At 59.9% G+C, this 57,311-nt stretch carries 55 protein-coding genes and 4 tRNA genes (1 of these 59 running past the window's edge); 35 read left to right on the plus strand and 24 right to left on the minus strand.

Going from position 1 to position 57,311, the window contains the following annotated elements; translation table 11 throughout:
- The coding region (locus tag Q8M73_00045; protein MDP2286948.1) for a CoA transferase at positions 1–324 on the minus strand (324 nt) is incomplete at its 3' end.
- 89 nt (positions 325–413) lie between these two features.
- Here Q8M73_00045 and Q8M73_00050 point away from each other — a divergent pair.
- The gene (locus tag Q8M73_00050) at positions 414–572 is read left to right on the plus strand and encodes a hypothetical protein (protein ID MDP2286949.1); all 159 of its coding nucleotides are present in this window, start codon (positions 414–416) and stop codon (positions 570–572) included.
- 22 nt (positions 573–594) lie between these two features.
- Positions 595–2,847 (plus strand): CoA transferase, encoded by a 2,253-nt coding sequence (locus Q8M73_00055; GenBank protein MDP2286950.1) that lies wholly within the window; start codon positions 595–597, stop codon positions 2,845–2,847.
- Positions 2,848–2,964: 117 nt separating this feature from the next.
- Here the strand turns inward: Q8M73_00055 and Q8M73_00060 are convergent.
- The 4 genes from Q8M73_00060 to Q8M73_00075 all read right to left on the minus strand — a co-directional run bounded on the left by Q8M73_00060 (position 2,965) and on the right by Q8M73_00075 (position 4,300).
- Positions 2,965–3,041: transfer RNA gene (locus Q8M73_00060), tRNA-Phe, on the minus strand.
- 44 nt (positions 3,042–3,085) lie between these two features.
- Positions 3,086–3,162: transfer RNA gene (locus Q8M73_00065), tRNA-Asp, on the minus strand.
- A 13-nt stretch (positions 3,163–3,175) separates the two neighbouring features.
- A tRNA-Glu gene (locus Q8M73_00070) sits at positions 3,176–3,248 on the minus strand.
- 74 nt (positions 3,249–3,322) lie between these two features.
- A complete protein-coding gene (locus tag Q8M73_00075) occupies positions 3,323–4,300 on the minus strand; it encodes an L-threonylcarbamoyladenylate synthase (protein ID MDP2286951.1) in 978 nt (325 codons plus the stop codon).
- Positions 4,301–4,426: 126 nt separating this feature from the next.
- On the opposite strand from Q8M73_00075, the gene Q8M73_00080 reads away from it, so the two are divergent.
- Genes Q8M73_00080 through Q8M73_00105 form a run of 6 tightly spaced genes read left to right on the plus strand, consistent with a single transcriptional unit; the run spans position 4,427 to position 10,551 of the window.
- Positions 4,427–5,575 carry a trypsin-like peptidase domain-containing protein gene (locus Q8M73_00080; GenBank protein ID MDP2286952.1) on the plus strand — a complete coding sequence of 383 codons (1,149 nt, stop codon included), beginning with the start codon at positions 4,427–4,429 and terminating at the stop codon, positions 5,573–5,575.
- 29 nt (positions 5,576–5,604) lie between these two features.
- Positions 5,605–6,519, plus strand: coding sequence for an oxygenase MpaB family protein (locus tag Q8M73_00085; GenBank protein MDP2286953.1), 915 nt, complete (start codon positions 5,605–5,607; stop codon positions 6,517–6,519).
- 33 nt (positions 6,520–6,552) lie between these two features.
- Entirely contained in the window at positions 6,553–8,523 is a 1,971-nt protein-coding gene (locus tag Q8M73_00090; GenBank protein ID MDP2286954.1) for a heparinase II/III family protein, read from the plus strand.
- Between the two features lie 50 nt (positions 8,524–8,573).
- Positions 8,574–9,023 carry a ribose 5-phosphate isomerase B gene (rpiB, locus tag Q8M73_00095; GenBank protein ID MDP2286955.1) on the plus strand — a complete coding sequence of 150 codons (450 nt, stop codon included), beginning with the start codon at positions 8,574–8,576 and terminating at the stop codon, positions 9,021–9,023.
- A 59-nt stretch (positions 9,024–9,082) separates the two neighbouring features.
- The gene (locus Q8M73_00100) at positions 9,083–9,637 is read left to right on the plus strand and encodes a LemA family protein (GenBank protein MDP2286956.1); all 555 of its coding nucleotides are present in this window, start codon (positions 9,083–9,085) and stop codon (positions 9,635–9,637) included.
- 5 nt (positions 9,638–9,642) lie between these two features.
- On the plus strand, positions 9,643–10,551 hold the full coding sequence (locus tag Q8M73_00105; GenBank protein ID MDP2286957.1) for a M48 family metallopeptidase: 909 nt from the start codon (positions 9,643–9,645) through the stop codon (positions 10,549–10,551).
- Here Q8M73_00105 and ppk2 read toward each other — a convergent pair whose 3' ends face one another.
- The gene (gene ppk2 / locus Q8M73_00110; GenBank protein ID MDP2286958.1) at positions 10,552–11,421 is read right to left on the minus strand and encodes a polyphosphate kinase 2; all 870 of its coding nucleotides are present in this window, start codon (positions 11,419–11,421) and stop codon (positions 10,552–10,554) included.
- Positions 11,422–11,787: 366 nt separating this feature from the next.
- Between ppk2 and Q8M73_00115 the strand changes: the two genes are divergently transcribed.
- The 3 genes from Q8M73_00115 (at position 11,788) to Q8M73_00125 (ending at position 13,389) form a co-directional block, all read left to right on the plus strand.
- Positions 11,788–11,863 (plus strand) — tRNA-Lys (locus tag Q8M73_00115).
- Between the two features lie 290 nt (positions 11,864–12,153).
- Positions 12,154–12,336: a hypothetical protein gene (locus Q8M73_00120; GenBank protein MDP2286959.1), complete on the plus strand. Its 183-nt coding sequence runs from the start codon at positions 12,154–12,156 to the stop codon at positions 12,334–12,336.
- A gap of 585 nt (positions 12,337–12,921) precedes the next feature.
- A complete protein-coding gene (locus Q8M73_00125; protein ID MDP2286960.1) occupies positions 12,922–13,389 on the plus strand; it encodes a hypothetical protein in 468 nt (155 codons plus the stop codon).
- Between the two features lie 44 nt (positions 13,390–13,433).
- Here Q8M73_00125 and Q8M73_00130 read toward each other — a convergent pair whose 3' ends face one another.
- Both Q8M73_00130 and Q8M73_00135 read right to left on the minus strand, forming a co-directional pair.
- Positions 13,434–13,655, minus strand: coding sequence for a helix-turn-helix domain-containing protein (locus Q8M73_00130; GenBank protein ID MDP2286961.1), 222 nt, complete (start codon positions 13,653–13,655; stop codon positions 13,434–13,436).
- Positions 13,652–13,972 (minus strand): hypothetical protein, encoded by a 321-nt coding sequence (locus Q8M73_00135; protein ID MDP2286962.1) that lies wholly within the window; start codon positions 13,970–13,972, stop codon positions 13,652–13,654. Before Q8M73_00135 ends, Q8M73_00130 begins: the two co-directional genes overlap by 4 nt.
- Before the next feature lie 452 nt (positions 13,973–14,424).
- Between Q8M73_00135 and Q8M73_00140 the strand changes: the two genes are divergently transcribed.
- Both Q8M73_00140 and Q8M73_00145 read left to right on the plus strand, forming a co-directional pair.
- Positions 14,425–14,706 (plus strand): DUF1778 domain-containing protein, encoded by a 282-nt coding sequence (locus Q8M73_00140; GenBank protein MDP2286963.1) that lies wholly within the window; start codon positions 14,425–14,427, stop codon positions 14,704–14,706.
- Positions 14,703–15,230 (plus strand): hypothetical protein, encoded by a 528-nt coding sequence (locus Q8M73_00145; GenBank protein ID MDP2286964.1) that lies wholly within the window; start codon positions 14,703–14,705, stop codon positions 15,228–15,230. Before Q8M73_00140 ends, Q8M73_00145 begins: the two co-directional genes overlap by 4 nt.
- A 42-nt stretch (positions 15,231–15,272) precedes the next feature.
- Here Q8M73_00145 and Q8M73_00150 read toward each other — a convergent pair whose 3' ends face one another.
- The 3 genes from Q8M73_00150 to Q8M73_00160 form a co-directional block, all read right to left on the minus strand.
- Positions 15,273–16,076, minus strand: a complete 804-nt coding sequence (locus Q8M73_00150) for a type IV toxin-antitoxin system AbiEi family antitoxin (GenBank protein ID MDP2286965.1) — start codon at positions 16,074–16,076, stop codon at positions 15,273–15,275.
- A gap of 88 nt (positions 16,077–16,164) precedes the next feature.
- Positions 16,165–16,404 (minus strand): helix-turn-helix domain-containing protein, encoded by a 240-nt coding sequence (locus Q8M73_00155; GenBank protein MDP2286966.1) that lies wholly within the window; start codon positions 16,402–16,404, stop codon positions 16,165–16,167.
- Positions 16,405–16,583: 179 nt separating this feature from the next.
- Positions 16,584–17,138: a GrpB family protein gene (locus Q8M73_00160; protein MDP2286967.1), complete on the minus strand. Its 555-nt coding sequence runs from the start codon at positions 17,136–17,138 to the stop codon at positions 16,584–16,586.
- Between the two features lie 39 nt (positions 17,139–17,177).
- On the opposite strand from Q8M73_00160, the gene Q8M73_00165 reads away from it, so the two are divergent.
- Both Q8M73_00165 and Q8M73_00170 read left to right on the plus strand, forming a co-directional pair.
- Entirely contained in the window at positions 17,178–17,636 is a 459-nt protein-coding gene (locus tag Q8M73_00165) for a hypothetical protein (GenBank protein ID MDP2286968.1), read from the plus strand.
- Between the two features lie 97 nt (positions 17,637–17,733).
- Positions 17,734–18,330, plus strand: coding sequence for a DJ-1/PfpI family protein (locus Q8M73_00170; protein MDP2286969.1), 597 nt, complete (start codon positions 17,734–17,736; stop codon positions 18,328–18,330).
- A 109-nt stretch (positions 18,331–18,439) separates the two neighbouring features.
- Here the strand turns inward: Q8M73_00170 and Q8M73_00175 are convergent, their stop codons facing one another.
- Positions 18,440–19,651 (minus strand): citrate synthase, encoded by a 1,212-nt coding sequence (locus Q8M73_00175; protein MDP2286970.1) that lies wholly within the window; start codon positions 19,649–19,651, stop codon positions 18,440–18,442.
- Positions 19,652–19,707: 56 nt separating this feature from the next.
- Between Q8M73_00175 and Q8M73_00180 the strand changes: the two genes are divergently transcribed.
- The 5 genes from Q8M73_00180 to Q8M73_00200 all read left to right on the plus strand — a co-directional run bounded on the left by Q8M73_00180 (position 19,708) and on the right by Q8M73_00200 (position 24,398).
- Positions 19,708–20,286, plus strand: coding sequence for a maleylpyruvate isomerase family mycothiol-dependent enzyme (locus tag Q8M73_00180; protein MDP2286971.1), 579 nt, complete (start codon positions 19,708–19,710; stop codon positions 20,284–20,286).
- Positions 20,287–20,294: 8 nt separating this feature from the next.
- Positions 20,295–21,338, plus strand: a complete 1,044-nt coding sequence (locus Q8M73_00185; protein ID MDP2286972.1) for a DUF2332 domain-containing protein — start codon at positions 20,295–20,297, stop codon at positions 21,336–21,338.
- Positions 21,339–21,552: 214 nt separating this feature from the next.
- Positions 21,553–22,371, plus strand: coding sequence for an inositol monophosphatase family protein (locus tag Q8M73_00190; GenBank protein ID MDP2286973.1), 819 nt, complete (start codon positions 21,553–21,555; stop codon positions 22,369–22,371).
- Positions 22,372–22,642: 271 nt separating this feature from the next.
- Positions 22,643–23,683, plus strand: a complete 1,041-nt coding sequence (gene trpS / locus Q8M73_00195) for a tryptophan--tRNA ligase (protein MDP2286974.1) — start codon at positions 22,643–22,645, stop codon at positions 23,681–23,683.
- A gap of 16 nt (positions 23,684–23,699) precedes the next feature.
- The gene (locus Q8M73_00200) at positions 23,700–24,398 is read left to right on the plus strand and encodes a hypothetical protein (protein ID MDP2286975.1); all 699 of its coding nucleotides are present in this window, start codon (positions 23,700–23,702) and stop codon (positions 24,396–24,398) included.
- Positions 24,399–24,665: 267 nt separating this feature from the next.
- On the opposite strand, the gene Q8M73_00205 is transcribed toward Q8M73_00200, so the two are convergent.
- Entirely contained in the window at positions 24,666–25,163 is a 498-nt protein-coding gene (locus Q8M73_00205; protein MDP2286976.1) for a GNAT family N-acetyltransferase, read from the minus strand.
- A 135-nt stretch (positions 25,164–25,298) separates the two neighbouring features.
- On the opposite strand from Q8M73_00205, the gene Q8M73_00210 reads away from it, so the two are divergent.
- The 3 genes from Q8M73_00210 (at position 25,299) to Q8M73_00220 (ending at position 27,356) form a co-directional block, all read left to right on the plus strand.
- On the plus strand, positions 25,299–25,739 hold the full coding sequence (locus tag Q8M73_00210) for a carboxymuconolactone decarboxylase family protein (protein ID MDP2286977.1): 441 nt from the start codon (positions 25,299–25,301) through the stop codon (positions 25,737–25,739).
- An 85-nt stretch (positions 25,740–25,824) separates the two neighbouring features.
- Positions 25,825–26,469, plus strand: a complete 645-nt coding sequence (locus tag Q8M73_00215) for an isochorismatase family cysteine hydrolase (GenBank protein MDP2286978.1) — start codon at positions 25,825–25,827, stop codon at positions 26,467–26,469.
- Positions 26,470–26,483: 14 nt separating this feature from the next.
- The gene (locus Q8M73_00220; GenBank protein ID MDP2286979.1) at positions 26,484–27,356 is read left to right on the plus strand and encodes an alpha/beta hydrolase; all 873 of its coding nucleotides are present in this window, start codon (positions 26,484–26,486) and stop codon (positions 27,354–27,356) included.
- 57 nt (positions 27,357–27,413) lie between these two features.
- Here the strand turns inward: Q8M73_00220 and Q8M73_00225 are convergent, their stop codons facing one another.
- Complete coding sequence (locus tag Q8M73_00225; protein ID MDP2286980.1) at positions 27,414–30,497, minus strand: AAA family ATPase; 3,084 nt, start codon at positions 30,495–30,497, stop codon at positions 27,414–27,416.
- Between the two features lie 751 nt (positions 30,498–31,248).
- Entirely contained in the window at positions 31,249–31,791 is a 543-nt protein-coding gene (locus Q8M73_00230; protein ID MDP2286981.1) for a hypothetical protein, read from the minus strand.
- A gap of 184 nt (positions 31,792–31,975) precedes the next feature.
- On the opposite strand from Q8M73_00230, the gene Q8M73_00235 reads away from it, so the two are divergent.
- Genes Q8M73_00235 through Q8M73_00245 form a run of 3 tightly spaced genes read left to right on the plus strand, consistent with a single transcriptional unit; the run spans position 31,976 to position 37,477 of the window.
- Complete coding sequence (locus Q8M73_00235) at positions 31,976–34,741, plus strand: type I restriction-modification enzyme R subunit C-terminal domain-containing protein (GenBank protein MDP2286982.1); 2,766 nt, start codon at positions 31,976–31,978, stop codon at positions 34,739–34,741.
- On the plus strand, positions 34,738–36,009 hold the full coding sequence (locus tag Q8M73_00240) for a restriction endonuclease subunit S (protein MDP2286983.1): 1,272 nt from the start codon (positions 34,738–34,740) through the stop codon (positions 36,007–36,009). Before Q8M73_00235 ends, Q8M73_00240 begins: the two co-directional genes overlap by 4 nt.
- On the plus strand, positions 36,002–37,477 hold the full coding sequence (locus Q8M73_00245) for a class I SAM-dependent DNA methyltransferase (protein ID MDP2286984.1): 1,476 nt from the start codon (positions 36,002–36,004) through the stop codon (positions 37,475–37,477). The genes Q8M73_00240 and Q8M73_00245 overlap by 8 nt, the downstream gene beginning before the upstream one ends.
- Before the next feature lie 132 nt (positions 37,478–37,609).
- Here Q8M73_00245 and Q8M73_00250 read toward each other — a convergent pair whose 3' ends face one another.
- From Q8M73_00250 to Q8M73_00265, 4 genes are all read right to left on the minus strand, one after another.
- The gene (locus Q8M73_00250) at positions 37,610–38,407 is read right to left on the minus strand and encodes a hypothetical protein (GenBank protein MDP2286985.1); all 798 of its coding nucleotides are present in this window, start codon (positions 38,405–38,407) and stop codon (positions 37,610–37,612) included.
- 321 nt (positions 38,408–38,728) lie between these two features.
- Positions 38,729–40,729, minus strand: a complete 2,001-nt coding sequence (locus Q8M73_00255) for an SIR2 family protein (GenBank protein MDP2286986.1) — start codon at positions 40,727–40,729, stop codon at positions 38,729–38,731.
- Positions 40,726–41,802, minus strand: a complete 1,077-nt coding sequence (locus Q8M73_00260) for a hypothetical protein (protein ID MDP2286987.1) — start codon at positions 41,800–41,802, stop codon at positions 40,726–40,728. The genes Q8M73_00255 and Q8M73_00260 overlap by 4 nt, the downstream gene beginning before the upstream one ends.
- Positions 41,799–42,842, minus strand: coding sequence for a hypothetical protein (locus Q8M73_00265; GenBank protein ID MDP2286988.1), 1,044 nt, complete (start codon positions 42,840–42,842; stop codon positions 41,799–41,801). Before Q8M73_00265 ends, Q8M73_00260 begins: the two co-directional genes overlap by 4 nt.
- Before the next feature lie 175 nt (positions 42,843–43,017).
- Here Q8M73_00265 and Q8M73_00270 point away from each other — a divergent pair, with 175 nt between their 5' ends.
- Together Q8M73_00270 and Q8M73_00275 are read left to right on the plus strand one after the other, a co-directional pair.
- Entirely contained in the window at positions 43,018–43,692 is a 675-nt protein-coding gene (locus Q8M73_00270) for a hypothetical protein (protein ID MDP2286989.1), read from the plus strand.
- A gap of 421 nt (positions 43,693–44,113) precedes the next feature.
- Positions 44,114–44,965, plus strand: coding sequence for a hypothetical protein (locus tag Q8M73_00275; protein ID MDP2286990.1), 852 nt, complete (start codon positions 44,114–44,116; stop codon positions 44,963–44,965).
- A 40-nt stretch (positions 44,966–45,005) separates the two neighbouring features.
- Here Q8M73_00275 and Q8M73_00280 read toward each other — a convergent pair whose 3' ends face one another.
- From Q8M73_00280 to heR, 4 genes are all read right to left on the minus strand, one after another.
- Positions 45,006–45,944: a Gfo/Idh/MocA family oxidoreductase gene (locus tag Q8M73_00280; GenBank protein ID MDP2286991.1), complete on the minus strand. Its 939-nt coding sequence runs from the start codon at positions 45,942–45,944 to the stop codon at positions 45,006–45,008.
- 9 nt (positions 45,945–45,953) lie between these two features.
- Positions 45,954–46,964, minus strand: coding sequence for a Gfo/Idh/MocA family oxidoreductase (locus tag Q8M73_00285; protein MDP2286992.1), 1,011 nt, complete (start codon positions 46,962–46,964; stop codon positions 45,954–45,956).
- 256 nt (positions 46,965–47,220) lie between these two features.
- Positions 47,221–47,703, minus strand: a complete 483-nt coding sequence (locus Q8M73_00290) for a hypothetical protein (protein ID MDP2286993.1) — start codon at positions 47,701–47,703, stop codon at positions 47,221–47,223.
- 29 nt (positions 47,704–47,732) lie between these two features.
- The gene (gene heR / locus Q8M73_00295) at positions 47,733–48,530 is read right to left on the minus strand and encodes a heliorhodopsin HeR (GenBank protein ID MDP2286994.1); all 798 of its coding nucleotides are present in this window, start codon (positions 48,528–48,530) and stop codon (positions 47,733–47,735) included.
- Positions 48,531–48,689: 159 nt separating this feature from the next.
- Between heR and Q8M73_00300 the strand changes: the two genes are divergently transcribed.
- The 5 genes from Q8M73_00300 (at position 48,690) to Q8M73_00320 (ending at position 53,854) form a co-directional block, all read left to right on the plus strand.
- Positions 48,690–49,961, plus strand: coding sequence for an FAD/NAD(P)-binding oxidoreductase (locus Q8M73_00300; protein MDP2286995.1), 1,272 nt, complete (start codon positions 48,690–48,692; stop codon positions 49,959–49,961).
- Complete coding sequence (locus Q8M73_00305; GenBank protein ID MDP2286996.1) at positions 49,948–50,262, plus strand: TusE/DsrC/DsvC family sulfur relay protein; 315 nt, start codon at positions 49,948–49,950, stop codon at positions 50,260–50,262. Before Q8M73_00300 ends, Q8M73_00305 begins: the two co-directional genes overlap by 14 nt.
- A gap of 11 nt (positions 50,263–50,273) precedes the next feature.
- On the plus strand, positions 50,274–50,792 hold the full coding sequence (locus Q8M73_00310; protein MDP2286997.1) for a DsrE/DsrF/DrsH-like family protein: 519 nt from the start codon (positions 50,274–50,276) through the stop codon (positions 50,790–50,792).
- Positions 50,793–50,818: 26 nt separating this feature from the next.
- Positions 50,819–51,832, plus strand: a complete 1,014-nt coding sequence (locus tag Q8M73_00315) for an SDR family oxidoreductase (protein MDP2286998.1) — start codon at positions 50,819–50,821, stop codon at positions 51,830–51,832.
- A gap of 84 nt (positions 51,833–51,916) precedes the next feature.
- Positions 51,917–53,854 carry a M13 family metallopeptidase gene (locus Q8M73_00320; GenBank protein MDP2286999.1) on the plus strand — a complete coding sequence of 646 codons (1,938 nt, stop codon included), beginning with the start codon at positions 51,917–51,919 and terminating at the stop codon, positions 53,852–53,854.
- A gap of 11 nt (positions 53,855–53,865) precedes the next feature.
- Here the strand turns inward: Q8M73_00320 and Q8M73_00325 are convergent, their stop codons facing one another.
- Positions 53,866–54,390 (minus strand): hypothetical protein, encoded by a 525-nt coding sequence (locus Q8M73_00325; protein ID MDP2287000.1) that lies wholly within the window; start codon positions 54,388–54,390, stop codon positions 53,866–53,868.
- Between the two features lie 105 nt (positions 54,391–54,495).
- Between Q8M73_00325 and Q8M73_00330 the strand changes: the two genes are divergently transcribed.
- The gene (locus Q8M73_00330) at positions 54,496–56,211 is read left to right on the plus strand and encodes an alpha/beta-hydrolase family protein (GenBank protein MDP2287001.1); all 1,716 of its coding nucleotides are present in this window, start codon (positions 54,496–54,498) and stop codon (positions 56,209–56,211) included.
- A 6-nt stretch (positions 56,212–56,217) separates the two neighbouring features.
- Positions 56,218–57,311: the 5' portion of a hypothetical protein gene (locus Q8M73_00335; GenBank protein ID MDP2287002.1), read on the plus strand. The gene runs 688 nt beyond the window's last position; 1,094 of the gene's 1,782 nt are visible here — the first part of the coding sequence; it begins with the start codon at positions 56,218–56,220; its stop codon lies off the right edge, out of view.

The following is a 57,311-nucleotide window of genomic DNA, read 5'->3' on the forward strand; positions in this document are numbered from 1 at the left end:
TACGTCGGCGTGGCGGGCGAGCTTCAAGATGCGCGCGCGCCCTTCCGACGTCTCGAAATCGGCTGTCACACAACGCTTGCCGCGATTGCAGGAATGAAAATAAGCCGCGCCGAGATTGGTCCCGTCCTTGCCTTCAACAAAGGGCGGCCCCCAGTGGCGCGTATCGTCGCCACCGCCTGCGCGCTCCACCTTCACGACATCTGCGCCGAGATCGGCAAGCAACTGTCCGGCAATGCGAGCCGGACGTGAGTAGCTGACTTCGAGCACCCGCACGCCAGCCAGGGGCGGCTTGGCGTCGGCAGACGCAGGCGGGGCGCTAGCCACGGTCGCCCTCCACACCCTCAGGCCGGCCACTGGTGTTCATTCGGTGCAACTAACAGCACGGCACGGGAAAGTGCAAGGCCATCGCCGGGATGAGCAGGACCACCGGCAAGAAGGGCAACGCTGAGACAGGCGGTCTGATGGGGTGCCAAACTGCGTGGTCACTGCTGGTCCAGGACGCCGAGGCGTCCATCACCAGCATCCAGCAGCATCGCCGAGCAGCATCAGTATCCACCGGGAGCCCTCGGTGACCGTCAAGGCAGGGAGCGCACCATGCAGACCGGGATCTTGCACGACATTCGAATCGTCGACCTCTCGGACGGCATCGCCGGCCCGACGGCCACCATGGTGCTCGCCGAGGCAGGCGCCGACGTCGTGCTCGTGGAGCCGCCAGGCGGAGTGACCACCCGCTCCCTGCCGGGCTTCAAGACCTGGAACCGCAGCAAGCAGTCCGTCGTGCTGGACGTGCACGAGGCCGTTGGCCGCGAGCGCCTCGACTCGTTGCTGGCCGGCGCTGACGTGCTGGTCCACTCGCTCTCGCCGACCAAGGCACGCGAGCTCGGGCTCGACGATGCCTCGCTGGCTGCCACCCATCCGCACCTCATCGCCTGCTCGGTGCTCGCGTGGCCGGCGAACCATCCCGATGCCGAACTGCCGGTCGACGACCTGCTCGCGCTCGCGCGCATGGGCGTGCTCGACGAGCAGCAGGGCCTGCGCGAGGGCCCCATCTACGTGCGCTTCCCACTGGGCAGCTGGGGCGCGGTCTGGCTCGCCGCCATGGGGATCGTTGCCCGGCTCATCGTTCGTGGCCGCACTGGCTCCGCCGGCCCGGTGCATACGAGCCTGGTCCAGGGCGCCCTGATCCCGATGATGATGCACTGGTCGCGGGCGGAGACTCCGTCCGACGCCCTGAGGATCGGCATGCCCAAGGGGAACATGCAGGCTTCGCTCTTCGAGTGCTCCGACGGGCGCTGGGTCCACGCGATGCAGCCGGCCCCGTGGGGCACCCCGCTGATGGACGAGGTGCTAGCCGAGCTGGGACCGGAAGCCGTCGAGGAAGGCGCGGCCATCGGGGCGACCGGCCTCTGGGGTGACATGACCCTGGTACGCAAGGCGTTCCTGCGCCGTCCGGCACAGGCCTGGCTCGACAACGCCTGGGCCAATGACCGACCGGCGCAGGGCGCTTTCGAGGTGGGCGCGATCCTCGGCGACGAGCAGGCGCGCATCAACCGCTATGTCATCGAACTGGATGATCCGGAGGCCGGCCGCATCACGGTGCCCGGGCTGCCGCTGACCGTGGACCCGCCGACGCAGGTGCGCGGGCCGGCGCCCGCGCTCGGCCAGCACCAGGATGTGGCAGGCGCCGACTGGGGGCCGCGGGAGGCCCCTGAGGCCGCGGCCGCGAGCCAGCGCTACCCGCTGGCCGGCTTGAAGGTACTGGATTTCGGCAACTACCTGGCCGGCCCGCTCGGCCCGATGCTGCTTGCCGACCTCGGCGCCGATGTCATCAAGGTCGAGGCCACCACCGGCGACCCGATGCGCTGGGGCGATTGGCCCTTTGCCGGCTGCCAGCGCGGCAAGCGCACCATCGCGGTCGACCTCAAGTCACCCGACTCGCGCCCCGTGCTTGAGGCGCTCGTGCGCTGGGCCGACGTCGTCCACCACAACCTGCGCATGCCCGCCGCTCGCCGCCTGGGCCTGGACTCCGCGTCGCTGCGGCGGATCAACCCCGATCTCGTCTTCTGCCACACGAGCTCCTACGGCCCGCAGGGGCCGCGCGCCGATTGGCCTGGCTACGACCAGCTGTTCCAGTCGTCCTGCGGCTGGGAGGTTGCCGGCGCCGGCGAGGGCAACCGGCCGATGTGGCACCGCTTCGGCTTCATGGACCACCAGTGCGCGATGTCGTCGGTGGTCTCCACGCTGCTGGCGGTCTATGAGCGCGACCGCACCGGCCGCGCCATCGATGTGGCCGGCTCGCTGCTCGGGCCCGGCGTGCTCACCACGAGCGAGACCTACCTGCAGGCCGACGGCACGCTCGCACCGATGGTCCAGCTCGACCACGACCAGATGGTCACCACGCCCGGTGCCCGCCTGCTCATCTGCTCGGACGCGTGGATCGCGGTGGCCGCGCATCGCGACGATCAGGTCGCGCGTCTGTGCGAGGTGCTCGGCGTGGCTGACCCGGACGCGCTCCCAAAGGCCGCCGCCGACCGCGCATCCGGCGAACTGCTCGATGCGCTCGCGGCGGCAAACGTGCCGGCCGAGCTCGTGCGGCTCGACAACAAGAATGCCTTCTTCGACGACCCAGCCAACAAGGAGATCGGGCTGGTCGTCTCATACCAGCACGGCGCCTGGGGCCGTCTGGAGCAGCCGGGCGCGATGTGGGACTTCGGCGACCTCGACACCAGGTTCGACTACGCGCCGCCGCTGCTCGGCGAGCACACCGTCGAGGTGCTGCGCGAGATCGGCTTCGACCAGGCTGGCGTCGATGGGCTGCTCGCCGCGCAGGTGGTCAAGACCGCCTAGCGACAGGGCGACATCACGGTGACGTCGAGGCGTTAGGGGCGGTCCACGTCGGGTGGTGGCCAGGGACGGGGTCGAACCGTCGACCTTCCGAGTTTCACAGCGGCGCAGTTACGAAGATGGTGGCCAGGGACGGGGTCGAACCGTCGACCTTCCGAGTTTCAGTCGGACGCTCGTACCAACTGAGCTACCTGGCCGTGGCTGGTAATCCAGCCCGAATTCAGAGTTTCCCCTGAACAAATGGCGACCCCGACCGGGCTCGAACCGGCGACCTCCGCCGTGACAGGGCGGCGCGCTAACCAACTGCGCTACGGGGCCTCTAGCGAAGCCGTATCCCCAACGGGATTCGAACCCGTGCTGCCGCCGTGAAAGGGCGGTGTCCTAGGCCACTAGACGATGGGGACGTTGTCTCCGTCGACCTAATGCCGCTGGCGACGAGAGAACTATAGGGGATTGTGCTGGTGCTGCTCACCGGAGGTCATTTTGGGTGCGCGGCACGGGAAAGTCGGTCGTGGATGGCCACTCCAAGCCCCTCGTTCTTCGGCGGCACGGCGAGCACTGTTCTGAGCTCAAGGGCATCGGCTTCTCTCAAGGCCCAGTAGAGGATGCGGGCGTACTCGTCCACCGACTCTGGCTCGGCTAGTCGCACCAGGCCGATGGGGGTGGGGATGTCGGCACTTGCGAGCAGCCCCACTCTCGCGGCTGCGTTGGTGTAGTCGGCGTTCTCCAGTTCTTTCTTTGTCAGCAAAGTGACTTCGGCTCGCGGGCTGTAGTGGGAGGCGAGTGTTCCGCTGGCTCGAACAGCTGAATCGTGCGTACAGCGCATGCCGGTTGTCGCTTCGATCTGTTCGATGGTGATGGCACCGGGCCGCAGCATGCGGGGATGGTCTTCGGTGCAGTCGATGATCGTTGATTCCAGTCCGATGCCGCATGTTCCGCCATCGAGCAGTACGTCTTCTGTTGCGAGGAATGCACCAAGTTCTTCTTGGACGTGATCGGCACTGGTCGGACTCACCTGCCCGAAACGATTCGCACTGGGGGCAGCGATCGCGACTGACGCGTCTCCGGTGATTCTGGCGAGCTCGCTTTGAACAGCTTGCATCAATGGATGGGCAGAGATTCTGACTGCAACTGAGTCCTGAGCACCGGTCAGGAAGTCGCCCGCTCTTCTTGTTCGCTTCACCACGAGGGTCAGCGGACCAGGCCAGTAGGCCCGGGCGAGCTTTCTTGCAAACTCCGGTACGTCCTTGCCCCAGTCATCCAGGGACTCGATGCTTGGCAGGTGAGCGATCAGCGGGTGATGCGCCGGTCGTCCCTTTGCTACATAGATCTGGGCGATCGCGTGCGGATCGTCGGCTCTGGCTCCTAGGCCATAGACCGTCTCAGTGGGCAGCGCTGCGAGGTGACCATTGGCAAGCGCTTGGGCTGCATCAAGGGCGTCGATCGTGACTCGCATGTACCTATTCAATCTGGCCTGTGTAAGAACTAGATCAGGACTGGGCCTTTGGGGCATGCGTTGGGAACCGCATGAGGCTGGCGGGTGTCTGATTGCTACATGAGTTCGCCCCAAGAAGGAGATCCAGTGAGCACTCCCATCCCGCCGTACAGCCCGATGCAGTCGTACGACGATCAACCCCCATTCAATTGGAGTCAGCCCGCACCGAAGCCACGCAATCGCGGACTGATGATCGTCGCTGCCTTAGGCGTCACCGTGCTTGTTGCAGGCGCCGCCGGTGGTGCTGTCGGGTACGTCGCGGCACGTGCGACTCTGCCCACTGCGGTTGCCTCCTCCTTTGACTCGAGCTCTCCTTCCCTGCCCGCTGACGGCAGCATCGCTTCGGTCGCCGCCGCTGTTCAGCCCGCCGTCGTGCAACTGAACGTGACGGGGTCCGAAGGTGAAGGCACTGGTTCGGGCTTCATCATCAGTTCAGACGGCTACCTGATTACCAACAACCATGTGGCAGGTGGTGCAAGCGAAGACGGCATTGACGTGATGTTCGCTGACGGCACGCGCGCCAAGGGCCAGTTGGTTGGAGCTAATGCTGGCTACGACCTTGCAGTCGTGAAGGTCGACAAGAGTGACCTGCCAACTGTGCCACTGGGCAGTTCTGCTGGCCTTCAGGTCGGTGATTCGGTCATTGCGCTCGGCTCTCCGCTTGGTCTGCAAGGAACAGTCACGACCGGCATCGTCAGCGCACTGAACCGTCCAGTTACGGCAGGCGGTGAGAGCGGCGACTCCTCTTCGTTCATCAACGCGATTCAGACCGATGCTGCGATCAACCCGGGCAACTCTGGTGGCCCACTGGTCAATGGCAAGGGCGCAGTGATCGGAGTGAACTCCGCAATTGCCTCGATGGGTGCATCAGCAGGACAGCAGGCCGGATCGATTGGACTTGGCTTTGCCATCCCGATCGATACGGCAAAGCGCATTGTCGATGAGATCATCAAGACCGGGTCGGCTAAGACTCCTGTCATCGGGGTGCAACTCGATACGAGCTTCACTGGCCCCGGCGCCAAGGTCGCAACAGTCACCGCGGGCGGCGCTTCTGAGGCCGCTGGCCTTGAAGAGGGCGACATCATCACCAAGGTGAACAGCACCAGCATCGCTGACGGGACCCAGTTGATCGTCACGATTCGTTCATTCGCACCAGGAGACCGAGTGCAGGTCACCCTCACGCGCGATGGTGAAAGCCTCACGCTTCCAGTGAATCTGACAGCCGCGCAGTCATAGTCCGATCGGTGGTGAGGCAGGGTGGTGCCATGGACTTCATCGCCGATCTGACTCACCAAGTGCGCGAACGCACGGCCGCAGGGTTTCGCCGGATCATCTCTGGGGATCCCACTGGTGCGCCGGAGTGGGTGGCGCAGCTCGCTCACGGCGACGGAGTCGGCTACTTCGGTCCCGATTCGGCGGCGTGGGCAGTGCACGGAGGTCTGCCAACATTGGTTGGCGGCGTCCGTGCACTGCTCATGCAAGCCCTGCATCCCGCCGCGCTTGCTGGCGTCATGCAGCACTCGCGCTACGAAGAGGACGCCCTGGGTCGCTTGGCCGGTACTACGCAGTGGCTGACCGTGGTGACGTTTGGCGACACCACCCAAGCCGATCGTGAATGCGCACGGGTGCGTGGCATGCATCGCAAAGTGCACGGCACATACGAGGTCGACGGTGTTGAACTTCCGTACGACGCGACAGACCCAGATCTGCTGAGCTGGGTGCATCTGGCGTTCACGGATTCATTTCTGACGACGCATCAGGTGTGGGGCGGGCCAATACCCGGAGGCCCCGATGCGTATGTGCGCGAGTGGGCCAAGGCCGGTGAACTCGTGGGTGTGGTGAATCCACCGCGATCCGTTGCTGAATTGAAGGCGCAGTTGGCGGCGCGGCAATCGCAGCTGCGCGGTGGCGAGAAGGCCAGGGAGACCGCGGCGTTCATTCGTCGCCCACCGCTGCCATTTGCCGCTCAAGGTCCGTATGCAGTGCTGCTCCTAGGGGCGCTTTCGACCATGTCTTCGGAGCATTTGTCGATGCTCGGCTTGCCACGAGTGCCCCGCCGAATTGCCAAACCTGCAGTCTCAGCGCTGCTAGGGGGACTTGGTCTGGCGCTTGGCTCGACATCCCCATCGCAGCGAGCGGCGAGTTCACGAATTGCGGAGAATCCGGCAAGTCGGGATTGACCGAATCGCCCACCCATGGGTGATGATGGTCCGATGTTTCTGGCGAGATCAATGGTGCGCATGGGGATACCTGCGCTGGTTTCCGTCTGCTGTATAGCCACGGCTCTGGCCCCTGCGCAGGCGGCTGATGCGCCGACTCCGGCCGTCACGCCCTCCTCCACCCAGGCGCCCACAGCCACCCCAAACCCCACTCCGACGCCGTCAGCAAGTCCTTCGGTGGCGGTCACCCCTTCGGTCTCGCCGAGTGTTGCTCCGCCGCCGATCGTTCCCATTGCGATGCCCACTGCCCTGGGCAGCTGGTGTCGGGCACTGTTTCCGGCCGCGCCAGCTGCTGAGCGAATTGCGGCTCAGCAACTGCTCTCCAACGGCACGATCAACTTCGGCAAGGGCGGCACCTACCAACTGAGTGAGCGTCCCAATTGGAAGCCTCAGGCCACCTCGGACACCTCCGGTGATCGGCACGTGAATTCACTGAACTGGGCACTGCCGCTGTTGTTCCGCGGTGTGCAAGTCCAGAACCAAGCGATGGTGGATCGCTTTCGGCAGCTGATGCACTACTGGATCGCCGATCATCAGGGCAAGCGCGCCTACTGGGTCGATGGCTCGATCTACGGAGGTCTTCGCACTGAGACCCTCGTGTGTGCGGCGCAGACCTTGAACGACCCTGTGATCGCTGCTGCTGCTATCCGGGACGCGCGAACAATGGTGAAGTCCAATGCTGGCGCCGTGCCAGTCGCGGCCGGCGTCAACAACACGGACCTGATTCGACAGACCGGCGCCCTTGCTGTCTTCTGCTGGACCGCCGATTGGCCCTCACGCGATCGAGCCTGGAGCAATCTGGTCTCCATCGCCAACGGGATCATCCATCCCGATGGCAGTGATGTCGAAGGCTCGCCCAGCTACGCGGTCTATATCGAGAAACTCCTGCTCGACGTCGAAGCGGCGGCGACGACATGCGGAATGCCAGCGGATCCCATCCCGACTCTGCGCAACCGGTTGTATGACTTCGTTGGCCAGTCGATTCGACCGGACTTTCTGCAGGAGTCGATTGGTGACGGCATCAGCACCTCATTACGTGGAAGCTTTGGTGCCGCTGACGGACAGGCGGAGTGGGTGCGCACTGCTGGCAAGTCCGGTACCCCGCCGCCCACGATCTACTCCGCATACGACGGCGGCTACATCTTCGGCCGTTCCGGCTGGCAGCCGCAGGCAGGGATGCCCGACTCGTACTACTCCCTGCGCTTCAGCTCAACTCGGCCAGGCACGGCCCATACCCATGACGACGGCACAGGGTTGACCTTCTTCTCAAAGGGCACTCCATGGATTGGCGATCCTGGTCCCTATCGCTACGAGAACAGTGACCCCCTGCGCGCGTACCTCAAGACTCGCGCTGCACATTCAGGGCTCACCGTCGGCAAGGTTGCCCGCTCACGATGGTCAGGCGTCAAGAAGTTGACGGCGGCAAGTGATTGGGCAACTGGTGGCAATGACACCTCGTGCGTGCAGGACAACACTTGGAAGACCGTGACTCTGGTGCGATGCACACAGTTCGTGCGAAGTGTCGACGCGATGATCGTCACCGATTACGTCGATGCGGCGAAGGGCAAGCCCAAGGGCAGGTTCACCTGGCAGCGCTGGCAGGTCGCCCCAGGTGTGAATACCGGATACGAGGGATCAACCCTCGTCCTGACCAAGGGCGACAAGCACCTCGATGTTGTGAAGTCAGGTGTGGACCCGTGGGTGATCGACTACGCCAAGCCCGGAGGCAAGATCGGCTGGTTCACGGGAGCGTGGGGCCAGAAGTTGCCCACACAGGTGATCAATCGACAGGTGCCAATTCCAAAGGCAGGCATCAAGCAGGCCTTGGTGACCGTGCTGGTGCCTCGAAACGACGGTGAGCAAGTGCCGGTGACAATCGCTGCCAATGGCGTGACGATCACACGCGGGGGACTGACGATCACCACTGCAGCGCCTATGCCTCAACTTGGTGCACCATTACTCTGAGAACGCTCTTACTCTGAGAGTGCTGTGCGTTTCATCCACGAGGAGTTCGCATGATTGTCGCCGTCGGCTCAGATCACGCAGGGTTCGTTCTCAAGGAGCAGTTGCGCGCCTGGCTTGAGACCAACAATTACGACGTCATTGATCTGGGCACCTACTCAGAAGCAAGCGTTGACTACCCGCACTACGGCGCCGAAGTCGGCCGAGCCGTTGCTGACGGTGAAGCCGAGTTCGGAGTGGCGGTCTGTGGGAGCGGTCAGGGCATCTGCATGGCTGCCAACAAGATCCCCGGCGTGCGTGGAGGCGTGATTCGCGCCAACGATGACGCCGAGATGACTCGACGCCACAACAATGCCAATGTCGCCTGCTTCGGTGAGCGCTTTACCGAGCCGGAAGTGGCAATTGCCGCCCTGGACATCTTCCTGACGACGCCATTTGATGGCGGGCGCCATGAGCACCGCGTTGAAATGCTTGCCGAACTTGATGACGGCGAAGCCGTCTAGTCGCATTCCTGCTGGATCAAGGATTAATTGATCGGCCAAAGAAAGGTACGATGAGCGTCATGTGGATCCTGATCGGCTTAGTTGTTGTCATCGTTCTGCTCGTCCTGTGGGGCATTGTTCTCTACAACCGCCTGGTCCAGGCCAACGTGGCGGTCGACGAGGGTTTCGCGCAGATCGAGGTACAGCTCAAGCGTCGTAGCGACCTCATCCCCAATCTGGTGAACACCGTCAAGGGTTACGCAGCGCATGAGAGCAGCACCTTTGAGGCTGTCACCGAGGCGCGAGCAATTGGCGAGCACGCCACCACCGTTCCCGAGGTTGCAGCTGCTGACGGCATGCTCACTCAGGCCCTTCGTGGTCTGCTCGCCGTGGCTGAGGCCTACCCCGATCTGAAGGCCTCGCAGAACTTCCTGTCACTTCAGGAGGAGTTGAGCGCCACTGAGAACAAGATTGCCTTCTCACGTCAGTACTACAACGATGCAGTGCGTACGCTGAACACCTTGATCGTCAGCATCCCTACCAAGTTCTTCGTCGGGACTGCCGGAGTCAAGGCACGCGACTTCTACGAGGTGCCGGACGCAGTTGATCGCAACGCACCTACCGTCACCTTCTAATCGCAATGGCGGTTTCTTTTCGGGCCGAGCAAGCAGCAAATCAACGCAAGACCTGGCTGCTCCTAGGCTCAATGTTTGTGGCGGTCGTCGCCATTGTGTGGGCCATCTCCAGCCTCTTCGGCATGCAGATCTACTGGATCGTGCCGCTCGCCGTTGGCATTTCACTTATTGGAGTGTGGGCCTCCTATTGGAAGTCCGACAGCCTTGTGCTGGCCATGACCAAAGCCAGGGTCATTGATCACGAGAACGCGCCGCAGCTGTTCAACATCGTTGAGGAAGTGTGCGTAGCGTCCGGCTTGCCCATGCCCAAGGTTGCGATCGTTGATGACCCGGCGCCGAATGCTTTCGCAACCGGGCGCGACCCTGAGCACGCAGTCATTGCGTTTACCACAGGCATTCTGCAGGTGATGGATCGAGAGCAGTTGCAAGGCATTGCCGCGCACGAGATGGCGCACGTGGGCAACCGCGACACCCTCGTCATGGCGGTCGCTGCTACGACTGCAGGTCTCTTGGCAATCGTTGCCGACATGGGTGCACGCATGGCCTTCTTCGGCGGAGGTCGCAATAACAACAGCAATCCGATCGCGCAGATTGTCGCAATCGCGATCCTGTTGCTGGCCCCCATCGCTGCCTTGCTGCTGCGTGCATCAATCTCGCGCAAACGCGAAGCCCTGGCCGACGCCACCGCAGTTCAGTTCACGCGCAACCCCACTGGACTGCGCAGAGCCCTGGAAACGTTGGCAGCCGACGGCACCGTCGTGCAGCAGAGATCGACTTCAGTCGCGCACGTCTGGATCGAGTCACCACTGGATGGCAAGTCAAAGTCGATGTTCGACACCCACCCACCGATCAGTGAGCGCATCGCCTTGTTGCGTCAGATGGAAGGCGCTCCGCCAGCTGCTGAAGCTGAGTAGTTACTCGCCTACCTTTGCCGTTTCAGGGGCTGGCACCTCACCAGCCATCAAGGCGCCCGCATAGTCCGGCACATAGTTCGCAGGATTGCGCGGCGGTCTTTCGTATCTCTGCGCGGGTGGCCGGATGGGAAGAGTGATGGGTTCCTGGGTTGCGTGGTAGTACGGAATCGTGGAGAGCAAATGATGCAGGAAGTTAATGCGCGCTTGCCGCTTGTCGTCAGCTTCGACGATGTTCCACGGCGCTTCTGGAATATCGGTGTGCACCAGCATCTCGTCCTTGGCGCGCGAATAGTCCTCCCATCGCGTGATGGATTCAAGATCCATCGGTGAGAGCTTCCATTGCCGCATCGGGTCTTTCAGGCGTGACTTGAATCGGCGCTGCTGCTCCGCATCGCTGACGCTGAACCAGTACTTGCGAAGCAAGATGCCGTCCTCGACGAGCAGTCGCTCAAATATTGGTGCCTGATGCAGGAACCGGTCGTATTCCTCCTGCGTGCAAAAGCCCATGACGCGCTCGACGCCAGCGCGGTTGTACCAGGAGCGGTCGAACAAGGTGATGTTGCCAGCTGCTGGCAACTCTGCGACATAGCGCTGGAAGTACCACTCGGTCTTCTGACGTTCGGTGGGTGTGGGAAGCGCAGCGATAGTGACAACGCGTGGATTCAGATACTCGATCATTCTCTTGATAGCTGAGCCCTTGCCGGCGGCATCGCGTCCCTCGAAGACCACCACAATGCGCTGGCCTTCATGCCGCAGCCACTCCTGCATCTGTACAAGTTCGGCTTGGAGGCGCGTCAACTCAGCTTCGTAGAGCGGCAGCGGCATGCGCGGCGCGCGCTTGGGCTTCGTAGATTCTGACTTCTTGGTCATCGTTACTCCTCAATTCACCGTGCAGCATTTTGCGGGTAGCACCTGTTGGACACCTCAGCACACTTGCCCCGAGCCAATATCACTGCGTGCTTGTTGCTGAAGTGTTTCACTGGGGTTGAATGCATGAGTGGATCTTGAGTCAGTCGAGCTGCGTGGGGCCCCTCCGCCAGGGCGATTGCCTGGGCGCTGGAGGAGTGCGGCTCGTGCTGATGGCTCCTCTGCGCTGCGCGCAACCGACAACTGAGCCTGGACCTACTTCGTACGTTCGGACGAACTTGAGCCTTGCTAGGCGCGAAGGCAGAGCCCCTGTGAGAAGGTGTGCGCTCGGGAATCGACGATGACTCGTGAGTCAGAGTCACCCGACGCGGGTCGCTAGCTCAATGGTTAGAGCTGCGGACTTTTAATCCGTAGGTTCCGGGTTCGAGCCCCGGGCGACCCACCAGCCGATTGTCCTTGCAGTATAAGGGTTTTTGGCGATTCGAGCGAGGTGCTGAAAGGGCTGATTTTGGGCTGTGGCCCTTTCTTTGGCCCTTTCTTTTCCACAGGCAGGTGCCCGGGTGCGTCTTCCTGCGCCTGAATCGGCGTTTCTGGCTCTACGACCGGTTCGGGGCGGGCAGGGTCCAATGCCCCTGCTCCGGCGGGAAATGCGCCGGCCCAGGCCGCCCACAAGGCATCGATGCGCTGGGGCAAGGTGAGGTCGGTGTCGATGCGCAGCCGTGCCCGAGCGGGATCGTGACTGCGTTCATCTTGTGCTCGCGCGTAGTAGCGATTGGTGGTCATGACGTCGGCATGACGAAGCAGGGCAGCGGCTTCGTACTGGGTGCCGCCGCTATCGACGACGACACTGGCTGCATATGCGCGCAGGTCTTTGATGTGCAGGGCGCGACGACGCGGATCGAGTTGAGGAAGCGATAGGTCGCCGACAAGGCCCGCGGCCGCACGGGCTGGATGCCATACGCGCTTGCTCCAGTCAGTGTGATCTACGAGCATCGTTGGTATCCCGAGCCGACGGACCTTGAGTGGTCGGAAGAGCAGATCCCCGCCAAGACGGTCCTCGATCGAACGCGACTCCGCCAGGGCAATGAGTGCCTTCCACAGCGGCTCGGGAAGCGGCACGGTTGCGGCGATGCCGCCTTTCACATCTTCGAGTTCCCAAGTTTGGTCGTCAGGGTTCCAGGCAAGTACCCGCTGCACTGACAGTCGCGCGCGATCTCGCCAGACGTCTGTCACTGACAGGCTCACTGCTTCAGTCCATCGCAGCCCGGCCCAGGCAATGAGCAAGATCAGTAGTCGGTCTTCCCATAGCGGGGGATGCGCAGCGAGCTTTGCCAACTCGTCCCAGGACGGCAGCAGGACAGGGTCACTGGTTTGCCTGCGGCTTCGACCGCGCTTGGTACTCGTGCGCCGGACTTCGCGGGCTGGGTTTATTGCGAGCCGACCCTTGCGCACTTCCCATGCCAGAGCAGCACGAAGAACCGCATAGCCCTTGTGGATCCGTCCGTGACTCAGGCCAGCCTTGGCAAGATCTCGCAGCCAACGATCAAGCGCCGGGCTATCCAGCCTGCTGGTGGGCACTCGTCCGAGGTTCGCCTGTGGGTGGTTGATGACGTTCCGCAGTGCCTCGCGATAGTCCATAACTGTCTTGCTCGCGATGGGATCGAGCCCATCGGTCTTGCGGTCTTCGATGTAGTCCTCAACGACCATCGCCACGGTGCGCTTGGAAGCGCCAGGACGACCGATCGGTTTGAGCTGACGGCCACGGTCGATGTCTGCGATCGCTTCGTTCAGAGCTCGACGCGCAACAACCTCGGACGGAAAGGAACCGTCGATGGGGCGCCGATGCGGATCGATGCGTCCGGGAAGTCGGGCCTGCCACAGGCCGGAGCCGGCTGGGTGTTCGCGGACGGATCCCTCGGCGCCACCTCGCTGTCGTCCCATCTCACTCCTCGTCGCTGCGGCAATAGTTGATCAGTGTCGCTTGTCGGCATGACTTCCGACAAGCCAATGTGGCATCAGTATCCGCGCTCATCGCATCGACTTACGAATGCATCCACGTCCGCCTGGGCGTACCGAACTAGACGTCCAATGCGGCGGCACGGGATGTCGCCGGAGAGCGTCAATTGCCGAACGAGAGTCTCGGACACTGCCAAGGCCAGAGCCACTTCTTCAGCGGTGAAGAGCGAACGAGACAGTCCTTGGCCGGCGGCCTGCGGTGCCAGCGCTAGGGCGCTCATGCCATGCCTCCGCGCTGAGTCCGAAGTTCGTTCGATGCATCGGAGGATTTCGGGATGCGAGCCACCCAGCGGCTCACGGTCGACTGACTCACCTGAAGGATGACTGCAGCTGTCGCGACGGTCATGCCTGGAATCGACATGAGCTGCTGCCAGCCCTCGGCTTCAAGCTTCTCTGCTCGCGAAAGGTCGAGAGCGTGCCTATCCTGGGCAAGCCGAAGTCGGGCATCAGCGCGTTCCTTGATTCGAGCGTGAGCATGCTGGAGGTTCTGCAGTCGCACCACTGCCTTCTTGGTTGAGGTCATGAACTCGTTCTTCATGGTTCGCCTTCCGGTAGGGCGGCCTCGATGGCCGCCGGTACCTTCTACAACGGTGGACCCCCCTCGGTACCTCGCATTTTCGCATCGATCATGGTCTTCATTGGGTGTTGACGCTCATGCCAAGTAAGCGGCACGGTTGTCGGCTCACGCTCATCTGTCGACTCGCGTGGGGTCTAAGTTGCGAGTGCTGTCCATGTCGCACTCGGCGGGTTCTGGAAATTCAGCTCGTCTGTCAGGGAAGGGAGCCACCATATTTCCGGAAATTGACATGTTCCGCGCAGAGCGGAGATGGCCAATTTCCAGAGACCTGGATTATTCGACATAGCAATCCATCAGATCCCTTCTATGAGGAAGGCAACCACATCCTGAGTTGAGAAGTGGGAATTGCACCCAACTTCCGTTGCAAAAGCCGTACAGTTGCCGTACAGTTACCCGTCGGAGGTGCACACCACATGACTACGACAACCACGGCACGCGCCAAGGCACGACTTGAGGCGCGCATTGACGCCGAACTCGACGACTTGATCATCGAAGCCGCAGACCGTTTGCACGTCACTAAGACCACGTTTGTAGCGGACGCCATCCGAGAAGCCGCACTGAAGGTCATCGCGCGCGCTGACGTCACGATGATGGCTCCGGAGGTATTCGACTCGATGATGGCTTCTATCGATATCGCCGATGAGTCAACCGAACTGCACACGTTGGCCTCGCTGCCACGCCGCATCGCTAGGTGAGCGACCCGACCTACCGCGTTGTTCCCTTCGCTGCGGACTTTGACTTGGAATCATTCGACTGCGGCGAGGCGACGTACAACGATTGGCTGACTCTGCATGCAGGTGCGTCGGTGAAGGCTGGAGTCTGCGCGGTCTACCTCCTGGTCGAACGATCAGAAGACAGCGATCGAGTAGTCGGATATTTCGCGATCAACCCAACCCAGGTCGTACGCGAGCAGGCTCCTGCATCTCTCTCCCGTGGTTGGCCGCTTAGCGTGCCCGCATGGAAACTGGGCAAGCTTGCAGTTCACGTCGACCTTCGTGCCGACAAACTTGCCCAGTGGGGCAGCCAGTTGCTGCGCGAAGCCATTGAGACAGTCATCCGAGTTGCCGATGCTGGTGGTGGAAAGGTGATTGTCGTTGACGCTGACAACTCGGGACTTCTCGACTTCTATGCGCGCAACGGGTTCAAGGCCACCGGATTGGACGGCGACCTCTCGCTCTACATGAAAGTAAGTACAGCTCGGAAGGCATTCCACCCTTGACTCCTTGGTAGTGACGAGCCCGGTCACCTTCGGTGACGCGGCTCATGCGCCAGTTCCGATTGTCAGATAGCCATGTAGGCGCGTGTCGTTGACCATCGTTGTTCGATCAAAGCGACCACCTTTGACTCGTGGGCCAAACCAGACAGGCTGGGAAGGGGGATACACATCCAAGACCGTCCTAGCCAACTCGGCTCCCCCCACTATGGAGAGCAAGTAGCTCACTCGTTGACGAGTTGCCTCATTGAGCGGCTCCAGCAGGTGAACGATCTCGGCGACGTCGATGTGTCGTTCCGCGTCTGGCAGCCATTGCGCGAGACCAGCGGCATCGCGGTATCCAGAGGGTCGTGTGGCGATACCGACAAGGAGTGCGTCGACGGTCCAGGCGGGAAACCCATTCAGCATCGTGCTCGCTGAAGGCCCGAGGTCCAGGTGCACGCACCGCCAGTCTCTGGCGAACGCCTTTGGCAACTCCTCGCCATCGGGCAAAGCCATGACCTCTTGCTCGGGTACACGCTGCGCGAGCGAATGAAGGCTTGCAGCAGACTCCATGGCTAACACGCCACTCCACGACGGATCGACTGCTCGCTTGGCCCGGAACTCAATGAATCGGTCGGCCGAGCTGAACGCGCCTGCGCGTGACCCGGGGAGGAACTCCCAGGCATTCCGGGTGCGCAACCGACCGAGCCAGCCTTCGCGCTGCAGTTCGTAGGCAAGTTGGCGAACATCCGCAGTGCCCGATGCGTGTCCGGCGAGTACGGCGAGATCCTTGATTGTCACCACGGCAGGTGCATCCAGTTCGAGTTGCTCAATCACTGGTGCAAGCGACGGAGGAATCTTCCGAGCCACTGTCAATCAACCCCTTTCTTTGGTCAATACTACCTAAGTAAGGCTCATATTGACAGCGGCTCCACCAGCTTCGAAGGTGGCGTTGGGCTCATGCCTCATCGGCGTCTTCTGGAATCTCGGCCTGCAGAGTCATCCCGGTCAGGCGCATGAAGGCGAACAACCGGGTCATGACCAGCGATGGCTTCCCCGCTTCCAATTCCCACACATACCGCTGCGATATGCCGAGTTCCTCGGCGACCTGCTGCTGGGTGAGACCTCGTGCAAGGCGCGCTTGCTGCAGGATGCGGCCGAGAGTCTGCGAGTTGGGCACGGCTCCCCGATATGTCATGGGCGAAGCATATTACGAGGATATTGTCGTAAGCACCTTCTACTACGTTATCCTCATGCTCTTTGCTGACGAGGTTAACCTCGTCAATCTGCTGCTTGCGGGTCAATATCGATCGTTTCCGAAGATATTGAGCCCCACCTGCCGCCAAAGTGCCATTACTTCTCCGCCAGCCGTATTCGCTATTGAGGCAGCCGCCAAGCGGTCGCGCGAGCCCATGCTTCAGCGCGTTCGGTCATAACTGAGATGAGCGGCCCCTTCGCATCGGCGTATGCGTTCATGTCCATCCAGTCTTGACGAGCGAGGTCTCGCTTGAGATCTCCGTAGGCGGCGCGGTCTGCGCTGTTGTGACGAAGCCAGTCTCGGAATAGCAGATGGCGGCGTTCCCAGTCACTGCCTGTGTTGCAGATATGTATTTGGACGTCAAGTTCGGGAGTGCGCACCATCCGGTGCCTGGGTTGACGCACCCGCAGCAGATAGCCGACAGCAATTAGGTCAGGCAGGTAGGAGTCTTCGTCCTCGGTATCAGGAACGCTCAATTGGATGTCGATGATGGGTTTTGCCGGCAATCCAGGAACGGCCGTGGAGCCGATGTGGTCGACACGCGTTGCTATCGGTCCTAGCGCCTCGTCGATGAGTCCTCGTTCGACGAGAAACTGTTCTGGCCACTGCGGGTTGTAGTCGACGACGACAATGTCGCGATGCTCCACGCCGCCGATGAGGTGCGAATCGTCCACGATCAAGTGTGGCAGCAGCCAGTCGCTATGTTCCCTTCTGTGGCCAGCGATGAAGCATGGACAACCGACGAAGCTCTCGCGGAAGCCCGCACGGCCATAGCTGCGAAGATCCCGGGATACCGAACGCCCGCCGCGTACGCCTTGGCCCGTATGGATGGCTCAGAACTCGAATTCGGGCACATCAACAGAATTGGTGAAGTGCGTGGACTTCCCGCCGCTGCTCTAGCTCTGGAATGCGGGTACAGCGACGAGACGGGCGTTTACCGAATGACTTGCAACCAGGTGGCCGCGGTCCTTGAATGCCTTGCACCTGCGGAGGCGGCAACTCATGTGCCCCACCCAAATATTTGGACGTGGAGTGAGCTACTTCTCCAGGCACAGCCTGACAGTTCGTTTCTAGCGTTCTTTCTAGCTGATGCCGAGGACATCGCGGCCACACATGACGAGGCTCAATTCCAAGCTTTCGTCCGAGCAATAGACAGGGCCACCACCTATTGATCCAAATTCCTCACGACGCAAGACGTGGGGTTCAGACTCGCCCTTACCCGAGTGGGCATCCCAATCCCACCTTGTATCCATGTGAAACCATTTGTTCGTGAACATTGACATCGTGGTATTCGATGGGGTGGACGAGGTCGATGCCATTGGGCCGTTCGAGGTGTTCTCGAATGCATCGTTCGCAGTTAAGGATTTGCAAACACGTCTTGTGACTCTGGGCGAACCAAGCGAGATCGTCGGATCAAGCGGCCTACGTTTTCAACCTCATGGTGTTTGGAGGCCTGGGGAAGCTGAAATCTTGGTGGTACCTGGAGGGGGTTGGGGCACCAAGTCGAGTGTGGGCATCTACGGAGAAGTGCAGCGAGGGCAATGGAATGAACCGCTCCTGGCGGCGCGCAAGACCACGAGTCTCATCGCTGGCGTTTGCACGGGCACATTGCTGCTGGCAGCTGCGGGCCTACTCGCTGGCAGGAGAGCAATAACACACAAGTCCGCTATCGAAGACCTGCGCAACTTCGGAGTAGAAATCGTCGAAGAAAAGGTCGTAGACGATGGCGATCTAGTGACTTGCGGTGGAGTAACCAGCGGATTCGATTTGGCCTATTGGATTGTTGAACGTGAGTTCGGGGAACGCCTGGCAAACGGAATAGCGGGAGCGATGGAATACCAACGGACCAAACCAACGATCCAGTAAGACGAATCCATGCGGGCCTTAGCCGGCTTCAGTGTCGCGCGTTTGACTCCGATTCATCCGGGATCGCGAGCGAGATCACAGACACATACATACGTCAGGCCAGCAGGTATTACGGCTTCGATGCGTTTCCTGTGCTGTAGATGGCGCGTGCCCGATACCGCAGGGGTGGTTCCTGGATTTCTTCGAGGTAGTGCGCGCCCCATCCGGCTACGCGGCCGATGGTGAAGGCGCAGGACATGGATTCTGCGGGCATGTCGGCGGCGAATGCTAGGGCTGCCAGGGCAAAGTCGATGTTGGGCGGAGGCTGCAGGCGGTGTTCGGCGGCGTCGAGGAGGGCAGTGATCAGCGCTCTCTTGCGCGTGCTCGCTATTGGGTAGACGAATTCCAGGAGTGCGTCGGCGCGGGGGTCCCCGTCGACGTAGACGGAATGGCCAAATCCTGGGAGGACTCGAGTCGATGCCAGTACGTCTTGGACTACCTGGTCGACGCCTTCACTTTGTGCCCTGTGCATCATTCTGGTCACGATGGGGCTTGCTCCGCCATGCAGTGGCCCACCCATGGTGCCAAGACCTGAGAGCAATGCGTCGTAAATGTTGGCGCGAGTTGAGGCGGCGATACGTACCGCCAAATTTGATGTGGCCAGTTCGTGATCAGCGATCAACACCAGCGCCGCATCGACCGCGCGTACAAGCGCGGTGGTTCGACGCTTCGTGCGAAAACCGTCAGTGAGGTTCCTGGCAATGCGGGATTGATGGACACCCGAGGATTTCGTATCCATTGGCTCGCGATTGGGCCCAGAGAGAATTGACATTGTTGCTATGAGCGTCCTGAGCCGCCGGGTGAGAAGTTCAGGATGGAGTTCGTTGCGTTGAGGATCTTGCGCGGCGGCCATGACCGTTGTCCAGCGCAGGATATCGAGACTGCCCAACCCGTTGGGGGGCTGTAGAGGAAGTGGGTCCCAGTTTCCGGCCTGGCTTTCCCACAGCAACTCGGCAACCTGTTCGAATGAGGATGTATGCGCGAGGTCTACTGCTGCGGTGCCGCGGTAGAAGGGTCCTTGGGGCCGGAGTTGCGTGATTGCCGTGGTGATTGTCGCGAAGCGCGTTTCTACTTGCTTGCCACCTCGTGCGCGTTTGGCTAGGGCTTCTACTTCCTCTGCTACGAATAATCGTCGCCTGCTGCTGGGCGAGGGATGGGATTGCAGTAGGCCGCGGCTGACGTATGCGTAGAGAGTGGCGAGTTTGACGCCGAGGCGTCGTGCAGCTTCTTCACTCTCCAGCATCGTGCCTGTGACATTGACTTGATCAACATTTACAGCCATGAGCCGATGTTGCCACACTCACGGGGACGAGTGAAGAACTAGTGAAAGGGAAGCCCGTGAATGGCGAACTTGTGGAGACTTACCGACTCGCATCTGCGAACTTCTGTGCGCTCGTAGCTGACGTCCCAGACGATCTTTGGGAAGCCCCCGGCCTGGGCTCGTGGACTGTTCGCGAACTCGTCGGACATACGAATCGGGCGTACACCACGATCGAGGACTACCTGCTCCATCCGCAAGATCCAGAACCCCCAGGCAGTAGCTACTTCTCGGACGGGGCAATCGCGCAGCGGGGGAGGCAAGCGGTGTTGGCGTTGGGCGATGACCCTGCAGTCTCGGTCGCGGCAACAGCTGAACGGGTCCTGGGGCTGATTGAGGCAAGCTCGCCGGAATCCGCGCTGGGCAGCCCGATTGGAACGATGACTCTGGCGGACTACTTACCTTCACGAATCGCCGAGTTGGTCATCCATGGCATGGATCTTGCGCAAGCCATCAGCGTCGAACGTCCAATACCGGAGTCCTGCATGCGGCAAACATTGGCCTTCGTTGCTCAGCGGGCAGCCAAGAAGGACAGCCAGTTAGTACTGCGTGCGCTCATTGGGCGTGGGCAACTGCCCGCCGGCTACTCGGTGTATTAGGAGAGTTCATGGCGACTGTCGAAAACTTGCAAGCAGCGGCAACCCTGCAGTCCCGACTCTGCGCGGAGAACGGTTCTCCTACCTGGGCGGCGGTCATTGACGAACTCAATGCGCGGCTTGAGGATGCTGACCAACCTGCAGTGCGACTACTCCTACGGGATGATCAGGATCCAATCGGATCTGCAGTCCTTTTGCGACTTCTCGGGGCAGTTCACCGAATCTTGCTCAACGGTCAACGCCATGAACTCGCCGAATACCTCCCGACACTTGGCGGCAGCGTTGATCCGCCGCGGGCAGTTGAAGCGTTCCTGCTTTTTGTCGCAGAGCACCAGGAAACGCTGCAGGTACAAATGCAGTTCTCTGTCCAAACTAACGAGGTTGGTCGATCGGCAATTCTGTCGGCCGGACTGCGCTGGCTGGCGAGTCAGGTCGACCTGCCGATGACTTTGCTGGAAGTGGGCGCAAGCGCGGGACTCAACTTGCACTTGGACCAGTACCGCGTCCATATGGGCGATCAAGTCTGGGGATCCGAAGCGTCACTCGTGGACCTCAAGGACAACCTGCAATCAGGCAGACCAGAAGGCAAAGAGTTCAGAATCCTCGACCGCGCGGGCTGCGACCTGGCCCCCATCGACGCATCCAGTACAGAGGGTCAACTTCGGCTGCGCTCGTTCATTTGGCCCGAAGACACCACGCGCATGAACCGCCTAGATGCAGCACTTGCCATGTTCGAACCAGTGACCATCGAAGCCTGCCCCGCACCTGCCTGGGTGCGAACCCAACTAAGCACGAGCCACATAGGGCGGAACACAGTCGTTATGCATTCAATCGTCATGCCCTACCTCACCACTGCGGAGAAGCAGGACTTCGGCGATGCCATCGCCCAGGCCGGCGCATGCTCGACGGAGCATGCGCCTATCGCATGGTTGCGGATGGAGCCAACTGGCACCTATAGCCAGGTGTCCCTCGAGGTGGACATCTGGCCAGGAGGGAGACGAGAGGTACTAGCGACCTGCACACCGCACGGTGCGAACATCAACTGGCACCTTTAGCGAGCTGAGGAACTTGCTGATTGAATCATGAGGGTGGGAATGGCCTAGTCCCCTGCGCCGCGTGGTGGTTGCGCACTCTTTGCCGCATTTGTACGAGGAGACGTTGGCACTTATTTCTGATCAAGGTCTCTGTTTCGAGCCGAAGTGCCGCCGCGCACGCTGCACACGGTGTCGAACTGGCAGTCGGCAGCGCTCGATCCAGCAGACTGACGGGGTGCCGTCTCCTCTTGCCATCGACGTCGATGCTGTGACGTGCCTCTTGCAGGACGCAGCCTCCATGGCTATCACCCCGCGCTTTCGAATGCTGGAACAGGGCGACGTGCGGGACAAGGGCATCGACGATGTAGTAACCGTGGCCGATCTGGAAGCGGAAACCCTGATCACATCTGCGCTTGCCGCGATGACGCCTTCTGTACCGGTTGTCGGTGAAGAGGCCACAGCCCAGCGGCCCGAACTCGCGTTGTTGCCAAACGACGGGACCTACTGGCTGCTGGATCCGTTGGACGGCACTGCCAACTTCGTTGCGGGTAGCGCTGACTTCGGAGTGATGCTCGCGCTTGTGCACGCAGGGGATGTCGTCGCCAGTTGGATCTGGCAACCGATCCACGAAGTGCTTCTGGTAGCCGAACGAGGCGCTGGGGCATTCAAGAATGGCGAGCGCATCTCGATGGCGATCCATGACCGCGAGCGGTCTGCCAGCGAACTCGCGGGCTGGGTATGGACTCGATTCTTGCCAGCTGAAGTCTTGTCCACGGTTGAAGCCAGTGGCCCGAAGTTCGCCTCGCTCGGACCTGGCCCTGCTGCAGCGGCGGTCGCATATGAGCAACTGCTGCTCGGCGAGTCTGACTTCTGTCTGTATTGGAAGACCGAACCGTGGGATCACGCCCCCGGCGCCCTGCTCGTCCGCGAGTATGGAGGTGCAGCTCGTCGTCCTGATGGAACCGACTACCGACCAGGTATTCAGTCAAGTGGCCTACTGCTGACCAGATCATCAACTGACTGGCCGACAGTTCGAGCGCCACTGCTGCGATGAATGACGCTAAAGGAAGGCCCAAGCCAATGAATGAACCGCAACAGATCTTGAGCGGCATGCAAGAAGCCTTGGGTCTAGCAAAGCTCTCGACGGCTCCCATCTCATCCCCCTGTTTGTCTCCCGAGCGAGGTAGCATCTGCTCATGAACTTCAACCGTTCCGCTTGGTGGTGGCTGCGATAGCAGCCAGTTGAAGCATGTTCACGGGCTGCACGGCAGCTCGTGAATCGTCCCGAGAACTCCGTGTAGCTCCCAATTGATAGGGAGTCACGAATGGAATCCTTCACCACAACCGCGCAGCGCTCAGTTGCGGTCGCGGCTGCTGCGACACAACATCCGGAACGCTTTCGAGTACTCACGGGTGAGCGCCCAACTGGGCCGCTGCACCTGGGGCACTACTTCGGCAGCATCCGAGAACGGCTGCGACTACAGCAGCTCGGAGTCGAAACCTTCCTCGTGCTTGCTGACTACCAAGTCATCACGGACCGAGACACAACTGCTGACGTCCGGGAAAATGTTTACGGTGCGGTGCTCGACTATCTCGCAGCTGGCATGGAACTGGATCAGACGACGATCTTCACACACTCATCGGTGCCGGCGTTGAACCAATTGATGCTGCCGTTCCTCAGTCTGGTCACTGAAGCGGAGTTACATCGCAATCCCACGGTGAAAGTAGAACTTGCCGCGTCCGGGCGTGCGCTAAGTGGCCTGCTACTGACTTATCCAGTGCACCAGGCAGCCGACATCTTGTTCTGCAAGGGCAACCTGGTTCCAGTGGGCAAAGACAATCTTCCCCACGTGGAGATGACGCGGGTGATCGCCCGACGATTCAACGCACGATACGGCCAGGTCTTTCCGGTCCCGGATGCTCTGATCACCTCATCGCCGGAGGTGCCAGGGCTTGATGGACGCAAGATGTCAAAGAGCTACGGCAACACGATTGCCCTTTCCATGACGGCAGATGAAACGGTTGCGGTAATTCGTCAGACTCGAACGGATCAAGAACGGCGAATCACGTTCGATCCCGAACGAAGGCCCGGAGTTTCGGCGCTGTTGTCAACCGCGGGATTATGTCTGGGACTTGAGCCGACGCAGGTCGCTGACGACGTCGGAGATGGAGGAAGTAGCGAACTGAAGAATGTGGCCGCGATGGCCGTCAACGAATTTCTGGCTCCATTGCGTGCACGGCGACGGCAGTTGGCAGCGCACGAAGGACTCGTGCGTGAAGTCCTCCAGCGAGGGAACGAAGTCGCGAACCGCGTGGCAGAAAGCACCCTGACAGAAGTCCGTGAAGCTATGCGAACCGTCTACTAGGACGAAGGGACCCCAAATGAATACATCTCGCGATGATTCGAACAAGAGCGACGACATTCTGGTGAGTTCAAGATCGTTCGCAGAATACGTCGCATTCTTCGACCTAGACGCGCAGGCACTCCCTGACCGCATTCTGGACTGCTCTTCCGGTGCTTCGAGTTTCGTGGCCGAAGCGCATGCACGTGGTGTCGATGCCGTTGCCGTGGATCCGGTCTATGCCCTCTCGCCAGAATCACTTGACGCTCGTGCCAACGCAGGAGTACCCAGCGGTAACTCGATGATCGATGCCAACTCCGATCGGTTCGTTTTCGACTGGTATCAAACCCCGCAACGACGTGCCGAGATGCGCCGAGCGGCCCTAGTCACGTTTCGGGAGCACCACCACAACTATCCCGAACAGTACGTTGCCGCATCCCTTCCTGAACTGCCCTTCGCACATAGAGCGTTCGATCTTGCGTTGTGCTCGCACCTGTTGTTCACGTGGGCCACGCAGTTGGACGAGCAGTGGCACTTCGCCGCTCTCGTCGAACTGTGTCGGATAGCCGAAGAAGTCCGCGTCTTCCCGCTTGTGCTCCAAGGAATCGGAGAATCAGTGGAGTTCCTACCGAGCCTGCGAACCCGACTGCACAACGAGCGCGACATCACAAGCGATGTCGTTTCCGTCCCCTACGAATTCCAAGTGGGCGCCCGTTACATGCTGAAGTTGCGTGGGTAACGCCCCAGTTTCCCCGGAGCGTCGATTGCGGCCGCCCGATGGCGCTGCACCGAGCAGGTGACCGCTATATCGCACGCGCATCCGATCATCAGAAAGCATCCACGGTCGCTAGCACGACAAGGGTTTCCTGGCCAGGCTGACCAGCTCAAAAGGATAGGTTTAAGACCCGACAATTGCCCTCAGCCACTGCGGTAGGCCGCTGCCGAGGTTCACCACGATGACGTCTTTGGTGGATCACCAACGTAATGCTTCATTCGCTTTGGCATGTCAGTCTGCATTTGGAGTGAGGTCTTCCAAGGAGCGCCAATAGATCATTGCGTCCTCATCCTGCTTCGCATGTGGGATGCGCCCGATGACTTCAAAGCCGAGGCTCTCGTAGAGGGTTCGCGATGGGTTGTGCTCAAGTACCAAGTTGAACATCATGGCCGTGTATCCAAGTCGGGCGGCCTGCTGAAGTGAGTCTTGGACCATCAGCCGTGCGATTCCCTGCCTTCTGGCTGTGCTGCTGACGGTGTAACCGCCTTGGGCGATGTGGGCGGCGAATGCTGGGAAGTTCGAACGGACGAAGTAGGAACCCACGATCTTTTCGTCTTGCCATGCGACGAAAACAGCGCGGTTGCGGATCCATCCTTCCAAGAACACATCCATGGTTGCCCCGTTTGCGGGCATCGCACCGCCATCATCGACAACGGCGGCGTACATGTCGAATAAGGCGTCCAGGTCCTCGTTCTGAAGTGGACGCAATTCAACGGGCGATGTGGACATGGATCGGATCTTGCCGCACCCGCACGAATCTGGGAGATCGAATAGGCCACCAACGTCACACCCGAGCCCTTGGACTGTGCCTCAATATTGGCGTGTCGACCGTGGAAATCGGCCGGCTCCTGATTCGCTCTTCGAATGGCCGAATTCTCCCCAACGACTTCCGAACCGTACGAAGCGCTGCTCCACTTGGCAAAAGCCGCAGATATCAACGCCGCTTCAGCCCTTAGTCCTCTTACGGTTGAGTTGATCAAACTGCGGGTTTCACAGATAAACGGCTGTGCGTATTGCCTCCGCCTACATACACGAGATGCCCTCGCGCTCGGAGAGAGCGCTGACCGTATTGCCGTCCTCTCCGCGTGGCGAGAGACCTCCTATTTCACCGATTTCGAGCAGGCTGCCTTACGAGTCGCCGAGGGCGTGGCGAGAGTCGGCCACCCGAGCATGGCGCATAGTGCCGCAGAAGATACTTCGCCCCTTTCACGCGAGGAAGTCCGTGCGGCGAAGTGGGTTGCGATTGCCATCGACGCACTGAATCGACTCTCCGTCACGAGCGGTTCGGTGATCTCGCCCGACTAGCCTCCGTGAAGAATGCTTAGTCAAGGGCTCTGTCGGTTATCGACCAGAGAACCAGGCCACCTGCTCAAGTGGGAGATCATTGACCATGACCGAGGATTACCTCACACCGGAACTTCCAAGGTCTGTGTTGCTGACTATCGATTTGCAGCGTGACTTTCTGGATGGTGCGCCATTTGAAATCGCTGGAACTACGGCCGTACTTCCCAATGTCATTCGCGTGCTTGAGGCCTACCGCGGCGCAGGGCTACCAATCGTGCACGTCGTTCGCCTCTACGTACCTGGCGGCGAAGATGTTGATCTTCCGCGACGCAGCGCTGTTGAAGGCGGTTTGAACATCGTTGCGCCTCATACAACTGGCAGCCAGCTTGCCGACGGCCTATTGCGAGCTCACGTGGATCTTGATTCGCCTGCGTTACTGCGCGGAGCGTTGCAGTCAGTTGGACCTTCGGAGTGGATCTTGTACAAGCCTCGCTGGGGAGCTTTCTATCGAACTGCGCTTAATGAGTTTCTCAGCAAGCGCAATATCTCTACTGTCGTAGTTGCCGGATGCAACCTGCCGAATTGCCCGCGGGCGACACTGTTCGAAGCCAGCGAACGCGACTACCGGACCGTGGTCGTGGAAGACGCAGTATCCCAAGTGTCAGATGAGCGATTGGCTGACCTCATCTCAATTGGTGTCGCACAGTTGCGGACAGCCGATCTCGTTACCAGCGTGTTCAGATTGGCGTGACGCCGGTGAAAGAGGTGACCATCCGACGGTCTGACGTCAGCATTGCTGCCTTGGATTTCGGTGGAGTTGGACCAGCTGTCATCTTGCTGCATGGCCTTGCTGGCAGCTCCCAAGAAATGCAACCAACCGCCGCAGCCTTGTCCAATGAATTTCGCGTCATCTTGATCGACCAACGAGGCCATGGCCGCAGCACACGCCGACCTGCAGATCTCGCGCGCAAAGCCTTCGTCGGCGATGTCGCCAGCGTCATCACCCACTTACTTCCCGGCCAGCAAGTAGTACTCGTCGGGCAATCTATGGGTGCACACACCGCATTCCTCACGGCAGCCGCTCACCCCGATCTAGTCGATGCGCTCGTGATGCTCGAAGGTCATCCCGAGGGTAAGAGCCAGCCACGAACGGCTCAAGAAATCGGCGAGTACTTCGCGTCTTGGCCATCACCGTTTGCAGACACCGACGCTGCCCGCTCATTTCTCGGTGACACGCCATTGGCTGCCGCATTGATTGAAGATCTCGAGTCCACGCCGTTGGGACTTCGCCCCAGATTTGATCCCGACATCATGCAAACCACCATTGCCGCGGTGCACCCTCCGCGGTGGCAAGAATGGGAATCGCTGCCCACGCCTACCTTGGCCGTGTTCGCCGAGAATGGTCTGTTCTCTGACGAAGACAAGGCCGAACTCATCAGGCGACGCCCAGGAACCTTGCGGGCTGACATTCCTGGCGCAGGTCACGATGCTCACTTGGATGCATTCGACTTATGGATTGAAATTCTGCTCAAGTACCTTCGGGAAACGACGACAGGTGATTTCCGGCGGCAGATGGGTCCGGTTGCCCGTACGCAGTCCTTCAGCCCGGAGACGATCGCACCGACGAAACTGACGTAGGTTTGAGGAACTCAATTGAATATTTCAACCTCCTCCCGAAATCCGCCTTGCGGCCGGTCATAGAGACATCCCCATCCCCGTCCCGGATACCGACTGAAAAGGCCTCGTCCATGTCGGAGTTAGGGCTTGAGTAGGTGAGTCAATCGACTCGACTTTGCCAGTGAGGTGTGCCCGGACTCGGTCGAGGACTTCGTCATCGAGCTGGCCGGCACTCCAGTTGAGGGCCTTGGACATCTCAGATGTATCGAGCCAGTCGCGGGCATCGGCGACCAGGATCGTGCCGTCACGTCCGCGCGTAGCTGTGACGTAGAGGCTGGAACGGTCTTTGTTGCGGTCAAGTGATCCGATGTGGACGGCGCTGGTCTGCCCTTGGACCTTGTGGGTCGTTCCGGCGTAGCCGTAGTCGAAGTGGGCGAGCAGCATCCGCGGGGCCATGGACCGCTCGCGGCCATCATCGAAGCGCACACGCACCCGGTCCCGTCCGGCATCGATGACTCTGGCGCGTTCACCTCGAACAAGCCGCTCTCCGTCTTTACCGGGTGTCGGTTTGGTGACCCGCAGGACTGTGCCGACACCGAGTTGCGTATCGCCGGACGCAGCCCGGTAAGTACGCGCCTTGGCGGCATCGATTTGGCCGGAGGCGATGAGCCGGTCGTGGATGCGCACATTGAGGTCATCGACCTCGGCGTTCGTGACCGCGTCGCATGTGACCGAATCTGCACCATGTACGGCGACCTGCTCGACCACGAGGCCAGCGAGCAGGTCGAGTTTGTGCTCGCGGTGTCGGGCAACGACAACCGAGCCGTTGGCGCTGAGCCGTTCCCAGGCGGCCTCGATGTCGCCAGCGTGCAGAGCGGCGGCGATCGCCTGACCATCGGCCGTGCGTTGGCGCTGGTTCGTTGTCAACCTGACGACCTGGTCAGGAAAGTGCTTGCACAGCACGCTGAACGCGTCCCCTGCTGCGACGGCACCGAGTTGCCTGGGATCGCCCTGCAGCACGAGGCGCTTGTTGTGCTCCATGCACCAGCGCGCGATGCTGGCAACCGAAACGACGTCGGCCATGGACGCCTCGTCGATCACGATCAGGGATGCGCGTGGTGGCGAGCCTGCATCGATAGCGCGCCGCAGTGCGGCCAGATTCGCCCAACTACCCCCGGATTCGTGCCCGGCAGTCGACGCAGCCAGTGTCGCCGTCGATGCGACGAGCAGTCGTGAGCGCCTCGACTCGAGCGCGGCCCTCGCGGCACGGAGCACAGTGGTCTTGCCCGAGCCGGCGACGCCCGCGATGAGTGTGATGGGGGCAGTGCCATCAACGATTGCGGAAACTGCCTGAGCCTGTTCCTCACTGAGCAGCCACCCATTCGAGGACGACGCGGACCGCAATCCGATCTTCGTGGGCTGCGAGAACTCTTCGGGCGCCGGCAGCAGGCAGTGACCTGCGAAGGTGGCAAGCAGCCACTGCTCCTCGGCCAGGGCCCGGCTGGAGATCCACCGTTGCCCACCGGTTTTCATGCCCAGGTCTCGGGACTCGTGCCCACGGACGAATCCCCGCTCCAGAACCATGCGCGTGATCCGCAACCGCTCGTCAGATGGCAATCCGGCTCCTGCGAGATCGACCAACGCTCGGATCTTGGCCAAAGACGCAGTCGAATCGTGCTCGCATGCGACCTCGAGAACTTCGGTCACCCAGGTGGAGTCCTCCCACATCCCAGGCGGCGGGAACTCGCTGCCATTAGTGGCACGCTCAGAATCGAGGTCCAGGTTCAGGCCGGCCGCACGCTCCTCGACGATGGCGCGCAACTGCGTCCACGACAACTGCTCGTCGCTCTTCGCTGCGGTTGTTCGCGACTTGGCCGCGCGATCACGCCGCGACCTCGTGCGTGCGGTGATCGCCTGCTCATCCTCAGATTCACCTAGTTCGGCCAGCACGCCTTGGTGCCCGCGACTGAAGGCCGTGATCGTGTCTTCGCTGAATCCTCCGACCTGCCACTGCCACGAGATTGGGTCGAACCACGCCTCGTCGATAAGTCCGCGCTTGCGCGCCTCGTCGATGACAAACGCCTGGCCCCAGGACGCGAACCGAGGGGCATTGATGATGAGCTCTCTGCCGCCATCGGCCATGGTGCGCACGAGCCCGTCAGCGCCAACGAGTTGGTTGGGCAGCGTGCAGTGCACATGCAGGTGGGGGTCACCGGCCCGCGAGGAGATCTCAGTCGCGATGAATCCGGCCCAGCCATCCGCGGGCATGATCTGCACGTTCTCACCATCGCCGCGATGTCCCGACGAGCAGAAGCCAGCTTCCGCCATCAGCGCCTCCAACGCGCGAGTCGCTCCGGCTTCCATGACGTCGAACCAGGCAGCTGCATCGCCAGGGTCGCCAGTAAGGGCGAACAGCGATATCGACTTGGGAAGTGTCAGCGTGAGTTCATAGCCTGCGTTGCCGACGGCCTCGCGGCGAAAGGATTCGCTCGCCAGCCTCGCCCAGATCATCCGCCCGTGTTCAAGGTGCGTCGGACCAACTCTCGGACGTGGATCGGTGTAGATCCACTTGGGAGGGTTGCCGCGACGCCCTCGGGCGTCAACCGGGGAATGCTGTAATTTCCACAAGTGCCAGCTCAGCATTATGTGCAAGCTGTCGGGCTCCACACCGATGCCGTGTCGCTCCAGTGCACGCAGCACGCCGGCCGCAGTCAGGAATGACACCGATCGATCCCTTGCGTCGGCCCGCTCAAGCGCCCGCCACCAGTTGCTTGCGTCTCGTGAGACGAACACCTGCTCTGGCCTGACTCCGGCCTTGCCCATCGCAGAGTCTGCGAGCAACCGGATGGGAGATGCCGGCACGCGCGCCAAACGCGATCGCTGAGTCTTGACTCCGTAGGTCAGACGGCTTCCAGTGAACGACTCCTCGATGATCGCGAGGTCTGTCTCAGACTCAACGAATTCACCTGGCCGGAACCCGAGCAAATCTGCTGTTGCACCAGAACCCACAAACCGCACTCGCCGAATACCTACCTGGCCAGTGCCCGTTCGATAGGCGGCTTGCCTCCCCGAGACTCCTGTCGATCCAGTGACCCGGTACCAGACCTGGCCCATGCCGGCGGCGGTGTGGGCGATGGTCGTCACCTTCGCGTGCGCGGTCATCGTGTCCACCGAGAATCCGGATTCCAAGCCGGATAGATGATTTCAGTTGTTGAGTGGTTCGTGCCTTGTCTGTTGGGCGTGGATTGGAATGGGATGACTTGAGTTGCATTCTTGGATTTTTGACTTGTGAAATGTGATGGTTGCCTTGGATTGAATTCTGGTTCTTGGACGATTGGCACTTGCTTCAAATTTGGCGTCATTCTTATACAACCGTGCGGGGTGTCCGGTACCTCGCAAGTTCACGGGCGAGAGGAACTTCTTTTTTGCGATCGCTCAAGATTCTGTGGTTCGAATGTTGATGCGATTTCCACTGAGTCGACGAGAGATTCGGCCAGTTCGAGCTCTAGATTGCGTGTTGAATCCGATCTAGAAGCGCTACGGCGAGCGTCCACGCACCAAGACGTCAGCCGCGATGGGTACCGTTTGTACAGCGAATTGGGCAGAGAATGAGCGTGTGGCCAGCCCCAATCTGGAACGAAATCCGAGCCTCCGCACGTGCCTTCGCCGCACGATGTGCATAACGAAATAGACTGGATGCATGAGCGAGCAACCGCCGCCGGATTCAACGCCTCCAGATCCACCTCCGGCTTTCGCGCCCCCCGAACCCCAAAAGCGCAGCCAAGAGACTGAATCCGCGACCGAGGTGACTCGATGATGGCCGATAGCGACGAGACACCGCCCCCGCCCCCACCTCCACCGCCTCCGGCTCCTACAGCGCCTCCGGAGAAGATCCAGAAGAACGGCTAGCTGGTTAGGTATAGACGAGCGATATCGCTGTCGCCGTGGATACTCCCGTCATGACTACTAGGGCCCAGCCTGAATAGCGCAACATTGTTGCCTTGGTTTTAACTGCTGGGCAATTGTTTTCGTAAGCCACTTCTAGCGAGCGCGCCAACTGCCAAGCAACAGACTCGTTTTCTCGGTTCGAACTCCACGCTGCTCCCCAGGCATCAGCAGCCGTTGGGTACGAGTCCACGCTTTGGACACGCTGGACAATCCAAGCTAGCGAGACAACAGCAACAGCCCCGAGCGCTGCTAGGCCGAGCCCGATCCAAGACACAACAGTCGGGTGGTGGGTCATCGGCGGCTTCAACGCCAATAAGGCAAGTAGAAATGCAGCCTCGGCGACTGCCGTTAAGAGGTGGTTGTTCGCCTTGGCATCGTAGGCATCCCAAGTCGCCATCTGTTGGTCGAATCGAGCCTGCGCAAGCATTAGATAGGCGTCCCCACCCTCCGCTGGAAATGCGGACACAATCGGCTTCCGTTCCTCGTCAATCTCGCCGTCATCTGCCACGACGCAATCTTGCCCCACCGCGCGTGAGTGGCGGCGGTTCTGAAGCCACGGCCCATGTAGTGGCGCCTCGCGTGATGGCTGTTGTCAATCGGATTTCCCCGTGTGGGCACCAACTGCTGGATTCCTTCAGAGACAAACGAGCACTGACTAGTAGCCTCTCATCCGGTCGGGATAAGGGGGGTGTATGACACCTGGAGGTCTTACGCCGGAAGCACGCGCCCGCATCTCGATTGATCGACAGCTCGAAGAGTCCGGCTGGTTCGTCTGCAACCAGGACGCCGTAGACCTTGTGAACCACGAGGGCGTAGCCGTCAGGGAAGTCACGCTGGGAGACGCTGGTCGCGCGGACTATCTCCTGTACGTCCAACGCCGCGTTGTTGGCGTCGTCGAGGCCAAACCCGAGGGAACGACGCTTACAGGCGTGCAATGGCAAACCGTGAGATACGCCCAAGGGCTCCCGCCTCAGATGCGGCTCGGCTCGATCCTGGTCGAGGGTCAGCTTCCGTTCCTGTTTGAGGCCAGCGGTTCAGAAACTGTCTTCACGAACCTCTTTGACCCGGACCCAGCATCGCGACTGGTTTTCGCGTTCCCTCGACCCGAGACACTGGCTCGGTTCATTCGTGATGCGGAAACAGACCCTGAGGCCGCCACCTGGCGCGGCAAGGTACGCCGGATGCCAGCGCTCGACGACTATGACTTGCGTCCAGCATCTGAGCGGTCCGTGAGGGCGGTTGAAGCTTCCATGGCGAGCGGAAAACAACGATCGCTGGTACAGATGGCTACGGGCGCTGGCAAGACCCGCATGGCTGTGGCCGAGTGCTACCGACTCTTGAAATTCGGTGGAGTGAACCGCGTGCTGTTCCTGGTTGACCGCAACAACCTCGCCGATCAAACGCTTCGCGAGTTCAGGGACTGGACCACGCCAGATGACGGCCGAAAATTTACGGAGTTGTACAACGTCGACAAGCTCACCTCAGCAGGCACTCTTGGGTCGAGCAAGGTCGTCATCTCCACTATCCAGCGCGTCTGGTCAGTACTGAAAGGTCAGGAATTACAGGACACTGACGACCCAAACATCGATGAATTCACGCCCGATTCTCCTGTAGAAATTCAGTACAACCCTTTGCTGCCACCTGAGGCGTTTGATCTGGTGATTGTTGATGAATGCCACCGATCTATCTATGGATTGTGGAGGGGGGTGATCGAGTACTTCGATGCTCATGTCATCGGTCTGACGGCTACTCCGATGAAGCAAACGTTCGCCTTCTTTAATCAGAATCTTGTCGCCGAGTACACCTACACCGAATCCGTGGCAGATGGTGTGAATGTTGATTTCGACATCTACAGAATCAAGACTGAAATCACGGAGGCCGGCTCAACGATTGAGGCGGGCATCGTGGTCCCGGTCATGGATAGGCGCACCCGCCGTCAACGATATGAGGCCCTAGACGAAGACGTGCTCTACGGCTCCAGCGAACTCGATCGCAAAGTCATGAGCAAAGACCAGATCCGCACTGTGCTTACCGCATTCAAGGATCGACTGTTCACCGAAGTATTTCCCGGCAGATCAGTGGTACCCAAGACTCTCGTGTTTGCCAAGGACGATAACCACGCCGAAGAGATCGTCACGCAGATCAAGGAAATCTTCGGCAAGGGCAACGACTTCGCAGCAAAGATCACGTATAACGCCAAAGACCCCAAAGCCCTACTTCAGCAGTTCCGAAACTCCTCAACCCTGCGATTCGCTGTCACCGTGGACATGATCGCCACCGGCACTGACGTGAAGCCCATCGAGTGTGTGTTCTTCATGCGCGATGTCCGTTCGGCGTCCTACTTCGAGCAGATGAAGGGCCGCGGAGCTCGCACTATTGACAGCGCCACTTTTCAAACGATGACCCCCGACGCGCTGACCAAGGACAGGTTCGTCATCGTCGACGCAGTAGGCGTCACTGAGCACGCCTTCGTCGACCCACCACTACAGCGCGACCGCACCGTCAGCCTGAAGACACTCCTTGACAAAGCGGCGACTTTCACTATCAACGCGGAGGAAACATCGACGCTGGCTTCGCGCCTTGCACGACTGGAGCGCCAGCTCACCCCTGCCGAGCGTGCCGAGATCAACCAGGTCGCAGGCCAACCGTTCACCGCAGTGATCGCATCTCTGACCAAGGTCACCGACCCTGACGTGATTGCCGAAGCTATAGCCGTCACGCCAATGAAGGACGGAAAGCCCGACGAGGCGGCGGCGGTGAGCTCGCTCGTGCAGAAAGCCATTGAACCCATCGCTGGTAACGCGCCGTTACGGCAGCGACTCCTTGAACTCAGAACGGCGCACGACCTCCTCATCGACGAAGCCTCCAAGGACACACTCATCGAAGCCTCCGGTCGTATCGACCGGGACCGAGCAAGAGAAACAGTCACCTCGTGGCGGGCCTTCCTCGACGAACACCGCGACGAAATCTCCGCGATCGAGACCGTCTACTCCCAACCCAAGGCGCCCAAGGTCGCATACAACGAACTTCGCGACCTCGCGGATCGCATTCAACGCCCGCCCTACCGATGGACAGTGGACAGCCTCTGGCATGCATACGAAGCCATTGACGAAGGAAGAGTTCAGCACTCCGCCCGCCATACCACCACCGACCTCATCGGACTCATCCGCTTTGCCCTCGGCTATGACAACGAACTCGTGCCCTACGCCAGCACTATCGAGCATCGGTGGAGTAACTGGCTCGCCCAACAAGCACTAGCAGGCACCGACTTCACTGATACGGAAATGTGGTGGTTAGAGAAAATAAGAGACGTGGTTGTCCAATCCGGCGACTTCCACACAACCGACCTCGACCTGCCACCGTTCACCGAACGCGGTGGAACTGACGGAGCCGTACGTGACCTCGGTGCAACAGTCGCGATCATCCTCGGCAACCTTGCCCAAGGGCTGACTGCGTGAGCCAAATACCACTTGGCTGGGCAAGGACGCCGCTGGCAGAACTCTTGGACAAGTCCATCGGTGGCGTCTGGGGCGAACCAGACGGAACAGCCGACGTTAGGGTGAGCGTCATTCGGGTAACTGAACTGAAGCCGAATGGTGGGCTGGATACTTCAACAGCCGCAGTCCGTTCGATAACTGTTAAGCAGTTCGAGTCTCGTCAGTTGCGTGAAGGCGATCTCCTCTTGGAGAAATCGGGTGGAGGTCCGACAAGCCCAGTGGGTCGGGTTGCACTGATCGACAAGCCACTTGACTCGACAATCTGCTCGAACTTCATGCAGTTGATGCGTCCGAGACATGACGTGGTTTTACCCCGTTACTTGCATCTGTATCTGACGTATTTCCAGCTGACTGGTGGAACTGTTCCGCTACAGACCGCGACAACAAATATTCGCAACATCAGGATGACGGACTACATGGCGAGCGAGATCCCTGTCCCACCGTACGACGAGCAGCGACGCATCGTCGCCGTTCTTGAAGAGCACATCAGTCGAATAGGTGCCGCCGAGAAATCACTACATGCGGTGGAAGTCATGGAACGGTCCCTAGCGCGTGCCTCCCAGCGTGACGCGTGTCAGTGCGTTCCAACCATTCAGGCGCCCCTACGAACGGTTGTCTCGCGTATCGAGGCCGGAAAATCTTTCACTTGCATTCCAAGACCATCACTTGATGATGAGTGGGGAATTGTCAGGGTGAGCGCTTTGACTTGGGGTGCCTTTCGCCCAAGGGAAAACAAGACCGTCCCTTCTGGAAGAGAAGTTGATACTCGTCATCAAATTCATAAGGGCGACATTCTCGTCAGTCGAGCGAATACGGTCGAATACGTTGGCGCGCCCGTATTCGTCACTGAGGAGCCGCCAAGATTGCTGCTAAGTGACAAGAGTCTGAGGATCGTGCCATCACAAGGAGTCGACCCACGGTGGTTAATCACGGTACTTCGCTCCCCTTCGACACGAGCACAAATCTCTCAGCTAGCGACTGGAACCAAAGACTCGATGCGAAATATTTCCCAGGCGAACCTCCTATCGATCATGATTCCTGTGCCGATCAATAGTTCCGATCAGGACGAGGTTGTCCGGGTCGCCGATGCGATGGCGCAAGGAAGCGAGCACCTCTCGGCCTCGGTCGAAGTTGCAATCAGTCGGGCGCGTGCGCTGAGGAATTCACTGTTGAGTGCCGCGTTCACGGGCAACCTGCCAACCAACCACTTGGAGCAAATGAATGCTTGAGTCGCGCCGTCTTGTCGACAAGTTGTGGTCGTATTGCAATGTCCTTCGGGACGATGGTGTATCGACCATTGATTACACCGAGCAACTCACCTATCTGCTGTTCCTGAAGATGGCGCATGAGCGCGAAACTCGTCCGTTGAATCCTGAGCGGATCGTTCCAGCTGATTGCTCCTGGCAGCGGCTCCTGGATGCTGATGGCGAAGAGCTTGAGAAGACCTACCGTCACATCCTGGAAACCCTCGGCCGGGCGAGGGGAACCCTCGGCGTCATCTTCCGCAAGGCACAGAACAAGATCCAAGACCCAGCGAAACTGAAACGCCTGATTGTGGATTTAATCGACAAGGAAAACTGGTCAGCGTCAGGAGTAGATCTCAAGGGTGAGGCATACGAAGAGTTGCTCCAGAAGGGCGCAGAAGACATCAAGTCGGGTGCCGGCCAGTACTTCACTCCGCGCGCGCTGATCCATGCAATCGTTGATGTCGTCCGTCCGTCCGTTGATGACACGGTGTGTGATCCAGCTTGCGGGACGGGTGGGTTTCTTCTCGTTGCATATGAGTACGCGACGCAGGATGTCGAGAATCTTGGTCCGGACCGACGCACGCACCTGCGAGACACCTTCGTCCACGGTGTGGAGTTGGTTGACGGAACAGCTCGGCTGGCATCGATGAACATGCTCCTTCATGGGATCGGAACTGCCGACGGGGAAAGCCTTATTGAAGTGAAAGACTCCCTCACTGCTGATCCAGGCACTCGATATTCGGTTGTCCTTGCGAATCCGCCCTTCGGAACGAAATCCAGCGTGACGATGATTGGTGCCGATGGGCGCGAGTCGAAGAACAATCTTGAGATCGTCCGAGACGATTTCTGGGTCACAACCAGCAACAAGCAACTGAACTTCCTGCAACACATCAAAACGATTCTGGACATCAACGGTCGAGCCGCAGTGGTCCTGCCAGACAACGTGCTATTCGAGGGTGGGGCCGGGGAGACTCTTCGCCGCCGACTCCTACGCGAGTTCAACGTCCACACTCTCCTTCGGCTGCCGACCGGGATCTTCTATGCCGGCGGCGTAAAGGCAAATGTGCTGTTCTTCGACAAGAGGCCTGCTGCTGAAGATCCGTGGACGCAGACGTTATGGGTTTACGACTTCCGCACCAACGAGCACTTCACCATGAAGCAGAACCCGCTGCGCCGGGAGCATCTTCAGGACTTTGTTGATTCTTACAAGCCAGGCAAGCAACACAAACGCGCGGAGTCCGAGAGATTCAAGTCCCTCACATACGACGAACTGATGGCGCGGGATAAGGCGAACCTCGACATCATTTGGCTGAAGGACGACTCACTTGAGGACGCTGAAAACCTCCCAGCTCCCGAGATCATTGCTCAGGAGATCGTGGAGGAGCTACAGGCCGCACTGAACGAGTTCGCTGCAATTGCGGAGGCGCTTTCCGGAACTACCAACGAGTAGTTGACGCGCGACTGAGTACAGATCAAATACTTCAGCACGCGGTCTCTTCAATTACTCGGATACCGGCCCGAATCTCTTGCTTGGCGGGCAGCTAGCCGGATGGCGGCATTGTTCCACTCGCAGCAGACACACCTACTGCATATCAGCCGGACGAGGAAACTCTCCGTACAGGAGGTGCCATACGCCCTCGCGATCAAGTAGCAATACGGCATCAAGGTTGTGCTCGACGCCAGCGAGAACCTCTTTGACAGCCTGCTTGATCGTGAATGCGTCTTGCGGCAGCCAAAATGTTCCCTGAGCAATGCCCGCATGACCGACCCAATCCAACAACACGGCCGTGTAACAACCCGCCTCCTTGCCTCTGCGTGCCTGACGTTGTGCCTTCTTAATCAATGGCTCACGAATCTGATCCCTGACTTGGTCGCTTAGTAGCGCAGATGATGCTTCAAGCCAAAGGGCTTCGATAATCGTCCGGGGGGCTTCACCCGGCGGCGTCGGCAACCACGAGACGCTCACACCACTAAACTGCAGATAGCCCTCGTTTCCTTGAGTGGCGAGCTCCAATTCGACGGCTTTGGCTAGTCCAGCTAGCTCGTTGGGTTGGGGACTGTCACCTTCAACTCGAAAAGAGACCCCGAAGCGCAGTGCTATTGCATCTAGGCGGTCAACCAGACCGTTTGGAACGATGTGATGCGACGCTGGTTCCGCAAGGGACATGACATCTACAGACCATTGTCGCGTCAGGCCATCGACCTCAAGCGCAACCAGACCATCGCTGGTGAGTTCAGGAATTGAGCGGGCACTCGCAACAAGCCGGTCAGGGCGCTCAAGGAGATTGACCCGGATGCCATTCGATTCACACCAGGTAGTGAATGACTCGATTACGCGATCCTCTGCGGCTTCACCATTAATCGGCATTCCCACACTCATTCGACCACTGTTCACACTGGCCCTCCCCGTCTGCTGTGCCTCGTCGCAATTGAGAGCGGAAGGAGACATCCCCGCCATGTCGGATATTTCTGAGTACCAATCATGCTTCCTATTGGTGGCCCTTGGACACAACTATTTGGATTGGAGCCTGCCGTAATTCTTTGGGTGGGGCGATCGCCGCACGAATGGTGGTGTTCTTCGATCACGTGGATGAGGTAGGAGCATGAACGGGTGCATGAGTTCCATCCGTCTTCCCGCCGAATCGTCGATGGCATACCTCTAAGAACTAGTAGTGCCCTGACAAATTCATTCGCCGTGCAGTCAGCGCTCGACAGCCTGTGGGTCGTTAGGCCAAAACGGGCCCATCGGAACCGCTCCGCCCCCGGGCGGCAATGCGTTGTATGCCAATGATTCGCCATGTTCATTGAGCCGTGCGTCGATGATGTTGGCGGTTTCAAGGAATGAGGCGGCGCTGCCGCCGCAAATGCCTGCACGCATCAGCACGGCTTCATTGCCTTGGCGCTGGACTTGGTACTGCAGAGGACGGGCTACGGGTGTTTCATATCCAAATTCTCTTGAGACGTATCGAACATAGATATCGTCTCTAGGCACGGCAGCCGCAGCTTTCTGGCGTTGATTTCGCTGGGCTTCCCGCAATTTGGCGATCTGGTCACGTGCCTGGTCGGGATAGTCAGATTTGCCTTCAGCTAGCCGTTGCTCGATGGCTTGAATTTGCCCTGCCAGATCAGTGAGGGGAGTCATGTCGGCGGACTTCTGGAGTATGGAGTACGTGATTTCCACCCACTTTAGGTACTCCAACATTTCCCAGGCTTCTCTGAAACGCTCATAAGCGAGGCCCAGTGCATCGACTGCCAGGGGCCGAATGAGTTGAAACAGGTGGTGATTTGAATCCGCAAATGTGGATTGGCTCTGTCTGCTGACGAGGTTCAAAGTTCTTTGAGGTGTCAATTCCGCGATAACTGGTACTACGTCGCCGCGATCGTTCTCCGTTACAGGCTCATCAATGAGGCGTTTAAACAGATCGAATCGTCCGGCAGCGATGGCCGCCAGACAACCTGTGTATTGCAGCGCACACGCAGGGAACCGTGACAGATTAATAAGCGAGGTAACTCCGCTCAATCGAGGACGGACGGCCAACAGCGAAATTTCCCCGATCCAGTATTCGTCCGACTGCTCATTTCCCCAATATGCAGCGGTAGCTACTAGCGCCATGGGCACTTGTAGTGCAGCCTCAATTGCGCTCAGTCGGAGTTTGTGTTCGCCCTGCGGATCCGCTGCGTTTACGTTTATCTCTCGGATCGACTCCGTTTCATGGAGCCTCGCGAATTCGGTCTGTATGTCGTCGTGCAATGGGATGGCTGTGTGTCGGCCTGACAACTCTCGCTTTGCGGTGGCAACTGCGATCGTCACTGTCAAGGGGTCGCGTACATCAGTGTCGGCCAGGGCGTCAGTTGCGTCTGCGAGGCGAGCGAAGAAATGATCAGCGTCCTCCTGAAGGTAGATGGCGTCGCGCCGTTGAAGCAGTTCGCGTCCGGGTGTGACGAGTTCATTGGAATCGATCCAGTAGGTGCCATAGTGGCGTGTGGGATTGCGATCAATCGCCTGCCGCAGCGCAGGGTCCCAGCGTCCCGACCAGCCCGCGATGAGCAGTCCGTAGTTTGGTAATACATGATCGAGCAGCCCATCGACTGCTTCGACGTAGGTGTTGAGTTCCAGGCTCGTGTTCAGCATCCCCGCGGTGGTCAGGTAGTCGCCGTGAAGGTGTACTACAAGACAGGAAATCGCATGCAGCGGTGCGAGCCCAGTTATGTCGGAGGGCTGAGCGACGACAGTAGGTTCGATGCCTGCCTCTCGAAGGGCTGTCTCGACAAGCCGGTCAAAGTTGGTCGTCAGGATGATGCGCAAACGACCTGAGGCTACGAGCCGGGCGATCGCATGGTGGGCGACTGTAGGGATCTTCAGACCATTTTCAACATCATCTTCTTTGGGCTCGAAGTAGGTGCGTAGGAGTGCCTGCCGGTCGCCTTTGGTCGGAGCCAATTGAGCGAGGAGGTCGTCATAAGTAGAAGGTGTGCCGTATGTCTGTTCAAACCAACTCAGGGGGTCCGCGGCCGGCACGCTCTTGATGTGCATGATTTGTTTGATGAGATCTTGCTGGATCCCCCAGGCGGACAGGATTCCGCTTGGTGTCGAGACTCCAGCTCCGAGGAGCAGTGCGTGGGCTCCGGGATTGCGATGTAAAGCGAAGGCAACAGCGAGTTCTGGGTCCGGTCCCAGGCTCGGTTGACGTGAGGTCGTCACGGCAGTTCTTCGTCCCATGGCCGCAAGAGCGCGGTGCGTACCGCAGTCGCCACGTCGATCGCTGCGCTAGGCGTGAACTGACTTGCTGGAATGTTGGGGCGGCGTGTGTATCCAGATTCGCGGACTGCGGGTACTGGGATGGGAATGTTGGGGATTCCCTCGATGGCATCAGCAAGTGCTTGCGCGAGCATCAGAGTGTTCTTGAAGTCACTGAATCGAACCTCGATAAGCGCGCCGCGGTTTGGGTCTGTGTACATGCAGATGGGGTATTTGCGTCCCAAGCCGGGGATATCGAGTCCGCTGTTGAGCGAAGGCGTGGCGGCCCGGCCTCCTTGGACGTCGAATCCCAGCGATTGCATTTGGCTGATCAGCGCAGTAACCGCAGGAAGACCTTCGGGATTGTTGAGTGCGCACCACTGGGAGTAGGCGTCAACAGTCCAACTTGGACGCGTTGCTCGAGACTCTGCGCTCTTGGCTTCCACGAGTTCCATGCCGTACGCGGATGGGATGAGAATCTCGGTTTGTCCGTCTCGCATCCGAGCAAATTCGACGACGATTACACCGGTGGTGGATGCGGTGATGGTGTTAAGGAATTCGACGATGCGTTTGAGATCGTCGTTGAGGTGGTCTACTGCCAGCACGAGGTTCAATCGACCTGCGTGGAGATTGTCTTGCAAGGCTGTTCTGATGCGTCCATCGTCATCACCCAGAACTGTGAACGGGGACTGGCTGTTGGGGTCGGCATTGATCCAAGCTCGTTCGAATTCCTGCACAGGCATGCGCCAGAGGCGTGCGGCATAGTCCAATACTTGTCCGATTACTTCGCGGCGAACTTCAGCATTGCTTGCCAACTTGCATTCGACGAGCGTCAGCGCTCCCTCACTATCAAGGACGATGACGTCGGCGAATCCGGCGACGCTGCGGAACTCGCGACAGGCAACAGTTGCGCCCTCAACTCCTGGAACCAGGCTGGGGTGTTCGAAGAGAATTTGCTGGAGTGAAGCTTCGGACTCGTATCCATGCTCCGCTGGCTCACGCCACCCACCTGCTGCGTCGCGAATCAGCACCGTCATTGATCACCGCCGCCAATCGCGAAAGTCGAATATAGGTGTTCAAGGGTGAATTGATTGCGGAGTCTGCAGGCGCTGTTCTGATTGGCAAACATGCCTTTGACCCAGACCGCTTCGTTGCGTGGGACAGTCTTTAGCCATTCGACCGGCAAGACCCACTCGTCGCCGCCAATGTGCTCGTAGTTGCCTATGAGATTTGCCCTATCGATGGGGCTGTCGTTGAATGGCTGGGCGGGACCAGTAACGATGCCGACGCCGACATACCCGGTTTTGGGAATACAGGCCCAGACACGTGCATCCGCAGGCACCTGCATCAGAGAGCGGCTGTACCAGTCTCCACCTCCTGCTGAGACAAATCCGTGTGTTCGGGCGTCTTCCCAGGATCGGCCGTTGGGTTCCTCTCCGAAGGACAGGTACCAGTCTTTGTTGTTCCACGGCTCTTTGCTCTTGTGCGGGCCGGTAATACTGCGACCGGCTTCCTGTGCTTGTTCGATCAGCCATGTGCGCGCGAGATATTCGCGGCCCTCGTCGGCGAAATAGCGGAAAAACGCCACGTTCACCGGCAGGTCATAGGTCGCCAAGTACTCCACAATTCTTTGGCTCTCCGGGTCGATGTCGCCCGCGACGATGGTGAGCCAATGCCCAGTATTGAGTTCGTCGAGCAACGGGATCTTGAAGACATCATCAAATGCGACTTCAAGTGGACGCTCGGGGGCATACGCGCTGTAGATGGAGACCACGTCTTCGTGCGTAAGCCCTTGTGCCCACGAGCCGTAGTCCAATACTTGAGCAATTACATCCCTCGGAGTCATGTCCTTCTTTAGCTCAATGACATGGATAGCACCATCGCCATCTATTGCAAGAAGATCTACGCGCTTGCCGTGCGACGTCGTCACCTGACGACCTATCAACAGCAAAGGCTGTCCCAGGATGGCCGGATCTGCCTCAATGAGAGTCTCTAGTCGCGCCTCGGATGGCATAGCGGTTGAGGGGACGCTCTGCACCACACCGTCGACTCGCCACAATCCAATATTCAGCGGCATTCAACACACTCCCACCACGGATCTCTTCAGCGCATGCCCAATCGCCGTCACAAGATAGCGGCTGGTGACGGCGGGCGGCCATCTGTGAGTGTTGGCTAAAGCGGGGGAGCCGCTACATCGCCCGCTGACTCTCTCAAGAGTGCGTCAGACTCATCGCCATCTACGCTGTGTATTTGTGAATAAGCCTGATGACTCATTTGCCGTGATGGCAGCTACATCCGCGGCGGGGATCGTCCCTTGGGGCGGGCTCGTCGCGCCGTTCGTCGAGCCTGTACTGCGCGCGGTCCAAGTGGAATGGGCGCGAATCTTCTCGAAATCGCTCAAGATGGCCACAAAGAGGGCACGCATGGATCTTGAAGATCTCAAGGAAGTGCTCGATGGAAATCCGAGGCTTATGCCGCTCATCGTTCGCCTGCAGTACGCAGCTGGTATGAACGGGTACGACAAGACTCTCATGATGCTGGCGGGGTTCCTTGGCGATGCCTTGTCTGATAGTTCCAAGATCGATGAGGCGGCAACGATGATGGCCGCGGTTGAGAATCTTGGACCCGCACACGTCCAGGTTTTGGAACTCATGACGAAAGATGCCAGCGATGTCGATCCCACCTGTGCGCGTGGTGATGTTCGATGGAACACCGGGAGACTCACATACGTCATGAACATGCGCCCAGAACTTGTGATTCTTGGTGTGCAGGGGCTCTTAAACGCCGGTTTCATCTCAGATACAGGTTTCGATGGTGGCGGCGCAAACCAAGAGGGCATGGGTGTCGGCGGTACAACGTTCGCCGTCACGGGTCTGGGTGCAACAGTCCTGCACATTCTTTCAGAGATGTCTGAGGCCTCCGCGTAAAGCGGATCTATGTTGAAGCGGATTGCTCCAGCTCCAGCTGAGATGTGTTGAGTGCGATGAAATGTCTCTTGAACCGATTGCAACCAATCTGTGGCCCTTTCTTGGCCCTTTCTTTACGAATCTGGCTGGTTCTCAGTGTGCCTTGGTGCGCGAAAACCCTTTGTTTTCAAGCGTTTTGGGGTGTTGAAGTTTCGTCCAAATCCTCTTTTAATCCGTAGGTTCGGGGTTCGAGCCCCCGGCGACCCACCAACCGATTGTTCTTGCGCCAGCTTGCAATGCACCGGCCCAGGCCGTCCACAGTGCGTCGATGCCCTGAAAGAACCCAAGCGAGCCGCTATCTGCAACCAGGAGGACGTGAGTACATCAATCAGTGCTGGCCAAGTGTGACTATTCGGCAGACTCGTAGTGAAGGATGCGATCCATGCCACCACGCTCTGTGCAACGCATACTGACCCTTCTACTCATCTCAGTGCTCAGTCTTCTTGTCCCCATCGGGCAGGCTTCCGCCACCAACAAGGTCGGAGGCACTTGCGTCAAGGCCGGTCAGACAGTGGGAATCCCCAACGGAACCTTGAAATGTGTCAAGGTGGGGCGGAAGCTGGTGTGGCAGAACCTCACATCGCCAAGTGCTTCAACCGGTGCACCGTGCTCACCACAAGCCACCACGCAATTCACCCAAGCGCCCTTTGGCGCCGCTGACGTTGCGCGCATCACCAACGGTGAGGAATCAAACGACCCGCGCTTTGCGCATGTCTGGGTGCGCAGTCCCTACACGCCGATTCCTATCTACGCCCCCGCCGATGGCACTCTGATCACGATCAGACATCTCACAGCGACGAAATTCTTCCCATCAGATGACTACCAACTTGTGTTCAAGACTGCCGGGTGCAACGACCTGTTCCGCTTCAACCATGTCACCAACCCTCGTCCCGATATCCGCGCTGCCTACCAATTCGGCGACCAGTGCAGCAGCTGCTTCGATGACAGTGGAAATCCGACCGCACGGCACTTAGAACGGGAGATTCCCGGAACTGCCGTCAAGGTGAAGGCGGGCAGCCTCATCGGCTACACATCGGGAACTCCGACTGCACACAATTTCGACTTCGCTGTACAGGTGAACGGGAAGACTGTGTGCCCGATGAGCGTGCTCCCTGAACCGCACCGCACAGCTCTGATGAATTTGCTGGGTCCTGGGCCTAAGGCCGCGAATCAGCCGGCAGTGCCCGGGCCCGTTCCTGGCTACGGCTGCACTGGCTATGGGGCGGCCGCCTGACCCATGCGTTCGTCCAGAACCTGCGGCGCGGACACGATCGCTATCGCAAGGCGTCGACTGCGCGTGCCACCCGGACGGAATCCCGCGCCGGCAGCACCCAGCCGCCTTCCCCTCGGATGCTGGCACTGACCTCCTCGAACATCACCTGGTAGGCGTCTGTGGCCGGGAACGACTCGATGCGGCCGTTGATCCATAGTTCGCTCGTCGTGCGCCACGACGTGAAGGCCTGGTCGTCCTCCACACGAATCTCCCCGCCGGCGCCGCGGATCACCAGACGCTGCGACGCCGGCATCTCGAACGACGCGATGATCGTGGCGCGGGTGCCAGCGCCCCACGACAGCGCTGCCTTTGTCGTCAGGTCGATGCCACGGTCGCTGCGCACCTGCTCCAGTTCGAGGGTGCCGAACTCCTCGACTTCGGGCAGGCAGGCGAGCAGTGCATGCAGGGGGTAGACGCCCACGTCGTACAGGGCGCCGCCGCCCATGTCGGGACTGTTCCGGTAGTTGTCCGGGGCCGGGCCCACCCCGGTGAAGGTGCCGAGGAAGGAGTCGATGTCGCCGATCGCTCCGTGCGTCACGAGCTCAACGATGCGCCGCATGCGCGGGTGCCAGCGCGACCAGGTGGCCTCCACGAGCATCACCCCTGCCTCCGCGGCCTGCCCGAACACCGACTCGGCATCGTCGGCTGAGAGCACCATGGGCTTCTCGCACAGGACGTGCTTGCCGGCCTCGATGCACATGCGGATCATCGGCAGGTGGGCGTCGTTGGCCAGGCAGACGTAGACCGCCTCGACTTCGGGATCCTCGATGACGGCACGGTAGGAGTCGTATGAACGGAGTGCGCCGACGCTGCGGGCTCGGTCCAGATCGCGCGCTCCCGCCGCCACGACGCGAGCCCCGACCGCGTTGCTCAGGGCCTCGCCGGTTGCCTGCGTCACCAGCCAGCCCGCTCCGAGCACCCCCCAGCCCACGTCTCGCATCGAGGGTCCTCAGGCCTTTATGGCAGGAACCACGGGGCGCCCCTGGTCGAGCGCCGACTCCTCAGCCGCCTGCATCACGGCGACCACGTCGCGCGACTGTCGCGTGCTGACCTGCATCGGTGCACCGGTGGCCAGATGAGCCGAAAGCTCCCGGTGAAACTCGTACGCATCGACGGAGTCGAGCGCGACGTCACTGCGCGCACCGTCGATTCCGTAGAGGTGGATGAGCGCGGGTAGGTCAGCCACCGCAGGCTCGCCCGCCGGATCCCAGTCGCCGACGATAGCTCCCCGGGTGCCCAGCACGTGGTACTTCGGCTTGCGCGCGGCGCTGAGGTCCGAATGGGTGAAGGTGGCCTGAGTCCCATCGACGAAGGTGATGGTGACGACGGCGTGGTCGGCGTTCGTGGCATGCAGCCAGTGACGCTTGTGGTTGACCCCGGACACGTGCGCGACGGGCCGGTCGAAGACGTTCAGGATCTGGTCGATGAAGTGTGAGCCCCAGTCGAAGATCGCGCCGCCCGACACTGTGGCATCCGAGTGCCAGTAATCGCATGGTCGGGAGTAGCCGCCGACGAAGCTGTCGTACTGGAAGACCTCGCCGATGGCGTCCTCGCGGATGAGCCTTCGCAACGTGACGAAGTCCCGGTCGAAACGCCGGTTCTGATAGACCACGAGCGTGAGGCCTGCCGTGGTGGCCAGGTCGATGAGCTCGTCGCACTGTCCCACCGTCAGCGCCATCGGCTTCTCGAGCACCACGTGGATGCCACGGGCCAGGGCCGCCTTGGCCCACTCGTAGTGCGTGTTTGGCGGCGTGGAGATAACGACGAGGTCGATCATCCCCGAGTCAAGCATCTGTGTCGCATCCGCGAACGCGACGGCGTCGGGAGCCAGCGCGAGAGCGGCCGCAAGGCGCTCCGGGTTGGTGTCGCAGACTGCCGTGAGCTCCAGTCCGTCGGTCATCTGGACGGCGAGGTTGTGCTCATGGCCGATAGCCCCGTAGGCAAGCAGTCCGACGCGCATGCCCTCACGCTATCCGCTCTCTCCGCCGCCGCTCAACGGCACGCCACCTGCGGTCTGGAACCCTCCCGGAACACCTTCACCCTTAACTGATTTGCAATTGAGATGGTCGCGAAGTGTCAGCAGCACAGTTCGTTGCGCAATATGGATGGGACGTGGATGGAACTGCAGGGAATACCGGCAACCGCCTGCGGCTGGAAGGAGCGCTTGTTCATGCAGGATTGAACGTCAGATGCGGGCGATGAAGTGAGATGCCCAATCAGGCCAGAGCATCCAGCAGGCTGGCCACTGCCTGCTCACTTACCTCACCTGTTACGCCCCACACCACCGAGCCATTGCGTCGTACTGCACGAACCGAGACGTTCTCCCGCGTAGTGATGCCCAGCGGCTGACACAGGGAGTCCACCGAGCCATAGATCGTGATCGTGCGCGCCAGGATGTCCGGATCACGGATGCTGGCTGCCATGCCGCCATCGATGAATCGACGCACCACTTGATAGCGCCCCGACAGCACAGGCAGTTCGAGCACAACCCGATCAAGATCAGTGCCACCGCGCGGAGTCTGCGGAAAGCCATCCTCCGCCAACCTGGCGATCCACGCATCGACCTGTACTTGCTGCCACTGCTTGAAGGCGATGACAGCAATGCTGATCCTGGCCGGAAAATCCAGCGGCAGGCGGTAGTCGTTCCCAAGGAGGTCGCGTCCAGCTACCTCAGGAAACCTCCAGTGTTCAGCAGACATCGAGACGGCTGTTCACGATGCTGACTGGGTCATGAACCTGGCGCGAGGGTGCCAGCGAAGATCTGCCAAGCGAGCAGCGACTTCGCAATCAGGCTGAGCGTGATGTATGTGCGTTCGCCGTAGAGGTAGTCCGACCACTTGCCAACTCGCTTGTATTGCAGAAACTGAACTATCCCGAACGAGTTGAAGAGGATGAACAGCGAGATGATGATGCCGTAGACAAAGGCCGGCGGTTCCACATCTGTCGCTGATCCCGGAGCGATCACATACAAGGCCACCGCCAACCACGGAACGATGCCCGCGATGCAGCCGAAGACGAATGGCAGCCACCCGCCGCCGCCAGGCGCTTCGTACTTCTCCTGCAGCCAGCCGAACAAGATCATCGATGCATTCACGCCGAAGACGGCAATGAGCGCGGCCGCGTCAGAGATGCCCACGAGCTGGGCGATGAGCACCATCATCACCGAAGCGCTGATCGAGTACTCGACCCATCGGAAGTAGTTGTGCTGGGCGAGGAGTCCGGCCGCGTACCTCCGATAGAAGTACGGCACCGACACCGCGAAGTGGAAGAGTGCTGAGAGACCGAAGAAGAGCGCAACGCCCCAGGCGACTCTGGAATCAAAGATCACAACAGGGTCAGATGGCGCGGTACCGGGAGGACCGGTCATGTATGTCGCAGTCACTGGCAGGCTGAAGTCGTTGGCCAGCACCAAAATAGCGATCATCTGCGCAAGATGAGCGAATCCGGCGATGACATTCCACCTTCTGATACCGGTCAGTCGTGTCGCTGTCGCACTGTCGTGCGTTGCCTGCGGTGTTGAAGTCATCTGCAGTTCCTCGCTTTCATCTCTGCACCAACAATAGACGCAGAAGTTGCATCGAATCCGCTTTCACTTCGGACTCCTTGTCCTGCCCCGCAGGTAGGGCATAAAGACCCTCGTTCCCCTCACCGCACAGTTCTAGGCTGGAATCAAAGAGGAGGAGCCATGAAGCGGATTCTCATCCTCGGAGGCGGAACTGCCGGCACGATGGCGGCGAACAAGTTGGTCAAGCACCTGCCAGGTGAGCAATGGCGTGTCACAGTCGTCGATCAGAGCAGTGAGCACCTGTATCAGCCAGGACTGCTACTGCTGCCATTTGGAAAGTACGCGCCCAAGGGCCTGGTGAAGGATCGCCGGGCATTCCTCAACAAGCAGGTTGAGTTGATCCTCAGTGAGGTCGTGGCTGTTGAGCCAGCAGCCAACCGAGTGCTGCTTGCCGATCACGAGTCCATTACCTATGACTATCTGATCATTGCGACCGGCGCTTCGCCTCACCCCGATCAGACTCCCGGCATGGATGATCCATCGATCTGGCGCAGCAGTGTCTTTGACTTCTACACACTTGATGGCGCTACCGCTCTGCGTGACAAGTTGGCCAGTTGGCCGGGTGGACGCTTGGTCGTTCATGTGACGGAGATGCCGATCAAGTGCCCGGTGGCTCCTTTGGAGTTCGCGTTCCTGGCCGATGCCTTTCTTGCGGATCGTGGAATCCGTGATCGTTCGTCGATCACCTACGTGACTCCACTAGAGGGTGCTTTCACCAAACCTGTGGCATCCACGCAACTTGGTTCCATGCTTGATGAGCGCGGCATCGCTCTAGAGCCGGACTTTGTCATCGAGCGAATCGACACTGACACCAAGACCATGATCTCGATGGATGAGCGAGAGATCCCCTTCGACCTGCTCGTGACAGTTCCGCTCAACATGGGCGCGGATTTTCTTTCCGGATCTGGGCTCGTCGACGAGTTGAACTACGTCAAGGTCGACAAGGGAACGTTCAAGTCCCGCACCTTCGACAATGTGTTCGCTCTTGGCGATGCCTCAGACATACCGGCCTCCAAGGCGGGCTCAGTTGCACACTTCTCAGTGGAGATCTTCACTGAGAATTTCGTTGACCTCGTGCAGGGCAGGCCGATGTCCAAGGCATTCGACGGGCACGCCAACTGCTTCATCGAGTCCGGCAAGGGCAAAGGGCTGCTCATCGACTTCAACTACGACACAGAGCCGCTTACTGGCAGGTTTCCGTGGGCAGGCATCGGACCTTTGTCACTGCTCAAGGAAACACGGGCCAATCATCTGGGCAAGCTCGGATTTCGCTGGGTGTATTGGCACCTGCTGCTCAAAGGTCGCCCGATCCCGATCCCGGCACTGATGTCGATGTCGGGCAAGAACACGACTCCTACAAGTCAAGGAAGCGATCACCATGCCAGTCATTGAGATTGCCGGTCAGCAAGTCCACGTGAACGAGGAAGGCTTCCTCACCGAGTACGACGAGTGGAATGAGGACATCGCCAAAGTCCTGGCTCAGCAGATTGACGTCGACCTGACCGATGAGCATTGGAAGGTCCTGAGGTTTCTGCGCGAGGACTACAAAACCGAAGGCGAGAGCGCCACAACGCGACGCGTCCAGACCGTCGGTGGCATACCCGTCAAGGAGCAGTTCGCGCTGTTCCCCAAGAAGCCCGCAAAGAAGATGGCCTATATCGCTGGCCTGCCAAAGCCCAAGGGCTGCGTCTAGAGGAGTCTGACATGACCACAACACCGAGCCTCGTTCCGAACTTCGACTCCGGAAACCCCGACCGCACATTGGCGATCATCTGCTCCAAAGGCAACCTGGATATGGCGTATCCCGGACTGATTCTGGGCAATGCGGCGCTGGGTGAGGGTGTGACCACACACCTGTTCTTCACCTTCTGGGGATTCGACCTCATCACCAAGTCGCGCATGAACAACCTGCAGTTCAGCCCCGCCGGCAACACCGCATTGCATCTACCCGGTCACGATGGGCATATTCCCCAGGCCATCGCGCCGGCCATGACTGGGATGGCAACCAAGATGCTCAAGCAGCAGATCGCCGCAATCGGTGTCCCCGAGGTTCCTGACTTCTTGGACCAGATCGTCGCGGCGGGAGGTCATCTGTGGGCATGCCGCCTTTCGGCAGACATGAACAAGCTCACGATGTCCGATCTGCGCGACGACGTGGAAGACATCATCAGCGCCGCAGACTTCATCGAGATGACTGACGGAGCGCAGTTGCTGTTCATCTAGTCACCCCACCCCACCAGGAGGACCGCATGCCTGACGCATCCGAGCCGCTGACTGCTACGAGTTCGGCGGGCCAATGGCTTGAGCATCCGGTCGGTGGTCCGCTGCTGCGTGAGCTTCTTGCACAGGCTGGCATGGATGAGAGCGCCCTGACCCCAGCGCTCGGGCTGCCGCTGCAGACCCTTGCCGACATGAGCCAAGGCCAGATGCCACAGAGCGTGGTAGATGAACTGGTGATGGCAGCCAACGGAGGCACGATGCCTGAGTTCGCCGTTGACCCGTCGCTGCTTGCACCCACGGTGCCTGGACGCTTTGCGGACCGCACTGTCATCGTGACGGGCGCCGGATCAGGCATCGGGCGAGCAGTCGCAAGTCGCATCCTTCGCGAGGGTGGCCGAGTGATCGGCGTTGACATCAACGCCAATGGACTTCAGGGCTTGGCCGAGCACGTCATTGGCGAACAGTTGGTCACAGTGACCGCTGACCTCACCAAAGCTGACGACGTAGCGCGTGTTGTGGCGGCGGCGAGCGGCGTGATCGATGGCCTTGCGAACATCGCCGGGATTGTTGACGATTTCAGTGCCATCCACGAGGCATCGGACGCCGTCTGGCATCGAGTGTTCTCCGTGAATGTAGACGGGATCTTCCTGCTCAGCCGAGAGGTGGCTGCCGTGATGCTTGCGGCAGGCCGGGGCGCAATCGTGAACATCACTTCAGAGGCGGGACTGCGAGGCAATGCCGCTGGAGTCGCCTACACGGCCTCCAAGCACGCCGTGATCGGCATCAGTCGCAGCATGGCCTGCATGTATGGAGCCAGTGGAATCCGCACGAATGCAGTAGCTCCCGGAGGCGTGGCCACTGGTATGGCTCCTTCTGCGTATGCACCGTTTGGCACGCAGCGATTGAATCCATACATGCAGCTCATCACTCCAGTCGCAACCGCTGAGCAGCTGGCTGCTTCCATCACCTTCCTGCTGTCTGATGACGCCGTGAACATCAACGGTGCGATCTTGCCCAGTGATGGTGGTTGGTCGGTGCAGTAGCGACTGTTCCAAGTTCGCCGTCAAATGGCAGGCATGGCCTAGGTTGAGTCGCCTGCTGTTTCGGTTGGACGAGGAGTGCAAACAATGGCATTGAATGCAATGGACAGGGATTCATCCGTTGATCCGGGTGTGGACTTCTACCGCTTCGCCAATGGTGGCTGGCTGGCGGCTAACCCCATTCCAGCCGGATACGGCGCGTGGGGCTCCTTTGAAGAAGTACAGACACGCAACGAGACGTTGATTCACGAACTCCTCAAGCAGGCGGTAGATCAACCGGCCAATGAACTCGATCGGAAGTTAGGCGACTACTTCGCATCGGGCATGGACGTCGATACCATCGAGAGTGCTGGCATTGCCCCAATCGAGCCAATGCTGAATGCGATTGATCCGCTGATGAGCCACAAAGAGGTGCTGGAGTTCCTCCCTCGATTGCACGACTTTGGTGTTGCGGCGCTGTTCATGTGGGGAGTCGATGTCGATCACGATGACTCCACCAGAAACTTGCTGTGGCTGGTACCCGCTGGCCTTGGACTCCCAGAGCGCGAGTCGTACTTCGCGGATAGCGAAGCGGCGACGAGTCTGCGCCTGGCATACGTCGATCACGTTCGTGCTCAGCTGATCAATGTGAACACGCCTGAAACTGAGGCTGGAGCACTGGCCCCGGGGATACTTGAATTTGAAACGCGCCTGGCTGAACAGCACATGAAGGCCGAAGAACGTCGCGACCTTGATCGCACGCTCAATCGATTCAGCATCGATGCGCTTGGCGAGCTTGCGCCTGATCTTGGGTTACCTCAGTACTTGATTGGCGTGGGTGCGGCCCAAGCGCAATCAGTGAACGTCGAGAACATTGAATACCTGCAGCAGCTCAATGCGATTGTGGAGTCAACTGATCTGGCAACTCTGCGCGGCTATCTCAAGTTCCGAGTGGTCAGCGCCTGCGCGAGTGCCCTGCCGGCACGCATCGAGGACGAGGCCTTTGCGTTCTACGGCCGTCGGGTTGGTGGGCAGACCGAGCCCAAGGAGCGGTACAAGCGAGTGATCGCAGCACTTGGCAGCGATATGGGTGAGGCGATTGGCCAGCGATTCGTCGACGAAACCTTCTCCCCAGCAGCCAAGGACCGTGCCCTTGAGATGGTGGCGGAGATCATCGAAGAGATGCGCCGCTCACTGCAGACACGCACGTGGATGACTGAGGAGACTCGAGCCCAGGCACTGATCAAACTCGATGCTTTCGGGGTGAAGATCGGCTATCCAGATCAGTGGCGCGACTGGTCGGGTCTGGAGATCACCCGTGATTCATATGCAACGAATCGTCTGAACGCCACGCGCTTCGAACTTGATCGCGAGCGGGCGAAGATAGCCGCACCGGTGGATGAGAATGACTGGGAGATGCCACCACACATTGTGAATGCCTACTTCCATCCCACTCGAAATGAGATCGTGTTTCCGGCCGGCATCCTTCAGCCGCCAATGTTCGATGCGGATGCCGATGATGCAGTGAACTACGGAGGCATCGGAACCGTCATCGCCCACGAAATCACGCACGGTTTTGACGATCAGGGCAGACGGTTCGATGCCAACGGTGCCTTTGTGGACTGGTGGCATGAGGAAGACCAGGAGCATTTCACCGCCTTGGCGGATCGGCTCGTTGACCAGTTCGACGAGTACGTCATCGTTGACGATGTGCACGTCAACGGTCGGCTCACCTTGGGAGAGAACATCGCTGATCTCGGCGGAATCGCACTTGCGCAGCGAGCCCACTCACGCATCAGTGTCGGCTCCCCGACGATCGACGGACTCACGCCCGGTCAGCGCTTCTTCCTGGCCAACGCAACATTGTGGCGGGCCAATATGAGCGAGGAATTGAAGCGCACGCTCGCTCAGATTGATCCGCACAGCCCCCGTGACATCCGCGTTGCGGGGCCGTTCTCGAATCTCGATGCCTTTCAGGAGGCCTTTGCCCTCGCCGATGACGCGCCGATCATGCGCTCGAAAGAGGAACGCATAGAGATCTGGTGAGTGCTTGAAGCTCACACCCCTCGAAAGACCGCTACGACAAACACCAAGCCCAGGATCACGGCGGTGATCCGTAGATAGGTGTCAGCAGCTGCCAAGGTGACTCCCTTGTCGCCAAGCCGGCCAACGGCAATGTCGCGTGCAGCCCAGGTCCACCGCAGTGACCGGAACGCGCCGGCGAGACGCCATTTGTCAACGGCCCTGCGGATCTGTGACTGGCTGCTTTCCGTCTTCAGCTCTGTGCGATTGGCGGCGATGGCCCGCGCAGCGAGCAAGAAGGCGAGCACAGTGACGAGCAGGCGCAATACGACGGCAATCGCGAGCACTGCAAGTGGGGAGGCCAATGAGCGTGCCAGGCCAGCTGGAGACTTGAGCTCATTGGCCAGATTCTCGTCGAAGCGATGCGCGAGCACCGCGACCGTGCCACCTATTGCGAAGAGCACGAGGGTAAAGGTGCGAAGGCAGCGCATCAACAGCACGAGTATGGGATCACGCGTACCCGATTGGAAGGCGATTTCCGGATCGAGGTCTTCGCGCACGATCCCCTCGCAGTATCGGGCGAACGAGTCGCAGATGTCACAGCCGGAGCATGTGACGCTACCAGCAATCGTGCTCTAAGTTCATCATCGGAGATTGGGGAATCCATGAGCGTTGACCTTGCGCAAGCCTCGGCAGATGGTGAGGCAAGTGACAGCAATGTTGAGCCGCGCAAGCCGCGGATACTCGCACTCTCGTTTTCCGGTTCCGGTCTTGTCGTAGCCGCACTGTTCCTTGGCATCTCCTTGCAGCCATCGCTGTTGCCGAGAGCGGGCTACGTGCAGGGTCTGGCATCCGGCATCACCATGATGATCGGCTATGGCATCGGCGCAGGTGCTCAATCTCTTTGGATGTATCTGGGCATCCCGACTCTCAAGGGTCGAGTCCGCACCATTGTCTTGGGCATCATTCTTGCGCTGGTCCTCTGGGGACTCGTGTTCTCCATCTGGCGTCAGGTCGGTTGGCAGAACGAGATCCGCACGACTTTTGGCATGCCCAGCGTCAGCTTCACGGTCTGGCCGGTGATCATTGGGGTCGCGGCAGTTACTGCTGTCGTCATCCTGATTGTGTCGCGTTCCCTGCGCCGCTTGTTTGCAGCAGTGTTCGGCTGGCTCGGACGTCTGCTTCCCCCTCGGCTGGCGAAGGTGCTCGGAGCGGGTGCACTCCTCTTGCTCATCTGGCTGCTCATCACTGGCCTGTTGGTCAACGGCTTCTTCGCGGTGGCCAACACCATGTTCTCCACTCGCGATGGTGCCACCAGTCCGGGCATCGTGCAGACCACTTCGACTCTGCGTTCCGGTGGACCGGATTCATTGGTCAAGTGGGACGAACTCGGACGGCAGGGCCGATCCTTCGTCGCGACAGGTCCCACGGTGGCTCAACTCGATGCCTTCAGTGGCGGCGGCGCCATCGAACCGATTCGCGCCTACGTTGGTCTGAAATCAGCCGAGACCCTGCAGGAGCGCGCAGATCTGCTGTTGGCGGAGTTGAAGCGAACGGGCGCATTTGATCGCAAGGCCCTAGTGCTGACCACCACGACCGGCACGGGCTTCTTGGACCCAAATGGCGTGAATCCGGTCGACTACATCTTCAACGGCGACAATGCAATTGCGGGCGTGCAGTACTCGTACCTGCCAAGCTGGATCTCACTGCTCGCCGATCAAGCGGCGGTCAAGGAAACCTCGCGCGTGGTGTTCGACACTGTCCACGAGTACTGGTCGACTCTCCCTGAAGCCTCACGACCACAGTTCTATCTCTACGGACTGTCGCTGGGTTCCTATGGAGTGGAGAGCGTGCTGAATTCGATCAACATCATCAACGCGCCCATCGATGGTGCCTTCATGTCAGGTCCGCCGTTTGTCAATGACCTGCACACGATTGTCGAGACAGGACGTGACCCAAGCTCACCAGAGTGGCTCCCTGTGTATCAGAATGGAACAACAGTCAGATTCATGAACGAAGAGGGTTTCGCCGTCACAGCAGGGGAATGGGGATCCACGCGGGTCGTCTACCTGCAGCACGGCTCCGATCCGGTGGTGTTCTTCTCGCCATCCCTGGCATGGGATGTCCCTGATTGGCTCAGTGAGACACCTCGTGCCCCCGATGTTGCCAAAGAGATGGGTTGGTTTCCGCTTGTCACCATGTGGCAGGTGGCTTTGGATCTCCCTGGTGCCGGAAACGTTCCCGACGGTTTCGGCCACATGTATTCCAAGCAGGCCAATGCATTGGGCTGGTTGGCCGTGACGAACCCGGAGGGCTGGACGCCGGCAAAGACCAAGGACCTCATCACCACGCTCAACGCACAGACGACCACGAGCGACTAAACGCCTATGTCCGCTGAGTCACTGACTGAGGACCTTCGCCTGCTTCGTGCCTTCGAGCCAGTTGTCAGATTGACTCAAGGCGAGTTCTTCATGCCGGTTGGGGTCGACGCGTACGTGCGCAATTGCAGTTTGTGGTTGCACTCAGTTGATGGCGAGCCGCAGCAGATCGCCAAACCTGGTGAGCTGGACCTTGATCTGCTGGCCATTCGCAGCGAGGACCATGACGGCCCGGGCCTCTCACTCAGTGGCGTGACGGTCTCGCAGTCGTGGTGGGCGCGATTTGGGTTGGCGCGCCACGCCAACCGACCGCCCTTCAGAGCCGGACACCGACTTGCTGAAGTTGGCCTGGTGGGCAGGTCGATCGACACGCTCAGTCGACTCTCGCTCCTGGTCCGTGGCGCCGTGCCTGGTGGCAGCGCCCGACAGTCCCTTGATCTGCAGGCTGCCGTTCTACGCCCTGATGAGCCGACCTATCACGGCCGGGTCATCCGCGACGCGGGGTACATCGTCTGCCAGTACTGGTACTTCTACAGCTTCAACAACTGGCGTTCGGGGTTCTCGGGAGTCAACGAGCACGAGGCCGATTGGGAGCAGGTGACTGTCTACCTCGATGGCACCGGCCCATTGGACGAGGACGGACTGCCCTATCCGCGATGGGTGGTGTTCTCCGCACACGACGAGGTTGGCGATGACCTGCGCCGTCGATGGGACGATCCGGATCTCTCACTGGTCAACGGACGCCATCCAGTGGTATTTGCTGGCGCCGGGTCGCACTCAGGTGCCTACTTGGCCGGCGACTATCTGATCACCGTGCAGCCGCCAGCTCTTGGTGGTGTCGTTCCGATGATTCGTCGGCTGGCCAAGATCTTTACCCCGTGGACACGAAGTGCACAAGGCAGTGGCTTCGGCATTCCGTACATCGATTATGCGCGCGGCGACGGCCCCGGCTGCGGCCCTGGTCAGGAATATCCCTGGCGGCCGGTCGTCATCGATGACCAGACGCCGTGGGTGCGTGACTTCCGTGGGCTGTGGGGGCACGACACCAGGGATCGTTTTGGCGGCGAGCGAGGTCCGGCTGGTCCCCGGTATGACCGAGACGC

The organism is Actinomycetota bacterium, from assembly GCA_030684515.1.
GTDB lineage: Bacteria > Actinomycetota > Actinomycetes > S36-B12 > S36-B12 > UBA11398.

Excerpts from the sequence above, each read along its gene's own strand:
- Q8M73_00225 (MDP2286980.1), bottom strand. The coding sequence starts at position 30,497 with ATGACCGCGCACGCGAAGGTGACGACCATCGCCCACACCGCCGCCGGC.
- Q8M73_00330 (MDP2287001.1), top strand. The coding sequence starts at position 54,496 with ATGAGCGTTGACCTTGCGCAAGCCTCGGCAGATGGTGAGGCAAGTGAC.
- Q8M73_00320 (MDP2286999.1), top strand. The coding sequence starts at position 51,917 with ATGGCATTGAATGCAATGGACAGGGATTCATCCGTTGATCCGGGTGTG.
- trpS (MDP2286974.1), top strand. The coding sequence starts at position 22,643 with ATGGAATCCTTCACCACAACCGCGCAGCGCTCAGTTGCGGTCGCGGCT.
- Q8M73_00185 (MDP2286972.1), top strand. The coding sequence starts at position 20,295 with ATGGCGACTGTCGAAAACTTGCAAGCAGCGGCAACCCTGCAGTCCCGA.
- Q8M73_00075 (MDP2286951.1), bottom strand. The coding sequence starts at position 4,300 with ATGCGAGTCACGATCGACGCCCTTGATGCAGCCCAAGCGCTTGCCAAT.
- Q8M73_00285 (MDP2286992.1), bottom strand. The coding sequence starts at position 46,964 with ATGCGCGTCGGACTGCTTGCCTACGGGGCTATCGGCCATGAGCACAAC.
- Q8M73_00100 (MDP2286956.1), top strand. The coding sequence starts at position 9,083 with ATGTGGATCCTGATCGGCTTAGTTGTTGTCATCGTTCTGCTCGTCCTG.
- Q8M73_00140 (MDP2286963.1), top strand. The coding sequence starts at position 14,425 with ATGACTACGACAACCACGGCACGCGCCAAGGCACGACTTGAGGCGCGC.
- Q8M73_00290 (MDP2286993.1), bottom strand. The coding sequence starts at position 47,703 with ATGTCTGCTGAACACTGGAGGTTTCCTGAGGTAGCTGGACGCGACCTC.
- heR (MDP2286994.1), bottom strand. The coding sequence starts at position 48,530 with ATGACTTCAACACCGCAGGCAACGCACGACAGTGCGACAGCGACACGA.
- Q8M73_00315 (MDP2286998.1), top strand. The coding sequence starts at position 50,819 with ATGCCTGACGCATCCGAGCCGCTGACTGCTACGAGTTCGGCGGGCCAA.
- Q8M73_00200 (MDP2286975.1), top strand. The coding sequence starts at position 23,700 with ATGAATACATCTCGCGATGATTCGAACAAGAGCGACGACATTCTGGTG.
- Q8M73_00300 (MDP2286995.1), top strand. The coding sequence starts at position 48,690 with ATGAAGCGGATTCTCATCCTCGGAGGCGGAACTGCCGGCACGATGGCG.
- Q8M73_00055 (MDP2286950.1), top strand. The coding sequence starts at position 595 with ATGCAGACCGGGATCTTGCACGACATTCGAATCGTCGACCTCTCGGAC.
- Q8M73_00130 (MDP2286961.1), bottom strand. The coding sequence starts at position 13,655 with ATGAGCGCCCTAGCGCTGGCACCGCAGGCCGCCGGCCAAGGACTGTCT.
- Q8M73_00090 (MDP2286954.1), top strand. The coding sequence starts at position 6,553 with ATGTTTCTGGCGAGATCAATGGTGCGCATGGGGATACCTGCGCTGGTT.
- Q8M73_00175 (MDP2286970.1), bottom strand. The coding sequence starts at position 19,651 with ATGGCTGTAAATGTTGATCAAGTCAATGTCACAGGCACGATGCTGGAG.
- Q8M73_00265 (MDP2286988.1), bottom strand. The coding sequence starts at position 42,842 with ATGCCGCTGAATATTGGATTGTGGCGAGTCGACGGTGTGGTGCAGAGC.
- Q8M73_00085 (MDP2286953.1), top strand. The coding sequence starts at position 5,605 with ATGGACTTCATCGCCGATCTGACTCACCAAGTGCGCGAACGCACGGCC.
- Q8M73_00310 (MDP2286997.1), top strand. The coding sequence starts at position 50,274 with ATGACCACAACACCGAGCCTCGTTCCGAACTTCGACTCCGGAAACCCC.
- Q8M73_00235 (MDP2286982.1), top strand. The coding sequence starts at position 31,976 with ATGACACCTGGAGGTCTTACGCCGGAAGCACGCGCCCGCATCTCGATT.
- rpiB (MDP2286955.1), top strand. The coding sequence starts at position 8,574 with ATGATTGTCGCCGTCGGCTCAGATCACGCAGGGTTCGTTCTCAAGGAG.
- Q8M73_00280 (MDP2286991.1), bottom strand. The coding sequence starts at position 45,944 with ATGCGAGACGTGGGCTGGGGGGTGCTCGGAGCGGGCTGGCTGGTGACG.
- Q8M73_00250 (MDP2286985.1), bottom strand. The coding sequence starts at position 38,407 with ATGAGTGTGGGAATGCCGATTAATGGTGAAGCCGCAGAGGATCGCGTA.
- Q8M73_00260 (MDP2286987.1), bottom strand. The coding sequence starts at position 41,802 with ATGACGGTGCTGATTCGCGACGCAGCAGGTGGGTGGCGTGAGCCAGCG.
- Q8M73_00275 (MDP2286990.1), top strand. The coding sequence starts at position 44,114 with ATGCCACCACGCTCTGTGCAACGCATACTGACCCTTCTACTCATCTCA.
- ppk2 (MDP2286958.1), bottom strand. The coding sequence starts at position 11,421 with ATGACCAAGAAGTCAGAATCTACGAAGCCCAAGCGCGCGCCGCGCATG.
- Q8M73_00135 (MDP2286962.1), bottom strand. The coding sequence starts at position 13,972 with ATGAAGAACGAGTTCATGACCTCAACCAAGAAGGCAGTGGTGCGACTG.
- Q8M73_00215 (MDP2286978.1), top strand. The coding sequence starts at position 25,825 with ATGACCGAGGATTACCTCACACCGGAACTTCCAAGGTCTGTGTTGCTG.
- Q8M73_00210 (MDP2286977.1), top strand. The coding sequence starts at position 25,299 with ATGGCCGAATTCTCCCCAACGACTTCCGAACCGTACGAAGCGCTGCTC.
- Q8M73_00050 (MDP2286949.1), top strand. The coding sequence starts at position 414 with ATGAGCAGGACCACCGGCAAGAAGGGCAACGCTGAGACAGGCGGTCTG.
- Q8M73_00245 (MDP2286984.1), top strand. The coding sequence starts at position 36,002 with ATGCTTGAGTCGCGCCGTCTTGTCGACAAGTTGTGGTCGTATTGCAAT.
- Q8M73_00205 (MDP2286976.1), bottom strand. The coding sequence starts at position 25,163 with ATGTCCACATCGCCCGTTGAATTGCGTCCACTTCAGAACGAGGACCTG.
- Q8M73_00305 (MDP2286996.1), top strand. The coding sequence starts at position 49,948 with ATGCCAGTCATTGAGATTGCCGGTCAGCAAGTCCACGTGAACGAGGAA.
- Q8M73_00155 (MDP2286966.1), bottom strand. The coding sequence starts at position 16,404 with ATGACATATCGGGGAGCCGTGCCCAACTCGCAGACTCTCGGCCGCATC.
- Q8M73_00105 (MDP2286957.1), top strand. The coding sequence starts at position 9,643 with ATGGCGGTTTCTTTTCGGGCCGAGCAAGCAGCAAATCAACGCAAGACC.